The sequence below is a fragment of the Sphingomonas sp. NFR15 genome (assembly GCF_900103265.1).
GTDB classification, from domain to species: Bacteria; Pseudomonadota; Alphaproteobacteria; order Sphingomonadales; family Sphingomonadaceae; genus Sphingomonas; species Sphingomonas pollutisoli.
On sequence record NZ_FMWX01000002.1, the window covers coordinates 395,198 to 448,243 of the forward strand.

The window sequence follows — 53,046 nt, forward strand, 5'->3', positions numbered from 1 at the left end:
ACGGGCACCGACGAATCGGGTGATCCGCTATGAACGGCATGGACCGCAACACCGGCAAGCCGCTGAGCGGCGCCGCGCACCTGAGCCAATCGGTCGGCGATATCCTCGGCACGCCGCTCGGCACCCGCATCGCGCGCCGCGAATACGGCTCGATCGTCCCCGAGCTGCTCGACCAACCGCTCAACGATCTCACCCGCGTGCGGATCTTCGCCGCCTCGGCACTGGCGCTGCAGCGCCAGGAGCCGCGCCTCAAGGCCGCGCGGTTCACGCTCGCGCGCGGCACCGAACCCGGCTCGGCCATGCTGACGATCGACGGGCGCCGCACCGATGTCGCCCAGATCAACGCCCGCGTCTCGCTCGCCGTCCCCATCCGCTCGCTGACCGCTCTCTCTGCCTGAAAGGATCCTCATGCCCGCCCCCTACCAGCACGGCATCACCGTCACCGAAGTCGCCAGCACCAACCGCACGATCGCGACGATCGCGACCGGCGTGATCGGCCTGGTCGCGACCGCCACCGCAGCCGCCGGCGCCGCGACCGCTGCGCTCGATGCCGCCTTCCCGCTCGATCGCCCGGTCCTCGTCAGGAACATCCTCACCGCGATCGACGCGGCCGGTACGGGCGGCACGCTCAAGGCGGCGCTCCAGGCCATCGCCGACCAGGTCCGCACCCCCGTCGTCGTCGTGCGCGTCGCCGCTGGCGCCGATGCCGACGCCACCAACCTTGCCGTGATCGGCACCGATACCGGCGGCGTGAAGACCGGCATGCAGGCGCTCCTCGCGGCCGACGCCCAGCTCGGCTATCGCCCGCGCATCATCGGCGCGCCTGGCCTCGACACCCAGCCGGTGGCGACCGCGCTGGCGGCCGTAGCGGCCAAGCTCCGCGCGATGGCCTATGCCGCCGCGATCGGCGCGGCCCTCGACGACGTGATCGACTATCGCGATCATTTCACCGCGCGCGAGCTGATGCTCATCTACCCCGATTTTCTCGCCCCCGACGGCGTGCTCGGCGCGACCGCGACCAGCTTCGCCGTCGCCCGTGCGCTCGGCTTGCGCGCGCAGATCGACCAGACAATGGGCTGGAACAAGACGCTCTCCAACGTGCCGGTCGCCGGCGTCGTCGGCCTCACCCACGATATCGGCTTCGACATCCAGAGCGTGGACAGCGACGCCAACCAGCTCAACGCCGCCAGCGTCACCACGATCGTCCGCCTCAACGGCGAGCTGCGCTTCTGGGGCAGCCGCACCTGCGCGCCGGCGGATAGCGACTTCACCTTCGAGAGCGCGACCCGCTCCGCACAGATCCTCGCCGACACGATGGCGGCGGGACTGGTGTGGGCGATCGACAAGCCGCTGACGCCCAGCCTCGCGCGCGACATCGTCGAGGAGATCAACGACAAGCTGCGAGCGCTGGTGCGCGGCGGGTTCCTGCTCGGCGCCGTCGCCTGGTTCGATCCCGACAAGAACCCGACCGACTCGCTCAAGCAGGGCATCCTGCAGATCAGCTACAAATACACGCCGACCCCGCCGCTCGAGCATCTCGGCCTGCAACAGGAAATCACCGACGATTACTTGGCCGATTTCGCCACGCTCGTCGCCGGCGCCTGATCCCTCACTCCTGGAGAAAACGCGATGGGCCTCCCCCGCAAGCTCAAGAACATGATGCTCTTCAACGACGGTGTCGCCTACCTCGGCGACATCGCCTCCTTCACCACTCCCAAGCTCGGCCGCAAATTCGAGGAATATCGCGGCGGCGGCATGGACGGCCCGGTCAAGATCGACATGGGCAGCGAAGCGCTCGAGGCCGAATGGAGCTGCGGCGGGCCGATGCGCGACGTGCTGCGCCAATATGGCGTCACCAGCGTTACTGGCGTCCAGCTCCGCTTTGTTGGCGCGTTCCAGAACGACGACACTGGCGATGTCGATACCGTCGAGATCGTCATTCGCGGCCGACACGAAGAAATCGACATGGGCGAGCAGAAGCCCGGTGAGGGTGGCGAGTTCAAGGTCAAAACCGCCATCGCCTATTACAAGCTGAGCTGGAACGGTCAGACCGAGATCGAGATCAATCAGCTCGGCATGGTCTTCGTCGTTGGCGGCGTCGATCGCCTCGCTCCCGTCCGCGACGCGATGGGAATCTTCTGACCTGGCCGGCGCCCGCCGGCGCCGGCCCCTTCCCCTTTTGAACCTGAGGCGCTTCCATGACCGACACTTCGACCGACACCCCGCTGATGCGCAGCTTCACCAACGATGAGCCGATCATGTTCGGCGGCAAGATCCTCATCCCCGCCGGCACCACGATTTCCGTGCGCAAGCCCGGTTCGGGCGAGATGCGTGGCCTCAAGCTCGCCGAGCTGATCCAGCTCGACGTACTCTCGCTCGAGACGATCGCGCCGCGCATCACCTCCCCCATCATCCAGAAGGGCGCCGTGCTCGATCCTGCGGACCTCATGCAGTTCGGGACCGAGGTGATGGATTTTTTGCTGCCGAAATCCGCGAAGGATGCGGCCTCCCCGCAAGCGTAGACGAAGCGATGGCGGATTTGGCGATCGTCTTCCACTGGTCGCCAGCCGTCATGGACCCGATGAGCGTCGCCGAGCTGATGGGCTGGCGCGAACGCGCCGCCGCGCGCCACAATCCCGAAAGCTGAGCCGTCATGGACCGCGACCTTCGTATCCGCCTGCTGCTCGAAGCCGCCGATCGCGTCACCGGCCCGCTGCGCGGCATCGCCGGCGGATCCTCGCGCGCCGCCCAGGCGCTCCGCGCCACGCGCGACCGGCTCAAGGAAATCGAGCGGGCGCAGTCGCAGATCGCCGGCTTCCGTCAGCTCAAGGCGGGCCTGCGCTCGACCGAACAGTCGCTGCACGCCACCCAGACCCGCGTCGCGGATCTCGCGCGCCAGATCCGGCAGACGTCCAACCCGACGCGGCAGATGATCCGCGACTTCGAGCGCGCCAAGGCAGAGGCGGCGCGGCTCACCCGCCAGCATGAAACCGAATCGCGCGAGTTGCAGACGCTCCGCGACCGGCTCCGCGCGGCCGGCATTTCCACCAACGACCTGGCGCGCCATGAGCGCGAGCTGCGCGAGCGTGCCGCCGGCGCCAACCGCGAGCTGCAGGAACAGGAACGCCGGCTTCGCGGCGTGCTCGATCGCCAGCGCCGGCTGACCGCCGCGCGCGAGCAGTTCAGCCGGTACCAGGGCGTCGCGACCGGTCTCGCCGTCGGCGGCGCTGCCGCGATGGGCACCGGCATGGCGATGGCGCGTCCCTTCCTGGGCGGCATCAAGGAAGCACAGGCCTACCAATCGGCGATGACGGATATCGCGCAGAAGGCCGACATGACACGGCAGGCAGGCGAGCGCATGGGCGTTGGCCTGCTCGCGGCCGCTAAGGCGGCAAACCAGATGCCAGCGGATCTGCAAGCGGGCGTCGATGCCCTCGCCGGCTTCGGCCTCGATCCGCGCAAGGCCACGCAGATGATGCAGCCGATCGGCCGCGCCGCCACCGCGTACAAGGCGGAAATCGCCGATCTGTCGAAAGCCGCGTTCGCCGCCAACGACAATCTCAAGGTGCCGATCGACCAGACCGGCCGCGTCATCGACATCATGGCGCAGGCCGGCAAGAGCGGCGCGTTCGAGATCAAGGACATGGCGCAGTATTTCCCGACGCTGACCGCCGGCTATCAGGCGCTCGGGCAGACGGGTACCGCTGCAGTCGCCGATCTGGCCGCAGCGCTCCAGATCGCGCGCAAGGGTGCCGGCGATGCCGCGTCGGCCGCGACCAACGTCGAGAACGTCCTTCAGAAGATCGCTTCCCCGGCCACCATCGGCAAGTTCAAGAAGTTCGGCGTCGATCTGCCCGCCGCGCTGAAGAAGGCTTATGCCGAAGGCAAGACGCCGCTCGAGGCGATCGCCGAGCTGACCAACAAGACGCTGGGCGGTGACCTCGGCAAGATCGGATTCCTGTTCGAGGACGCCCAGGTGCAGCAGGGCTTGCGCCCGCTGATCCAGAACCTGCAGGTGTATAAGCGGATCCGCGCCGAGGCAGCCGGCGCCAGCGGCACGACCGACCGCGATTTCGCCGAGCGCATGAAGGACTCGGCCGAGCAGTCCAAGCAGCTCGACATCAACGCCAAGGTGCTCGGCATCACGCTCGGCACGATGCTGCTGCCGACCGTCAACGCCGTCACCCAGAAGCTCACCGCCTGGGCGAACTGGGTCGGTGAGGCGGCAAAGCGGCATCCCGCGCTCGCGAAGGGCATTGCCTTGCTCGGCGGAGGCCTGGCGGCGCTGCTGATCGTCCTGGGCGGCGCCGGCATCGTATTGGCCGGCCTGGTGGCGCCATTTGCGGCATTGGCGACCGTAGCGACCTTCTTCGAGATCGGCATGCTGCCGCTGATCGGAATCGTCGCCGGCGTTGTCCTCGGCATTCTCGCGCTCGGCGCCGCTGCCTATACGATCTATGCCAATTGGGGCGCTATCGCTGGTTGGTTCGCCGGTTTGTGGGCGTCGATCAAGGCCGCCTTCTTCGGGAGCATCGCCGCGATCGGCGCGATGCTGTCCGGATTTTCCCCCCTCGGTCTCTTGTCCGCCGCATTCGCGGCGCTGATGAGCTGGCTTGGCGTGAAGATCCCGGCCGACCTCGCGACCGCCGGCAAGAACATGATCCTCGGTTTGATCGGCGGTATCACGGGCATGCTCGGCGCACTGCAATCGACGATCGTGAACGCCGCGAATTCGGCTGCCGAGTGGTTCAAAAAGAAGCTGGGCATCCACTCGCCGAGCCGGGTCTTCATGGCGTTCGGTGGACACATCATGACCGGCCTTTCGAACGGCATCGCTGGCGGCGAGGATGGGCCAGTCGGGCGTATAGACAGCCTGTCCAAGCGGCTCACGGCGGCAATGGTCGTTGGCGCGGCGATGCCGGCGGTCGCAGCCGCCAGCGCCACGCCGTCAAATGCGCTCGCGGGCGGTGCGGGCATGGGGATGACGATCGGCTCCGTTACTATTCAGGTCTACGCGGCGGCCGGTCAGAGCCCTGCCGATATCGCCAAAGCGGTGCGCGCCGAACTCGAAACACTGCAGCGGGAACAGGCAGCGAGGCAGCGATCGAGCTTCGCCGATCAGCAGGATTGGAGTGACCGCGCATGATGTTGTCCCTCGGCATGTTCGTGTTTGCCATCCCAACGCTCGCCTATGAGGAGATGAAGCGCCGCGCCGATTATCGCCATGCCCGGTCGGCGCGGATCGGCGCGCGCGACGCCACGCAGTTCGTCGGGCCGGGTGACGAGACCATCTCGCTGTCAGGCGCGGCCTTCGCCGAACTGTCCGATGGGCAAGCCTCGCTCGACCAACTCCGCGACATGGGGGCGAGCGGCGACACCTGGCCGCTCGTCGATGGTACCGGTCGCGTCTACGGCGCGTTCGTCATCGAGGGCATCGACGAGGGCCAGAGCCACTTCCTTCCCGATGGCACCGCCCGCAAGATCGACTTCTCGATCTCGCTGCTGCGCGTGGACGAGGAGCGCGAGGATCCCGCCGAAAGCGCTTCGGACGATTACCCGACCGATGACCAGGGCTATCTCATCGGTGTGCCCGACGACACCCCAGATCCCGAGGTTCCTGACGAGGACGTGTGATGATCTCCAACGTCCCCGACTATCGCGTCACGCTCGACGGTAAGGATTTGACAGCACGCTTCCGTCCGCGCCTGCTCTCGCTCAGCATCACCGAAAAGCGCGGCGACGAAGCCGACCAGCTCGACATCGCGCTTGACGATGCGGATGGCAGGCTGGCGCTGCCAAAGGCGGGCGCCGTGCTCCATATTCAGATCGGCTGGAAGCAGGGTAGCGGCGTCAAGGTCGGCCTGGTCGATAAGGGCAGCTTCGTCGTCGATGAGATCGAGCACAGCGGCCCGCCCGACGCGGTGACGATTCGCGCGCGCTCCGCGGACTTCACCAGCGATCTGCGCACGCGGCGGGAGACGAGTTGGCACGATACCACGGTCGGCGCCGTCGTGTCCGAGGTGGCGGGTCGCAATGGCCTGTCCGCCCGCTGCGCGCCGGCGCTGGCGTCGGTCTCCGTCAAGACACTCGCCCAGAGCCGTGAAAGCGACATGGCCTTGCTGCGCCGCCTCGGCCGCGAGCACGATGCCGTCGCCACCATCAAGCGCGGTGCGCTGATCTTCGCGCCCGTCGGCAGCGGCCAGACCGCGAGCGGCGCCGCCCTGCCCTCGCTCAGCCTGCGACGGCGTGACGGCGATCGGCACAGCTACCGGGTCGAGAAGCGCGAGGAGGCCGAAGGCGTCACCGCCAGCTATCATGATCGCGACGAGGCTGCCCGCAAGGATGTGACCGTCGGCAAGGCCGCCGGCGCGAAGAAGCTCAGCCATGTCTATGCGACGAAATCGAGCGCCGAGCGCGCCGCCAAATCGACGATGAAGCGCGCCGGGCGCCAACCCGTGTCGCTCACCCTCGCGCTCGCGCTCGGCCGCGCCGATCTCTATCCCGAGCAGAAGGCGAGCGTGTGTGGCTTCAAAGCTGAGATCGATGCCATAGGCTGGCTGGTGTCCGAGGTGACGCACACCGTCAATGACCGCGGCTTCGTCACCGGGTTGAAGCTGGAGAGCGCATCTTAGAAAGCGAACTATGGTGTAGAGAATTGCGAGTTTACGAGACCTGCGTTTTTTCGGCAGACGAGGCTAAAACTGGCAGATCATCCTCTGCGGGCAAACTCTCCTCGATCGCCGCGATAAGAGAGAACACCCGACCGGCCTCCTTGTCGGTGTCGAGATACTCCCGATAAGCACGGTATGCATTTTCGATCAGCTCTTGGTACAGAACAACACGAGAATCGATAAATTTCATCTGGTCTTCGGAAGCTTTTTTCGCGCGGTCCGATGTCCAATCGCTAAGTGGCTTACCGACGACGCATACTATCTCCACCGCGTCGTTCGATTGCCCATACTCGCCCAGAAGCTTTTCAAGGGCATTCCGATATTTCCGAACTTGTTGCAATAAAGCGTCAGTATTGGTTAGAACTCCCGACCTCTTGAGTTCGATGATGACGTGGCGACCGCCGGTTTTTCTGTACTTTATATCGATCCGAGCTTTCTTTTCATCATCGGTAAGGCCAGCATCTATCTTTGCAAACTCAGTCTCGACGCGCTGTTCCATGTACTGCGTTTCGGTAGCTCTTTCCCACGAGGGATCGAGCAGCCAAAGGTGATTGAATAGATGTTGCTGGATGACTTTTTCGAGGACGTTCTCATCGACTTTCTGCTGCAAAGCTTTCACCACGCGAATGCGCCCTGCTATTATCTGGTGGTAAAGGGTAGCTTCCAGATCGTCGTGATGACCGAATATCACCCCGAACAATTCTAGGTTGTCGAGAGTTATATCCTGCAGAGCATCAAGATTTTTTCTATAGCGCAAGCTCTCGAAAGCCAAAACACCGTGCTTTATTAGTGTGCGCCGCTGCTCCCCATCGTCAACAGTCAGTTGATTTATACGACCAAATAGGGTTGCAGCGCGCTTCTTATCATCCCCTACGAGTTCTCCAAACCAATCTTTTACCGCGGGGATTTCCATAGCCGCTGCAGTTCCGGTCTCATTTCTGAACTTGGTCCATTGTGACTGGATATACTTCAGTTCGACACCGATCGATTCCTTCAGAGCTTCGTAACGCGGATCGTCCTCAATCAGCGATTGGCGGCTGCTGGTTGCGATGTCCTCTTCGTCATCTACATCTAGAAAGTCGGCGTGAATCTCGCCCATGAGGTATTTGGTATAAATACCGCCTTCGTTGAACCGTTCGAGAATATCTTCCTGTGCCAATTTGCCCCGCACCATGACGACGATCCGGTTTAGGTTTTCGCCCCCGTCGTCCTTGAGAGCGCCAGCTTCTCGCACTGTTCCGATCCACCCATCTACTCCGACGATAGTCCGAGCGGATTCGCGATCCAGTTTCTTGGCCTGCCCGCGTAACGCCACACCTTTAGGACCGTAATGCCAGAGATATTGCAGCTTGTGTCCGTAGTCTCTGTCTTCGGGTGAAACCGCCGCGCCGTTCACGTGGACGTCGAAGTGGAACTCGGGGCCGATGATGCTGAAGCGTCGCGCCAGCCGGCGCTTCAGCGCGGATTCGGTATTGTTCAATTTTTTTCGGAGGTTACGCAAAACGATCCGCGTGCCCTTCGTCACGACCAGGTCTGTTTTCGCGAGCGACTCCGGCACGTACTTTCCTACGCCGCCCTTGATCTTATCGCGGATGTCAGAAAGTTTCATAGTGAAGCCGTTGCGCTCCCCGTCACGAGCGGACTGGACTTCGACTTCGTCGGCGATCGAGAAAAGCGAGAGCTTACCTATGCCCTTCCGGCCCATGACGCGCCGCCCGAAGCGGGGTGTTACCGCCTCTCCCGCGGCTTCACGACGTTGATATCCGACGGTCAGAAACTTCGAGTTGATGTCGCTTTCGGTCATCCCGTGGCCATCATCGGTGATGACTATGGTCGCATCATCTTTCGAAATATCAATCGTCACATGCTCCGCGTCGGCATCCCACGCGTTGGCGACTACCTCCGCTAAGATCGCAGGAACGTTGCTATAGAGGTTAATTCCAAGATGGTTGAGCACGTTGAGGCTCAACGTCATTTCGAATTCGGCCAAAGCGATTCCCCTCGTATGGGGTCACCGTACTCAACACGTTGCCCGCCTACAACGGCCCACCGAAAATGGTAGAGACGGTGTTCCGGCGTCGAGGCGGCTCTCCTTGCGAAAGCCGCCGACTCGGTTAAATGGATCGAGTACGGCGCACCGCCGGAACAGACGCGAGCGGAGCGATGAAGGCGGTCGAAAGCACCGAAACGAACAGGGATCAGGCTCACGGGCCGAGCGTAGCCTCGGTGGTCGATCTGTTTTGCGGCGCGGGCGGCTTGGCGCATGGCTTCCGCAACGAGGGGTTCTCGATCGCGGCGGGCATCGATCTCGACCCGGCGTGTCGCTATGCTTTCGAGTACAACAATGCCGCCAGATTCGTGGAAAAAGATGTCGACGAACTGACCGGCGAGGAATTGACGGGATTGTTCGCGAAGCACAGTCGGCGGGTGCTCGTCGGTTGCGCGCCGTGCCAACCGTTCTCCACCTACAATCAGAAGGGCAGAGGCAAGGCCAAGTATGGCTTGGTCGATAAATTTTCCGAATTGATCGCCCGGTGCGAGCCCGATGTCGTTTCTATGGAAAACGTTCCGAAACTCGCCGACTTCGACGGAGGACGGCTGCTTGATGGTTTCGAAGCACGTCTGGTCGATCGAGGCTACGAAGTCAGCAGGAAGATCGTGCCCATGATTGAGTACGGTTTGCCTCAGAAGCGGCGCCGGCTTGTCGTATTAGCCTCCAAGCTCGGACCGATCGAGCTTGATGAGCCGCAGCAAAAGGCCGCGAAGCGGACGGTCATGGACGAGATCGGAGATCTCCCTCCTTTGGCCGCAGGTGAGGTCGATCCCGACGACCAGCTTCATAAAGCTAGCCGTTTGTCGGATTTGAACCTGAAACGAATCCGCGAGTCACGGCAGGGCGGAAGTTGGAGCGATTGGAACCCCGAGCTCGTCGCTGCCTGCCATCGGACGGACGGCGGCAAAACCTACCGTTCGGTATACGGACGCATGGAGTGGAACGAGCCGGCGCCAACGATCACGACTCAATTCTACGGGTTCGGCAACGGTCGGTTCGGGCATCCAGAGCAGGACAGAGGCATATCGCTGCGCGAAGGCGCGATGCTTCAGTCCTTTCCGCGTGACTACCGCTTCACCGCACCGGGGCAGCGCGTCCACATGAAAACCGTGGGGCGCTTGATCGGCAACGCGGTGCCCGTGACGCTTGGTCGGATCATAGCCCGATCCGTGCGCCGGCATTTGGCCGAACATCCGGTTTGAGTTCGCCCAAGTTCGAGAACGTTTCGCCGGAACGCTCCCGTCTGATGGCGAGGGTGAAGGGGAAGGACACGAAGCCCGAACTCCTCGTTCGCCGAGCGCTGCACGCTCTAGGCTATCGCTTTAGACTGCACCGACGCGAACTACCTGGCCGTCCGGACATAGTGCTGCCGCGGTACAGAACCGCAATATTCATTCATGGCTGCTTTTGGCATCGGCATCCCGAATGTTCGAAGGCGAGCATGCCGAAGACTAGGGTCGATTTTTGGCGGGAGAAATTCGAGACCAACATAGACCGCGACGGACGCAATATAGCCGCGCTGCGGGAGCTCGGTTGGCAAGTGCTCGTCGTTTGGGAATGCGAGACCAAACAAATCGAAGAACTGACTTTGCGCCTGGCAGCAGCGTTGGGTCGACGGGAGCACGCCGATGGTGAAAGTTGACAAGTGGACGGATGATGAGCTTGAGGCCGCATTGCGAGCTTACGTTCACGTCCTCTCAGGGGACAAGACGGGAACACAATTCTCCCCGACATTGCTCCATCGTTCTCTGATCGCCGGCCCGCTTGCCAATCGGAACGAAGGAGCCGTTGGGCGCCGGATGTCCAACATATCCGCCGTGATGGTAGCGGCGAACGAGCCGTTCGTCGCACGTTATAAGCCGTCCTTGAACCATGTCGGAGCAAACGTAAGTGCCACAATTCTCAGACTGCTCGCAAAAATGCGCAGCGATGCTCGGCACCCCACGTCTGATCCCACTGTTTTGGAAACCAGAGCCTACACGCTGATGGCGTGCGGAAGTCTCCCAAAGCCGTTGGGATCGGGCAATCCAGGAACTCGAAGCGGATTGACAACGACATACGTCAGATCGCCTGAAGTGGTTGCTTGGATCCTGCAACAAGCGAAAGGCATTTGTGAAGCCTGCGACAAGCCAGCCCCTTTCGTTTCTGCGTCAGGCACACCTTATTTGGAGGTACATCACGTCAAGCATCTTGCGGACGGCGGTCCGGACGTAGTGGAAAACGCCGTCGCCTTATGCCCCAACTGCCATCGCCGACTTCACCATGCGAGCGACGCGCGTCCCTACCGCCAGGCGCTCCTCAAACGCTGCTTGAGGCTGCTCGAATTCTAGAGCAACCTCAAGCTCAACGAGACGCTGCATTTTACACGGGTTGCACCTGACGCCACCTCATTGATGCGATCCGGTCCAGCACCCGGTGTCTCGACACATGTCTCAAACGAACGACCAATATATCATGAAGCTGGACAGTTATCGTGTCCGATAGTCGGCGGCAATGTCGACGGCCACATTTTGAAGCTGGCCCCCATCGACGTCATAATTTTGGTCGAAAGCCTCTTTCGCGACGCTTTTGAGATCCTCGGCCAGCGCCGACACATCATCGCCTGAAAGCGCTCCGGACGAGACCAGAACGCGGATAAGCGCCCGGTAAGCATTTTGCGTAGCAACATCCATTTTCGGACTCCCTGTCTAAGCTAACTATCTGGAGCTTTGCAGGTTGAAAACAAGAGGAGCGGGCAACGCCCAGCTACGCGCCAAGCCACTCATCTCGGCATGGCATTTCCTACACCGTCGCCCCGTGGCACTGGAATAAAACAAGAACAAACTTTGGACGAACATTGAGCGCCCCGGTATATCGATCGACCCCAGGCTGCGATCTCGCCTGCCCCCGCTGCGACGTCATGTGCGCGACGCTGGTGGCAATTCGCGATGATCTCTGGCGGGATCTGGAACGGCTTCATCGCGAGCGCGCGGTGCGGCCGGCGCGTGTTCGGGTGCGAGATCTCGAAGCTGTGCAAAGCCAGTTGGCAGCCGCCGAGCGAGCAGTTGCGCGATTTCGTCCTTCGGCCTGGTCAGATCAAGCGGGAGCAGCAGGCCTTGAAACATGCGCGCCAGCGCGGCTTCACTAGGGAAAGCCACATGCATCATGACCAACTGGGGAGCTGGGGGAGCAGGAAGGCGAGCGTCGGCTGCCGGATCGTCGATCTCTCCCAGCAGATACTCGGGCGTGGTGTCGAGGGCTCGCGCAATCTTATGGATACGCGAGGAGCCGCCCGCACCCCGTTTGATCAGGTTGTTGATCGACGGCTGGGTCACACCGACTCGTCGAGCGAGCTCTGCCTGTGACATACCTGTGGCAGCAAGCCGTTCAACGAGTCGATCACCTAAGCTCATGGTTCAACCCTATTACTTTGGTTATAGCATGAAACTTCGTTCTAGTGATTGACGACATATAACTTTGGTGATAGCTCCACCGCATGGAGCAAGAACCCACCCCGTTCGAAGCACTCACCCAAGCGGTCGAGATCGCTGGCGGGCAGTCAGCCTTGGGCCGCATCTGCGGCAAGGCGCAGCCCACTGTTTGGAAATGGCTTCAAAACGGCAAGCACCTGCCGCCAGAGCATGTGCTTGCGGTCGAGGATGCGACCGGCGTTTCCCGATATTTGCTCCGGCCGGACATCTACCCTCGCGATCATACCGCTGACCTATCGCCGACGCCGCTGGGTGTCGCGTGCGATCGCGCGCCGATTTTGGACCGAGGCGCCGGTGGCTGATCTGTTCGCCAACGCCCCGGCACGCGGGGCCGCGCGCATCGCGCAAGAGCGCGTGCGTACCCTGCCCGCGTTGCTCCACACCTTACAGACGTTCTGGAAGATCGCGGGGGACCAGCATCACGCTTCGGTCAACCTCGCCGGCGTCGATCCGCTCGACGGCGCAACCGTGTCGCTCAACCGCGACGATCGGGGCGTGCTGTACGTCCAGTTCGAGGGGCTAAAACGATGACGAAGGTCGTTGCCCCCCTCACCTTCCCGCACGCCATCCGCCGTGTCGCGGCCGTGCTCGACTATCCCGAGATCGCGCGGATCGTGCGGCGCAGCTCCAGCCTCGCGCGCAAATGGTCCGATCCTGCGACGCGCAAATCGCCCTCGCTCGATCAGGCGCTCGCGATCGAGGCGGCGTATCGCGCCGCCGGCGGCGAAGGCTCGCCGATCCTCGAGGCGTTCGCCTTTCAGCTCGATGCCCTGGTCGTCGAGCAATCCGCCTGCCAGCGCGCGCTGGCGGACGAGCTTGCCGTTTTCGCCAAGGAATGCGGAGAGGCGCTCGCCGTCGGCATCGCCATCACCCAGCCGGGCGCGGTCAGCCCGTCATCCGTTCATCACGCTCTGGTCGAAGCCGAGCAGGCGCGTCGCGCCGCCGGCACCTTCATCGGGCGCCTAAAGAGTTTCCTTCCGCGCGGCGCGGGGCCGCTCGGGGAAAGCGCCGGGGGAGGCACCGCGTGACGACCAAGTCCAGACTACCACGAATCACCTGCCCGCATTGCGGGACGCGCACCATCGTGCGCAGCAGCGAACAGGTCACGCCGACATATCGCGAGGTGCGCCTGTCCTGCGAGAACGAGGAGTGCGGGCACACCATGCTCGCCGGCATCTCGATCATCCGCACCATCCGCCCGAGCGCGCGGCCGAACCCGGACGTCATGCTGCCGATCGGCAACCAGAACCTGCGCGTGGCGCGCGCGCGGCCCGCCAATGACGATACCCGCGTGCCCGCCAACGACGAGCAGCCGCTCGGCCCCGAAACCGAGGCTGGGGCCATGATCGAAAGCGGCTGATCCGCGCGGGATAGCCCGCCCGCCCCTACCCGTCCGAACCGCCGACCCGGCCGCAGCCTCCCCGCTGCCGGCATCGGCACCCCCTTGCCCGAAAGGAACCGATGCGATGATGCACATCCAGCCTTCCGAAATGCGCAGAACCGCCGAGCAGATCGGCGCGCCGGCGCGCATGACGCCGTGGCGCTACCTCAAGCTGCGCCGCCTCGCCGCCGGCCTCACCATAGAGCGCCTCGCCGAGAGCATCACCCCGCGCGGGCGCGACCGCCGCAAGACCGTCGCGCTCATCGCGTTGCTGGAAACCGAAGGCGCGCACGCCCGCAACGACCTGACGCTCCGCGCGCTCGCCAACGCCTTCCCGTTCGATCCGCTCGTTTATCGCCAGTTGGCCGAGGAACCAGCCGATCGCCATCCGCGCGTCTGCGGTACCTGCGGCTGCTCGCATTGGGATCCGTGCGAAAGCGAAGCGGGTTGCTGCGCCTGGACCGCGCCGGACCAGTGCAGCCGCTGCGCGGGGAACGACGGCGCGCAGGCGGGCGATCATGCATGATGCCGCCCCCAAGCGCGCCGCGCCGCTCGCGCGTGCGATCCGCGGCGATCATCGTCGTCACGATCCTCGCGCTGCCGATCCTCTTCGTGGCGTTCCTCGCCAGCTTCGACGCGAAGCGATGATGCCAGCCGCGATCCACGATCAGGCGTGCCGCTGCCGCGCGTGCCACCCCGCGTCCTGCACGGATCGGCCGCTGGTCGGCTGGAACGTCGTCGCGCTCGTCGCCGTGGCGGGCACCGCCGCGCTGCTGTTCGATGCCGGCGGCTTCACCCCCTGGCTCGCCGGCCTGCTCGGCATGCTGCGCTGACCTTTTCAACCTGGAGAGCCGATTATGACCGACACCATTGCCGCCGACCGATTGCGCCTGCTCATCGAGCGTATCGAGCGCCTTGAGGAAGAAAAGCGCGGGATCGCCGACGACATCAAGGACGTCTACGGCGAAGCCAAGTCCACCGGGTTCGACACGAAGACGATCCGGCAGATCGTCCGCCTGCGCAAAATGGAGAAGCACCACCGCGACGAAGCCGCGGCGCTGCTCGAAACCTACATGCAAGCGCTGGGTCTCGCCTGATGCCGCGCGCGACCATGTCATCGTGTTGTTGGCGTTGCACGCGGGGCGCGATTGCACGCCGGGAGTGCCCGCACCTTGGGTGCCGACGGCCGGGAAGTTCCGGCCGTCGGCAGTACCCAGGCGGCCCGGCATGATCGACACCATCCTGTTCGCGATCGTCCTCACGCTGCAGCTTGGCGATGGCATTAGCACGGTTCTATGCCTCCGCTACGACGGCCTCAGCGAAGGCAACCCCGCCGCCAGGCATCTCATGGGGAGCTTCGGCGTCGTCACGGCATCGGTGATCCTCAAGGTGGCCGCGGCCTTGCTCGCGCTCGCTGTCCTGCTCCTGGCGCCTTTTAACGGCACCCGCACAGCTATCCTCGCCGTCGCGGCCGTCATGTTCGCTTGGGCAACGGGGAGCAACGTTCGGCTTCTCATCAAAAAGCGCCACGCAAGCGATCGTGGGGCGTGAGCCATTATCGACCCGCGAGCCGTCAATTGCCCTGTCCTACACCATGCAGCGCGCCCGAAGGAAACAGCATGAAATCCGGCGAAATCACCACCACCCCGGAAGGCGAACAGCGCCACCCCTGGGACTGGTATGTCGAGCAAGCGTGGGTGACCGAGCGGCTGTGCGACGTCGTCGATCTGGAAAGCGACGTCCACTATCTCGATCCGACCTGCGGCCTCTGTACGATCCCGCAGGTGCTCGCAAATCGCGGGATGACGGCGTTCGGCACCGATATCGTCCAGCGCACCGACAGCAGCCTGTTCCTGGCCGAGCATGATTTTCTCGGCGCGCAGATGCTGCTGATCGAGCGCTGTCACCCGCTCTCGATCGTCATGAACCCGCCCTTTTCCTATCAGGACGGCAAGCTGGTGCGCGGCCTCGCCGAAAAGTTCGTTCGCCGGGCGCTCCAAATCTCTACGCACAAAGTAGCGGCGTTGTTGCCCATAAAGTGGCTGGCTAGCTCTGGACGGGTGAGCCTGTTCCGAGACTTCCCGCCGTCGATCTACGTCCTCGCCGAGCGGCCATCGATGCCGCCCGGCGACCGGATCGATCAGCTCGGCCCGCGCCGCGCATGGAAGGGCGGCAAGGTCGATTACGCCTGGTTCGTCTGGGACAAGCGAGGCCCGCGCGTCGAGCATGCTCGCACCTTCTGGATACCGCCGCGCCCGAAGGCGCGCGCACAAGCTGAGCGGAGGCTCGCGGCATGACCGGCACGATCCCCTCCATCGTCCACCTCGACAAGCGCGTCTGCCGCGCCGCCGAGGTGGGGCGCGGCGTCGATCTGACCGCCGCCGATCTCGATCTGCTGGTCGGCCTCGGCCTCATCGGCCTCCTCCACACCGCCAAAGCCCAATATCTCGAGGAACAGACACGATGCCGGCACGCGAGGCGCCAATCTATCGCCGAGGCAAATACTGGCTCGACAAGCTCCGCCGCGAGGACGGCACGCCCCGCTCGTCCAGTTGGTACGTCTTCTGGTACGATCCCGAGAAGCGACGCGAAGCGAGCCTCTCAACGGGCACGGACGACGCTGACAAAGCCGTCGTCCAGCTCGACCGGCGCTACCTGAGCGACAAGGGCGAAGGCCCGGCTTTCTGCCACGCCTGCGGCCAGCCGCTGGCCTCCGCCGACGCCTATCTGCTCAGCGATGCCATCGCGGATTACATGCTCGAGCACGGCGACCTTCAGGATTCGGCCGTCAGTATCCGCGCGCGCCTGAAGCACGTCCTCGATTTCCTCGATGCCGAGGAGGCGCGCGCCGGCGGCGTGTTCGGGATCGAGACGAGCTGCGCCGCCGCCTGCGGCAACGTGTTCGTCACCGCGTTCCGCGCCTGGTCGAAGGAGCAGCCGGTGGTGTGGCGCAACAAGGCCGGCGATGTCACCGCCTCGCGCCCGCGTTCGGGCGCCACCACCGAAGAATCGGTGCTGCAGGTGGCGGCCGCCCTCAACCATGCCGTCAACGCCGATCCGCCCCGCTCGGAGAAGCGTCCGGTCTATCGCCCGCTGCCACGCAAGCAGGTCTCCCGCCCGCGCCGGCACCGCGTCGAGGTGCCGGTGATCGCCGACATGCTGGCTTACGCGGCCGAGGCGAGCAAGAAGCGCGCCTCGCTGCACGCCTTCATCGTGGCGTCGCTCTGCACACTCGCCCGCCCCGACTCGGTGGTGGACATCTGCGTCGCCCCCGAGCGCGAGCAATGGCATTCGGGCGCCCCGACGCTCGATCTCAACCCCTTCGGCCGGCGCCAGACCAACAAATATCGGCCCGTCATCCCGGTCCTGCCGCAACTCGAGGAATGGCTCGCCGCCGAGCTGGCCGCCTACCGCAGCCTCGACCCCGCCGCGCGCAAGGGCGCCGGCTTCCTGGTCAATTATTACGGCAAGCCCGTGCTCAACGTGAAGCGCGCGTGGAACACCATGCTAACCGAGCTGAAGCTGCCCGAAGGCCGCGAGTGGAAGCCCTACCTGCTCCGCCACAGCCTAGCGACGATCCTGCGCAACCGCGGCGTCGCCAAATGGGATCTCGAAGGCTTCATGGGCCACGACGTGACCGGATCGACCGAGGTGTACGCCATCGGCCGATTCGAAACGGTCACCCGCGCCCTGCAAGACATCCTGGGAGAGATCGATCTCCGCGCACCGGGCACTTTGCGCCGAAACTGCGCCGAAGGCGGTCTATCCGGTCAGTCAGCAAAGGAGCCGAAAATGACCGGATAGAGCCAAAAAATGGTGGGCGTGGCAAGGATTGAACTTGCGACCCCTGCGATGTCAACACAGTGCTCTACCACTGAGCTACACGCCCACGCGCTTGGCCCGTGAGCCTTGCGAGCCGCGCCCAATAACGGGGGTTTGCCCCGCACGCAAGCGCGGTTTGTCAGAAAAAAATCAGCCGCCGCTCACGCGCTCCATCTCGAACATGCGATCCACCTCCAGCACGAGCTCGCGCAGATGGAAGGGTTTGGAGAGCACGCGCGCGCGCGGGATCGTGTTGCCGGCCTTCAGCGTGACCGCGGCGAAGCCGGTGATGAACATCACGCGCAGATCGGGCGCTATCTCCCCGGCATGTTGCGCCAGCTCGATGCCGTCCATCTCGGGCATGACGATATCGGTCAGCAGCAGGTCGAAATGTTCGGTCTTCAGCAGCGGGATCGCCGCCGTACCGCGATCGACCGCGCTCACCGCATAGCCCGAGCGCTCCAGCGCGCGCGTGAGGTACTCGCGCATCACGCGATCGTCCTCCGCCAACAAAATCCGTATCATCGCGTTCCGCCCAAGCCTTCGAGCGGCGTCTATGCGCAAAGCCCTTAACATTTTCCAGCCGCCATCCCGTGATTGCGGTGGCCCGTGGCGGGGCGTAGGCTCGCGCCATGGCGCAGCCACTTCCGTCCTTCGATCTGTATGACGCGGACGCTCCGGCCAGCCCGGTCGTGCTTTCGGTGCCGCACGCCGGGCGCGACTATCCGCTGACGATGCGCGCGGCGCTGCGGGTCCCGCCGGCGACGCTCGTCGCGCTCGAGGATCGCCATGCCGATACGCTCGCGCTGGGCGCGCGTGGCGACGAGGCGATGATCGTGCAGCGCCGCGCGCGCGCCTGGATCGACCTCAACCGCAGCGAGCAGGAGCGCGATCCCGCCATCGACACCGGCGTGTCGTTGAAGTCGCTGCCGGCGGCGACCGCGAAGCTGCGCGGCGGCCTGGGGCTGATCCCGCGCCGCACCGCCAGCACCGGCGACATCTGGCGGCGCAAGCTCGACGGCGAGGAAGTGACCGCGCGAATCGTGCGGGATTACCGCCCCTATCACGCCGCGCTGCGCGGGCTGCTGGCGGCCGCGCGGGAGCGCTTCGGCGTGGCGGTGCTGCTCGACGTGCATTCGATGCCCTCGCTCGGGGCGGGACAGGCGCGCCTCGTGATCGGTGACCGCTTCGGTCGCGCCGCGCCGTCGCGGATGATCGCGCGGATCGAGGCCGAGGCCACCGCCGCCGGCGTGCCGGTGGCGCTCAACGTGCCCTATGCGGGCGGGCACATCATCGACACCCATGCCGACCCGGCGCGCCACATCTTCGCGGTGCAACTGGAGTTCGATCGCGCGCTGTACCTCGACGGCGCGCTCGACCGGCCCGGTGACGGCCTGATCGCGACCACCGCCTTGCTCCGACGGATCATCACGGCGGTGGCGGACGAAGCGCTTCCGGGCCCCGCCGCGATCGCGGCGGAATAGCCTCCCCGGCCCGCTCCCGACCCCACCAATCTCCAGCGTCGGAATACAAAAAAACCACCGCGTGCCGAGCACGCGGTGGCCAAGGTTCAGGGAGGAGATACGCTGAAAGCGTATCGCATGGCCTCGCGAAAGGGGGGACACGAAGCCACGCAACCGCAATATAGGCAGGGGGTATGGGGCCTTCAAGGCCAAAAAATCACATTGCGACGAACCCGCCGAAATGGCGGAAGTCTTACGCTTTTGTGACATTACCCCGTCCGATCGACGCGCGTGCGGCTATGATGCAGCGCCGCGTGACGCACGATCATCCACCAAAGGAAATGGGCTCCCGCGCGAGCGGAAGCCCATTGTCGAAGCCGGTAGGCACGGTGGGGCGAAACCCGCCCCGCCCCTGCTCAGTTCGGGAATTGCGGCAGCGGCACCTTGCCCAGACGGTTCTGGCGATCGAACACCTGCGGCATCAATTGCAGCGAGAACAGGTGCGCATAGAGCAGCGGCAACATGCCGTTCTTCTGGATCTTGCGAAGCTGGTCGCCGCGCAGCTCGTTAAGCTTCTCCTCGTTCACCATCTGGAAGCCGCGATACACGAACGGCTGCGGCGCGCCTTCGGGCTGGATCGAAATCTCGCCTTCCATCAACAGCCCCAATTCGCGCAGTTCGCGCATGAAATTGCCGGTGCGGGCGCCGGCCTCTTCGAACATCTCGTTGAACTGGAGGATGTTCTGGACGATCTCGGTCGGCTTGCCGTCTTCGAACAGCGGCTCGCCCTCGTCGAACGCGCCGATCACGTCGGCGGTCGAATCGAAGCACAGCGATAGTTCCTGCGCGTCCGGGGTCAGCTTGGCGAGCATGAACGGATAGCGGCGGACATAGGCCGGGACGTACACCGACGGATCGGTCAGCTTGCCTTCCTCGTCGATGAAGACGTTGACGCCTTCGTTCAGGCCCATCAGCGCGATCGGCACCGCATCGTCGCCCGCGGTGAAGACAATCGGCATGCTGCGCTGGACGTGGATGAACTCGTCGACCGTCACGGGAATCGCATGCTGGTTGACGAGGAACGGTGCGCGATCGATCTGGCGCAGCTTGAACGCGGCGTGCGCTCCGCTCGAAAGCGGTTCGAGCGCGTTGTAGAACAAGGGAAGCGAGGCTTGTTGCGGCGCGCTGGCCATACGTCATCTCCAAAGGGTCGTGTAAGCGGGCCGCTAGCGAGCGCGCCGATTGGCGCTGGCCTCTATGGCGCGCGCGGGATCGGCGCAAGCGTGACGAGCTTGCCGGGGTTCATAATCCCGTGCGGATCGAGCGCGCCCTTGATCGCGCGGAGCGTCGCGAGCCGCGCCGGTGGCGACAGCCGCTCGAGTTCGCGGAGCTTCATCTGGCCGATGCCATGTTCGGCCGAGATCGAGCCGCCGGACGCGACGACCAGATCGTTGACGAAGCGCGTGATGCCCGGTGCGTCCTCGGCATACCATCGCGCGGGATCGGCGCCGGCGGGCGCGCGGACGTGAAAATGGACGTTGCCGTCCCCGAGATGCCCGAACGCCGTGGCGTGGACGCCGGGGAAGCGTGCCTCGCACGCCGCCGCCGCTTCGATCATGAAGCGCGGCATGTCCGCTACCGGGACCGATATGTCGTGCTGCACCGCCGGGCCGCTGGCGCGCTCGGCCTCGGACAGAGAATCGCGAATTCGCCAGAGCGCTTCCGCCTGCGCCTCACTCGCCGCGATCACCGCGTCGGCCACCTGGCCGTCGGCGATGGCGGGGGCGAGCAGCCGTTCGAGCAGCGCGGCGGGGGCCTCCTCCTGCGGCTCGCTCGCGGTCGCCTCGATCAGCACGTGCCAGCGATGCGTGCCCGCGAGCGGCGCGCGCGTGCCCGGAACATGATCGAGCACGAGCCGGAGCGAATCGCCGGGGATGATCTCGAAACCCTCGATCGCGTGGGTCGCTGCTTCCAGGCGGCGCAGCAGCGCTAGCGCGTCGGCGGGATCGGCGAGTGCGGCCCACGCCACCGCGCGCCCGGCGACCGCCGGCGCCAGCCGCAACGTCACGGCCGTGACGACGCCTAGCGTCCCCTCCGCCCCGATCAGCAACTGGTTGAGGTCATAGCCGCGATTGTCTTTCTTCAGCGCCGCCAGTCCGTCATGAACGCTGCCGTCGGGCAGCACCGCCTCGACGCCGGCGACGAGTCCGCGCATCGTCCCGAACCGCAGCACCTGCGTGCCGCCGGCATTGGTGGAGGTCAGGCCGCCGATCGTCGCGCTGCCGCGTGCGCCGAGCGTCAGCGGGAAGCGCCGGCCCCGCTCCGCCACCGCCCTATGCAGATCCGCGAGGATCACGCCGGCCTCGGCGACCGCGAGATTGTCCGCCGCCGAAATCTCGCGGATGCGGTTCATCCGCCGCAGCGACAGGATCAGCGCCGATCCATCGGCGGGCGGGGTCGCGCCGCCCACCATCGAAGTGTTGCCACCCTGCGGCACGATCGGCACACCGCCCGCATGCGCCAGCGCCAGCACCGTCACGACGCCCGCGAGCGTGTCCGGCGCGAGGATCGCGGGCGCATGGCCGTGGTAGCGCCCGCGCCAGTCGGCCTCCCACGGGGCGATGTCGTGCCGATCGGTGACGACCGCCTTTTCGCCGAGCGCCGAACGAACCGCATCGACGAGCGCGGACTGTGCTGTATTCATGGAACCCGCGCCTATCACGCGCGTGTTACGCCCTGCAATCGCACGGCCAAGTCCCGCCGTGCGAATTCATCATCTGTTCAAGCGTCGCGGTTAACCCGAAGAGGTCCATGTCGAATCCGGTCGCTACCCTCCTCGCGCTGCTGGCGCTCGCCCCTGCCGCAGCGGCGGATCGGCCGCGTGACGCGCCGATCGAGCGGATCGAAATGGCGCAGCTCACCTTCCATTCGCGCATCGTCATTCGCATCCCGCGCATGACCGATCCGCACGGAAGCCGCGAGCGGCCCGATCGGCCGGTGCGGCTGGAGGAGAAGCGCGGGCCGAAATGCGTGCCGCTGACCACGCTCGACCGCGCGGTCATCACCGGAAGCGACAGCATCGACCTGCTGCTCGAAACGGGCGAGCGCATCCGCGCGCGCTTCGACGACGATTGCCCGGCGCTCGACTTCTACCCCGACCTCTATCTGCGGTTGCCCGACGACGGCCTGCTGTGCGCCGGACGTGACGCGATTCGCTCACGATCGGGCGGGGTATGCCCGATCGAGACCTTCCGACGGCTCGTGGAACGGCGTTAACCTCCCCTTTTTCTTGACATTCGCGCGGCAATCCGCAAGCGCTAGGCGGGCCTGTAGGCGCTATCGCCCCGCGGCGCGTTAATAATCCGGAACCTTCATGACCTTTGCCGATCTCGGCCTTTCCGACGAACTTCTCGCAGCCGTGACCGAGGCCGGCTATACCGAGCCGACTCCGATCCAGGCCAATGCGATCCCGAGCGTGCTGATGATGCGCGACATCATCGGCATCGCCCAGACCGGCACCGGCAAGACCGCGTCGTTCGTGCTGCCGATGATCGACATTCTCGCCCACGGCCGCAGCCGCGCGCGCATGCCGCGCTCGCTGATCCTCGAACCGACGCGCGAATTGGCGGCGCAGGTTGCCGAGAATTTCGAGAAGTACGGCAAATATCACAAGCTCTCGATGGCGCTGCTGATCGGCGGCGTCTCGATGGGCGATCAGATGGCCGCGCTCGAAAAGGGCGTCGATGTGCTGATCGCGACGCCGGGCCGGCTGATGGACCTGTTCGGGCGCGGCAAGATCCTGCTCACCGGCTGCTCGCTGCTGGTGATCGACGAGGCAGACCGGATGCTCGACATGGGGTTCATCCCCGATATCGAGGAGATCTGCACCAAGCTGCCGCCGCAGCGCCAGACCTTGCTGTTCTCGGCGACGATGCCGCCGGTCATCAAGAAGCTCGCGGACAAATTCCTCAGCAATCCCAAAACGATAGAGGTCGCGCGCCCGGCCACGGCGAACACCAACATCAAACAGTGGCTCGTCCCCGTCACCGCCTCCAAGAAGCGCGAAAAGCTCGAGGAACTGCTGAACGCGGTGGACGTGAAGACCGCCATCATCTTCTCGAACCGCAAGACCACTGTGCGCGACCTTAACAAGCTTTTGCAGCGCGCCGGCTTCCGCTCCTCCGAAATCCACGGCGACATGGAACAGGCGCAGCGCATCGCCGAACTCGAACGCTTCAAGAAAGGCGACGTCAACATCCTCGTCGCCTCCGACGTCGCCGCGCGCGGACTCGACATCAAGGGCGTCAGCCACGTCTTCAACTATGATGCGCCGTGGCATCCCGACGATTACGTCCACCGCATCGGCCGCACCGGCCGCGCTGGCGCGACCGGCGTCGCCTTCACCTTCGCGACCGCCGACGATGCCGAGAATATCGAGAATATCGAGAAGCTCACCGGCATGAAGATCGAGCGCTTCGAAGGCGCGATCGACGAAGCCCATGCCGAAGGCGAAGGCCCGCGCAAGCGCACGCGCGGGAAGAAAAAGGCCGAGCCGAAGGCCCCCGCCGCGAAGAGCGAACCGGTTGCCGAACCCGTCCGCGAAGCGCGCCCCCCGCGCGAAGACCGCGCGCCCCGCGACACGCGCCCGCCGCGCGACGATCGCGCCCCGCGCCGGGATCGCCGTGAGCCGGATGACGGCCCCGACGACGGCTGGAACGGTCCGATGCCAGACTTCCTGATGGCGCGTATCCCGCTCTGATCCCATTGGCAGCGCGCGCCGATCCCGGCTAGGCTCCCGGAAAACGGGAGGAAGTTCGGATGCGTGCCCCACCAAGTCTCATGCTGCTGCTGGCAGCCACGGCCCTGCCCGCACTCGTCGCCGCCCGCCCGCAAGCCGCCCCGGTTGCCGAGGCGGTGCAGCAGTCGCCCTTCACCTACGAAAAGGTGATGGTGCCGATGCGCGACGGCGCGAAGATGGAGACCGTCATCCTGCGCCCGCGCGACCGCGCCGAGCCGTTGCCGATCCTGCTCCAGCGCACGCCGTACGGGGTGCCGGAGTCTGCCCCCAAGACCATGCCGCTTGGCTGGCAGTCGCTCGCCAAGGACGGCTATATCTTCGTCTTCCAGTCGATGCGCGGGCGGTTCGGCTCGGACGGCGTGTTCACGCTGTCCACGGCGGTGCATCCCGCCGATCCCAAGGCGGTGGACGAGGCGACCGACGCCTATGACGCAATCGACTGGCTGGTCAAATCCGTGCCGGGCAATAATGGCCGCGTCGGCATGTGGGGGGTCTCCTACCCCGGCTTCGCCGCCGCCGTGTCGCTGGTCCACCCCCATCCGGCGCTCAAGGCGGTCAGCCCGCAAGCGGCGTGGATCGATTATTGGCAGAACGACGATCTCCACCGCAACGGCGCGCTGCGGTTGAGCTATACCACCGACTGGGTCTCGAGCCTCCAGGTCGACAAGACCCAAAACAAGCCGTTCGATTATGGCAATGTCGATACCTACGAGTGGTTCCTCGCGCTCGGCGCGGTTGAGACCCTTGACACGCGCTATTTCAAGGGCAGCGTGCCGATGCTGAACGCCTTGCTCGACCATCCCAACCACGACAGCTTCTATACCGGCCAGAACTGGACGACCGCGCTCGGCAAGACGACGGTGCCGACGCTCAACGTCGCGGGCTTCTGGGATCAGGAAGATCCGTGGGGAAGCTGGCAGATTTACCAGAAGCAGCAGGCCAACGATCCCGATCATCTCGCGCAGATGGTGGCGGGGCCGTGGGCGCACGGCACGTGGCAGGGCAAGATGGACATGCTCGGACGAATCCCGCTTGGCCGCGACACCGGCGCCGAGTTCCGCGAGCAGATCCAAGCGCCGTTCTTCCGCTACTGGCTGCACGGCACCGGCGAACGCCCGAGCTTCGAAGCGAAGATGCTGCAATCGGGATCGAATCTGTGGAAGACCTATCGGCATTGGCCGCCGGCGGGCAGCGCGCCGACCGACCTGTATTTGCACGCCGATGGCTCGCTCTCGTTTACCGCGCCGGCGAAGGGCGAGGCGTGCCGCGAGTATGTGTCTGATCCCGCCAATCCCGTGCCGTTCCGGCCGCGCCCGATCTCGTCGACCTATCCGCGCCCCGAATGGCGCTGGTGGGAAAGCGAGGACCAGCGCTTCGTCGATCATCGCCCCGACGTGCTGAGCTATGTCAGCGCACCGCTCGATGCCGACCTCACCGTCACCGGCAAGCTTGCGGCCACGCTGATGGCGAGCACCAGCGGCACCGACAGCGATTTCGTGGTCAAGCTGATCGACGTGCTGCCGCAGACCTACGAGCAGTTCGACATGGCCGCGCCGCTCGGCGCCTACACGCGCCAGCTCAACGGCTATCAGTGGCCGATCGCGATGGAGGTGCGGCGCGGCAAGTTCCTCGCCAGCGACACCGCGCCACGCCCGCTGGTGCCCAACCGCGTGATCGCCTGGGACGTCCCGCTGCGCGACCACGACCACGTCTTCCAAAAGGGCCATCGCGTCATGGTGCAGGTGCAGTCGAGCTGGTTCCCGGTGATCGACCGCAACCCGCAGACCTTCGTGCCCAACATCGCGCGCGCGAAACCGGCCGATTTCGTCAAGGCGACGCAGCGGGTGTGCGCCGGATCGAAGGTGACGCTGCCGATCATACACTGAACCGTCGCCCCGGCGCAGGCCGGGGCCGTTGCGTGTTGGGCGGCCGATGTGCTTCTTGACATAGCGGCCCCGGCCTGCGCCGGGGCGACGGATCAGTTCTTCAGCCGCCAGCCTGTGCGGAAGATCGCCGCGATCGCCACCAGACAGGCCGCCATGAAACCTGCGGTCACGCCCAAGCTCAACCCGATGCTGACATCGCCCTTGTCGAAGAAGCTCCAGCGGAACCCGCTGATGAGGTACACCACCGGGTTGAACAGGCTGATCGTCCGCCACGGCTGCGGCAGCATGTCGATCGAATAGAACGCGCCGCCGAGGAAGGTCAGCGGCGTGACGAGCAACGCCGGCACCACCGAGAGCTGTTCGAACCCGTTGGCCCAGATGCCGATGATGAAGCCGAACAGGCTGAACGTCACGCTGGTCAGCACCAGGAACGCGATCATCGCGAGCGGATGCGCGACATGGAGCGGGACGAACAACGCCGAGGTCGCCAGGATCAGCAGCCCGAGCACGATCGACTTGGTCGCCGCAGCCCCCACGAACCCCGCCACCATCTCCATCGCGGTGACCGGCGCCGACAGCAGCTCGAACACCGTGCCGGTGAACTTCGGGAAGTAGATGCCGATCGACGCGTTCGAGATGCTCTGCGTCAGGAGCGACAGCATGATGAGGCCGGGGACGATGAAGCTACCGTAACCGACCCCGCCGACCGTGTTGATCCGCGATCCGATCGCGCCGCCGAACACGACGAAATACAGCGACGTGGTGATGACGGGGGTGGCGACGCTCTGCCAGATCGTACGAAGCGAGCGCGCCATTTCGAAGCGATAGATCGCCCAGACGCCGTGGGTATTGATGCCTGCGCTCACGCCGCTTGCTCCTTGCGCTCGACCAAATCGACGAAAATGTCCTCCAGCGACGACTTGCTCGTCTCCAGATCCTTGAAGCCGATACCGAGCTCTGTCAGCTTGCGCAGGAGCGAGGGAATGCCGGTATGCTCGGCCTGTGCGTCGAAAACGTAGCGCAGGATATGCCCCTCGTCCTCTAGCGTCAGATGCCAGTCAGCGAGATCGGCGGGGGTCGCCGCCATCGGCTCCTGCAGCGAGATCAGCATCTGGCGCTTGCCGAGCTTCTTCATCAATTCGGTCTTCTCTTCGATCAGGACGATGCGGCCCTTGTCGATCACGCCGACGCGATCGGCCATCTCCTCGGCCTCCTCGATGTAATGCGTGGTGAGGATGATCGTGGTGCCCTTCTGGCGGAGCCGGTGGACCAGCTTCCACATGTCGCGGCGCAGCGCGACATCGACGCCGGCGGTGGGCTCGTCGAGGAACAGCACGTCGGGTTCGTGGCTAAGCGCCTTGGCGATCAGCACGCGGCGTTTCATCCCGCCCGACAGCTCGCGGATCCGCGCGTTGCGTTTGTCCCACAAGGACAGGTCGCGCAGGACTTGTTCGATATAGCTGTCGTGTCCGGGCTTGCCGAACAGCCGACGACTATAGCGGACGCTCGCCAGCACCGTTTCGAACATGTCGACCGAAAGTTCCTGCGGCACCAGCCCGATCACGCTGCGCGCGGCGCGGAAGTCGTGGATCGCGTCGTGCCCCATCACCGTGATCGTGCCGGTCGATGGCGTGACGATGCCGCAGATGATGCTGATGAGCGTGGTCTTGCCCGCGCCGTTGGGCCCGAGCAGCGCGAAGATTTCGCCTTTGGCGATATCGAGATCGACGGGATCGAGCGCGCGGTGGCCCGAGGCGTAGGTTTTCGAAACGCCCCGGACAGACAGGATCGGTTGCATGTGCTTCCCCTTGTGGCGGCGCAAATAGGGATGACCGCGCGGCACCGCAACGGCGCGTGCGTTGACGCGGCTCGTCCCGGCAATGCCACATCACAAAGGGTTAACGATTTTTCCGTGGCATCCTGTGGTGCATCGCGACGTTGGGCCGCGACGCAACGTCTTTGAAATGGGGGCAACAATGACTTTGGAAGACATGATCGACCTGGCGCGTCGCTCGCGCGAATGCGCCGAACGCGCGCAGCGGGAAGCGGCGTTCTGGCAGCGGATGATCGATCAGCGGATGCACGCCGGAAGCGCGCAGGCCGAGCATGAAGCCGTGTCCGCCTATCGCTAGGAGCAGGTCAGCTCTTGGCCCGCGCCTGCGCCACCAGCTTCTGCAATTCATCCAGCGGCAGCGCGGAGGACACGACGTGGTTGCCGATCACCCAGCTCGGCGTACCGGTAAGCCCCAATTGGCGGGCGATACCCATGTTCGCCGCGATTTCGGCATCGGCCGTGGGGGCGAATGCCGCCGCTCGCGCGGGATCGACGCCCGCGACCTTCGCCGCCGCCGCGATCGAGCGATCGGTAACGGGGCCGCCCGCATAAAGCGCATCATGGAAAGGCTTGAATTTGCCCTGCTCGGCGGCGGCGAGGCTCATGCGCGCCGCGCTCGCGCTCGAATCCGCGAGCACCGGAAATTCGCGGAACACGATGCGCAACTTGGGATCGCTCGCCAGCAACTGCGCGATCGCTGGAAGGCTCGCGCGGCAATAGCCGCAATTATAGTCGTAATATTCGACGATGGTCAGGTCGGGATGCGCGCTCCCCGCCCAAGCGCTGCCGAACGGCTCCAGGATCGCCGCGCGATTGTCGGCGATCGTCCTGGCATGCTGCTTGTCGCGGAGCGCATCCATCGCATCGGGCAACACTTCGGGGTGTGCGAGCAGATAGTCGTGCACGACCTGCTCGATCTGCGAGCGATCACCCAGAGGTGCGAAATGGCCGCTGCCCCAGAGCATCGCGCCGGCGCCAAGCACGGCGCCGAGCAGCGCGGAAAGCGGTATCGTCAATCGGCTCATCGGCGTTTCTTGTACTTTTCAGGATTGTCTTGAATCTCGTTCATCGATGTCATCGCGATGTCCTGTGCGCGAATCCAGTCGATGCTGTTGGGCGGAAGCCCGGCCAGCGCCGCTTTCGCGCTATAGGCGGCGCGCGGGATGTCGCCGGTCAGGCTCGCTTGCTCGGCCGTGGCGAGCATCGCGCGCGGCGCGTCACCCGACAGCTCATACGCAGTGCCGAGTTGATACCAGGCGAACGGGTTGTCATCGTCACGCGCAACCGCCGAGCGAAGCACTTTCACCGCCTCGGGATAATTCGCCTTGTCCTCAGTGGCGATCAGCGCATGGCCGAACGTGGTCGCGATCAACGGCGCGGTTCGCGTCAGGTCGGTCGCCTCGCGCAGCGGCGCCAGCGCTTCGCGCGGCTTGCCCGCTTCGAGGAGAATCTGGCCGCGCACTTCGAGGAAGTAGGGATCGTGCGGCTTGATCGCGAGCAGCGCCTTGGTTTCGGCATCGGCTTTGTCGGGATAGCCGGCTTTGTGCCACGCATAGGCACGCGCATAATGGCCGTATTCGGAGGTGTCGCTCGCCGGGTAGATGTTGAGCGTGGTCTTGGGATCGGCGACATAGCCGGTCAGCTTCGCCTTCACCCGCTTGAAACGTTCCTCGAGATCGGGGTCGAGCGGCTTGTTGTAGGCGGGTGATGCGGTCACGTCGGCGGTCAGCGTGACGATGCGTTCGCCGCTCAACGGGTGGCTTTGCGCAAACGGATCTATATTCTGCAGTCCGACCGCATATTCCTGGCTCTGCAACTTCTTGAAGAAGGTGAGCATGCCCTTGCCGCTGATCCCCGCCTGGCGGAGAAACTTGGCGCCGGTCGCATCGGCGGTCGATTCCTGGACGCGGCTGAACGCGGCTGCCTTGTAACCAGCCGCGGTCTGTCCGGCAGCGAGGATCCCCGCGCCCGCGTCGCCCGCCCCGGCCGCCATGGCGGCGACGCCGAGCACGAGGCTGAGGATCGAGATACCGAGCGCGGGGCGATAACCCGCGTCGGCGAGCACGACATGCCCGTCGGCGATATGCCCGAGTTCGTGCGCGATCACGCCCTGAACCTGGTTGGCGTTGTCGGCGGCGGCGATCAGGCCCGAATGGACATAGACGGTCTGGCCGCCGATGACGAACGCGTTGATCGAATCGTCGTTGATAAGGATCACCTTGACGGTGTTTGGCGACAGTCCGGCGGCGAGGATCAGCGGCCGCGACATGTCGTTGAACAGCGCCTCGGTCTCGGCGTCGCGCAGGATCGATTGCGCGGCGGCGGGCTGTGCGCACAGGAGCAGCGCGGCGGCGAGGCCGGCGAAGAGGCGTTTCACTCGAAGCATAAATCGGCTCGGCGCTCCCTGCTCGGCGTGGCGTGAACCCACGGTGAAGCGGTTCCGGCGGAGCCTGCCATCAGACAAGCTCCGCCGGGTCCGGTCACGCGCCGAAGGTGCGCTGCCACCAGCCGCGACGCGGCGAGCCGGCCTCGCCCGGATCAGGATCGATCGCGGTCGTGGCCTCGGGCTGCGGCTCGGACGCGACAGCCGCCTCAGACGCGGGCTGCGCGGCGGCGGGAGTGGCCTCTTCCACGCCCTCGCCTGCTTCGGCCTTGCGGCGCGGGGCACGGCGCTTCTTGGGCTTGGCTTCTTCCTCTACCGCCGGTGCCTCGGCCGCAGCGGCTTCGGCCGCAGCGATCTCGGCCTTGGTGCGGCGCTTGCGCTTGGGCTTCTCGGTCTCGACGACGGGGGCTTCCGCCTCGGCCACCGGCGCCGGTTCGGCCGGAGTCTCGGCATCGGCAGCAGCCTTGCGGCGACGGCCCTTCTTCTTGGGCGCCTCCTCAACGGCTTCCGCCTCCACAGGCGCCTCGGCGGGGGTGACCGCCTCCGCATCCGCCGCATAATCGGCGAGCGCCTCGGCCTCGATCGAGCCTTCCTCTACGCCCTCCAGCAGCGTGCCGGCAGGCGCCTCGTTCCCCGATGCGTCGGCCGACGTGGCGGCTTCGCCCTCACCGCGACGGCCACCGCGACGGCCACGACGGCCCCGGCGGCGGCGGCCTTCACCGCCCTCGCCGGCGTCGGCCGCGGCGACTTCGACCGGAGCCACATCGGCCTCGCTCGCGTACGCCTCGGTCGCAGCCGCTTCCACGGCTTCGTCCTGCTCACCCTCGGCCTGCTCGCCCTCGGGACGATTGCGACCGCGACGGCCACGACGACGACGACGACGACCACGCGCATCGCCTTCAGCGCGCGGCTCACCGGAGCGGGGACGCTCTTCGGTGTCTTCGCCTTCCTCGGCGTCGATCTCATCCTCGGCCTCGACCTCGTCCTCCTCGGGATATTCCTCCTCATCGACCTCGATGATCGGCGCGTCGAAACGCGGCGGGTGCTCGGGCGGCGGACCGGACGCCTCGACCGTCATACGCGCGCCCTCCTGCTCGCCATCGGGGATCACCTCGATCGTGACGCCGTAGCGATCCTCGATCTCGGCGAGCTCCGCGCGCTTGCGGTTGAGCATGTAATATGCCGCTTCCTGGCTCGCGCGCAGCGTCAACTGCGACCCGCGACCGCGTGCGGCCTCGTCTTCGAGCAGGCGCAGCGCCGACAACCCCGCCGAGGAGGCGGTGCGGACGAACCCGGTGCCTTCGCAATGCGGGCACGGGCGTGTCGAGGCTTCGAGGACGCCGGTGCGCAGCCGCTGGCGGCTCATTTCCATCAGCCCGAACGACGAGATGCGTCCGACCTGGATGCGCGCACGGTCGTTCTTGAGCGCCTCCTTCATCGCCTTCTCGACCTTCCGAACGTTGGACGAATGGTCCATGTCGATGAAGTCGATGACGACGAGGCCCGCCATGTCGCGCAAGCGCAACTGGCGCGCGATCTCCGTCGCGGCCTCAAGGTTGGTCGCGGTCGCGGTCTGCTCGATATTGTGCTCGCGCGTCGAGCGGCCGGAGTTGATGTCGATCGAGACGAGCGCCTCGGTCGGATTGATGACGAGATAGCCGCCCGATTTGAGCTGAACGACCGGGTGGTACATCGCCGAAAGCTGATCCTCGACGCCCGCGCGCTGGAACAGCGGCACGGGATCGGAATAGTGCCGCACCTTGCGGGCATGGCTCGGCATCAGGAGCTTCATGAACTCCCTGGCCTGACGATAGCCCTCGTCGCCCTCGACGATCACTTCTTCGATCTCGCGATTGTAGATGTCGCGGATCGCGCGCTTCATCAGATCGCTGTCGGCATAGACGAGCGCGGGCGCCGACGATTGCAACGTCGTCTCGCGAATGCCGTCCCACAGCCGAGCGAGATAATCGAAGTCACGCTTGATCTCGACCTTGGTGCGCTGAAGCCCGGCGGTGCGGACGATGCACCCCATCGAGGGCGGCAACGTCAACTCGGCCATGATCGACTTGAGCCGCTTGCGGTCGCCCGCGTTCGAGATCTTCCGCGAAATGCCACCGCCGTGCGACGTGTTGGGCATCAGCACGCAATAGCGGCCGGCGAGCGAGAGATAGGTGGTGAGCGCCGCACCCTTGTTGCCACGCTCTTCCTTGACGACCTGCACCAGCAGCACCTGCCGCCGGCGGATCACGTCCTGGATCTTGTAGCGGCGGCGCAGGTTCATGCGGCGTTCGCGCAGATCCTCGACGGCATCGTCCGACTGGCTCTTCCCCCGGCTGCGACGGCGGCCGCTTTCCTCGGCGGCGGCTTCGGCATCGACGCCGCCGTCGTCCTCGAAGCGTTCGACCGAATCCTCGTCGATCTCCTGATCGTCGGCTTCGTGATCGCCGTCTTCGTAATCGTCGTCCTCGGCGTCCTGCTGGGCGCGCAAGGCGGCTTCCTGCGCGGCATGCTCGGCCTCTTCGCGCAGCAGCGCCTCGCGGTCTTCGCGGGGAATCTGGTAGTAATCGGGGTGGATTTCGCTGAAGGCCAGGAAGCCATGGCGATTGCCGCCGTAATCGACGAACGCCGCCTGCAGCGACGGTTCGACCCGGGTTACCTTGGCGAGATAGATATTCCCCTTGAGCTGCTTGCGCTCGGCAGATTCGAAATCAAACTCTTCGATTCGGTTCCCTTTGACGACAGCCACCCGGGTTTCTTCCCGGTGGCGTGCGTCGATCAGCATACGCGTGGTCATTTATTGTTCTCCGGGCGCGCGGGCCACGGCCGTACAGGGCGTTCCGCGCGCGATCATGACGCGGCGCGTGCCGGGCGGAAAACGCGCCCGGCCGGTGGCCGCAATGGGTTTCGAAAATCGCCTCTGCTCGCATCGCACGCCCGAGCGCTTGGCCCACGGCACCCCGCGCGCTCGCGAAGCCGCCGGCAAAAGCCGGTCGGCGCGAACTTGTGGAGAAATGCATCATGCGAACGTCAACCTGAAAGGCCGCCGCAAACCATGCGGGCGACCGGATCGACCGAACAGCGCCAAGACAGGCGCTTTCCGGTGCTTGTGCATGCGTAGCATCCCAAAACGCGCGCAGCAACCAGCACATTTCGGCCGCGGTATCGCAGCAAGGCCCTGGTAAACGCAGCGTTAACCTTACCGTTTCATTGTGGGGTGACGCGTCGATGGCAGGACGGTCGCAGTAATCGCGTAACCACGGGGATTTTCCCACGATGCCTTTTCGCTGGACCGGCCGCGTACAGACGCGGCATTACGCTCGCGTGTTGGTCATCCTCGCCTTGCTGGCCTGCTGGTTAGCCGGCGCCCCGGGCTGGGCCGCGACGGTGCAGCGGGTCGATGTGCACCGCGACAGGATCGTCCTACACTTCGATCGCGGCGTGGCGGATGCTTCGGCCTACCTGCTCGCGCGGCCGCGACGGATCGCCGTCGATGTCGCTGGCGCGGTGCCGGGCCGCCCGGTTAACGGAAACGGCGTTGTGACGGCGGTGCGCCAAAGCCGCCACGGCGCGAGCGGCCTTCGTATCTTGCTCGATCTCGCCCGTCCCGCCGTAATCCGCGAGGGTAGTTTGGGCGATGACGGCCGCGACCTGACGATCGCACTGCGTACCGTCGATGACGCGGCCTTCGCGCGCGCCGCCAACGAGGGACGTGTTCGGTTCCTGTCGCCGATGCCCTTCGGCGCGGCGCGGCCGGCGGCCCGGAAGTACCAGGTCGCCGTGCCGATCCCGACATCGAGCCGCAAGCTCCGCCTGCCACGCATCTACGGCGATGACGAAAGCCGCCCGCTGGTGGTGATCGACGCCGGCCACGGGGGCCAAGACCCTGGCGCGATCGCGCCGAGCGACGGCCGTCGCGAGAAGGACGTGACGCTGCGCATCGCCAAGGCGATCCGCGACGAACTGGTCGAATCGGGCCGGGTGCGTGTCGCGCTCACGCGCGAAGACGACCGCTTCATCGTCCTGCAGGAGCGGTTCGGAATCGCGCGGAAGCTCCACGCCAGCCTGTTCATCTCGATCCACTGCGACAGCGTCGGCTCGGGCGACGCAAGCGGCGCGTCGGTGTACACGCTGTCCGAGGTCGCGTCCGACAAGGAGTCCGCCCGGCTGGCCGCGCGCGAGAACAAGGCCGATATCATCGCCGGCGTGAACCTTGCCTCGACCTCGGCGGACATCTCCTCGATCCTGATCGACCTGACGCAACGCGAGACGATGAACTCATCGGCGAGTTTCGCACGCCTGCTCGGCCGCGAAGCGCAGCCGCTGGTGCCGATGAAGCCGAACTTCCACCGTATGGCCTCGCTGATGGTGTTGAAGGCGCCCGACATGCCCTCGATCCTGTTCGAGACCGGCTATATCTCGAACCCGCGCGACGCCGACTTCATCGATTCCGACGCGGGCCGCCACGCGATCGCGGAGAGCGTGCGGCGCGCGGTGGATGTGCATTTTGCACGGCGGCTGGCTTCCACCCGCTAACACGCACATTTCACCGCCAAGGCTGGCAACGCGCGTGAAACTTGCTAGAGCCTGCCCCGGATATGGCCGACGATGATTCCAGCGTGAACTTCCGCCTGCGTCGCGAGGCGGACGGACTGCGGGGGCTTGCGAGCCGCATTTGGGGCAGGTGGTGGGTGAAGCTGCTGCTCGTCCTCGGTGTGCTGGCGGCGATCGCCTACGCCGCCTTCTTCGCGTTCTTCGCCCGCGATCTGCCCTCGGTCGACAAGCTCCGCGTCTATGAGCCGCCGCTGCCGACCAACGTGCGCGCGATCGACGGCCTGCCGATCCACTCCTACGCGCGCGAGCGCCGCGTCGAGCTGAGTTATAACGAATATCCGCCGCTGCTGGTGCGCGCCTTCCTCGCCGCAGAGGACAAGACCTTCTTCGAGCATCACGGCGTCGATTATGCCGGCATCGCCTCGGCCCTGTGGGACAATCTCGTCCGCAACAAGCGCGCCCGCGGCGCATCGACGATCACGCAGCAGGTCGCCAAAAACCTGCTGATCGGCAATGAGCACAGCTATAGCCGCAAGCTCAAGGAGGCGATCCTCGCCTACCGCATCGAGGATTCGCTAACCAAGCCGCAGATCCTCGAACTCTACCTCAATCAGATCGCGCTGGGCCGGAACGCTTTCGGCGTCGCCGCAGCGAGCTACGCCTATTTCGGCAAGGATCTGAACGAGCTTGACCTCGCGCAATGCGCCTATCTGGCGATACTGCCGAAAGGCCCGTCCAACTACGATCCCGACCGTCATGCCGAACGCGCACTCGCCCGGCGGCATTATGTGCTCGCCGAGATGCTCAAGAACGGCTTCATCAGCCAGAGCCAATATGCGCAGGCGGATGCCGAGCCGCTAGGCACCGTGCCGCGCCAGACGCCGAAGACCGAGATCGCCGGCACGGGCTATTTCGTCGAGGAAGTGCGCCGGCAATTGATCGACAAGTTCGGCGAGGATGGCAACGCCGGGCCCTATAGTGTCTATGCGGGCGGGCTTTGGGTGCGCACCTCGCTCGACCAGCGCATCCAGGATTACGCGCAAACCGCGCTGCGTAACGGCTTGCTCCGCTACGACCGCGGGCGCGGCTGGGCCGGGCCGCTCGGCCATGCCGAAATCACCGACGACAATTGGCTACCTGCGCTGCTCAACACCAACATCGGTCTCGATTATCAGGACTGGCGTGCCGCGATCGTCACGGCAGTGGATGGCAGTTCGGCGACGCTAGGCTTCTCCAACGGCGAAACCGGTACGATGCCGCGCTGGGCGGCGCAAATGCCGGTGCGCGGACAAGGCGGCACCGCCTTCGCCGCGATCAAGCGGGGCGACATCCTCGCGGTCGCGCCCGAGGGCGGCCAGTTCGCGCTGCGCGCCGTGCCCAAGATCTCGGGTGCGTTCGTCGTCGAGGAACCCTCGACCGGGCGTGTGTTGGCGATGCAGGGCGGGTTCGATTTCCGCCTCCAGGCGTTCAACCGCGCGACGCAGGCGCTGCGCCAACCGGGATCGACGATCAAGCCGATCGTCTATTCCGCCGCGCTGGAGAACGGCATGACGCCGGCTTCGATCATCATCGATGGGCCGTTCTGCGTCTTCCAGGGGGCGCGTCTTGGCCAGAAATGCTTCAGGAACTTCGGCGGCAGCGCGGGCTCTGGCCCGCATACGATGCGCTGGGGCATCGAACAGTCGCGGAACCTGATGACGGTGCGCGCCGCCGCGCAGACCGGCATGCCCAAGGTCGTCGGCCTGATGGACCGGATCGGGGTCGGCAAATATCCGCCCTATCTTTCGTTCGCGCTCGGCGCGGGCGAGACGACGGTCGCGCGCATGGTCAACGCCTACACGATTCTGGAAAATCACGGCCAAGCGCATCAGGGCACGCTGATCGACTACGTACAGGATCGGCACGGCAAGGTGATCTGGCCCGAGAATTGGCACGCCTGCGAGAGCTGCAACGCGCCCGATTGGAACGGCAAGGCGATGCCGCGTCCGGTGAACCGCGGCAAGCAGGTCGTCAACGCGATGACGGCCTATCAGATGATCCACATTACCGAGGGCGTGATCCAGCGCGGCACCGCCGTCGTGCTGCGCGATCTCGACCGGCCGATGTTCGGAAAGACCGGCACCAATTCGGGGCCGACCGACGTTTGGTTCATCGGCGGCACGCCGCAGATGATCGGCGGTCTCTACATCGGCTATGACACGCCGCATGGCTTGGGCGGATATGCGCAAGGCGGCACGCTCGCCGCGCCGATCTTCAAGGAATTCGCGCTCAAGGCGTATGAAGGACTGCCCAAGCTGCCGTTCCGCGCGCCGCCGGGTATCCGCATGGTCCGGATCGATCGCGCGTCGGGCAAGCCCGTCTATGGCACCTGGCCGACTGCCGACCCCAAGGCGTCGGTGATCTGGGAAGCGTTCAAGCCCGAGAGCGAGCCGCGGCGCGTCTTCCACCGCCAGACGCCCGAAGAAGCCGCTGCAGCCGCAGCCGCAGCGGCGGCCGCCCGTGCGCAAGCAGCCCAGGCCGCGCAGGCGGACGAGCGCAAGGACAGCGACTTCTTGCAAAAGCAGGGCGGAATCTACTAGCGGATGATCCGTCGCCCCGGCGAAGGCCGGGGCCACTGCGTTTGGTTCGACACGCGCGCCATACTACATAACGGCCCCGGCCTCCGCCGGGCCGACGTTCGTTTCTGGAGTACCCACCATGCGCGCCGAAGCGCAGGCACATATCGATTCGATCAAGGACTCGCTCGCGCTGCTCCGCCGCTTCCTCGACTGGGACCGCGCTTTGCGCCGGCTCGACGAACTCAACGCGCGTGTCGAGGATCCGACCTTGTGGAACGACGCCAAGGCCGCGCAGGACGTAATGCGCGAACGCCGCCGGCTCGACGAGGCGATCACCGCCACGCGCGCGATCGAGACCGAACTCAGCGACACCGCCGAACTGATCGAGATGGCCGAAGCCGAGGGCGATACCGAGATGGAAAACGAGGGCGTCGCCGCGCTCGCCGCCCTTTCCAAGCGCGCAGCCGAGGACAAGGTGAAGGCGCTGCTCGCCGGTGAGGCGGACGGCAACGACACTTATGTCGAGGTCAACGCGGGCGCGGGCGGCACCGAGAGCCAGGATTGGGCGGGCATGCTCCAACGCATGTACACGCGCTGGGCCGAACGCCACGGCCTCAAAGTGGAGCTGGTCGATCAGCATTCGGGCGAACAGGCCGGCATCAAGTCGGCCACGTTGCTGCTCAAGGGCGAGAACGCTTATGGCTATGCCAAGACCGAGAGCGGCGTGCATCGCCTCGTCCGCATCAGCCCGTATGACAGCGCCGCGCGGCGCCACACCTCGTTCGCGAGCGTGTGGGTCTATCCGGTGATCGACGACAATATCGAAGTCAATTACAACGAGAGCGACCTTCGCATCGACACCTACCGCGCCTCCGGCGCGGGTGGGCAGCACATCAACACGACCGATTCGGCGGTGCGCATCACGCACATTCCGACTGGAATCGTTGTGCAGTGCCAGAACCAGCGCTCGCAGCACAAGAACAAGGCCGAGGCGTACAACCAGCTTCGCGCCAAGCTCTACGAGCGCGAGTTGCAAATCCGCGAGGCGGCGGCCAACGCGGAGAACGCCAGCAAGACCGATATCGGCTGGGGTCACCAGATCCGTTCCTACGTGTTGCAGCCCTATCAGTTGGTGAAGGACTTGCGCACCGGCGTGACCTCGACCAGCCCCTCCGACGTGCTCGACGGCGATCTCGACTCGTTCATGGCTGCGGCGCTTTCGCAGCGCGTCACCGGCGAGACGGTCGAGGTGGAAGACGTCGATTGATGGTGCCGAAGGGCCGTATCGCGGGCGCAGGTTTGGCGTTGCTCGCACTCGCCGCCTGCGGCCCGGCGACGAAGCAGCAGACGGAGGGCCCCTTCCCCGCCGCGGACCGCCCGGTCGCCCGGATCGTGTCTCCGCGCTGGTCGACCGAGCGGGACCGTGACAGCCGCGCCGAAGCGCAGCAGGTGATGACGAAATCGGGCATCAAGCCCGGCATGACCGTGGCCGACCTCGGCGCGGGCGAGGGCTATTACACGATCCGCCTCGCCGCGCGCGTCGGCAAGGAAGGCCGCGTACTGGCCGAGGATATCGTCGCGAGCATCCACGATGCGCTGGCGGAACGCGTCGCGCGTGACCGTCTCGACAACGTCAGCGTACGCCTGGGTACGCCCGCCGATCCCAAACTGCCGGCGCGCAGCTTCGATCGCGTGCTGATGATCCATATGTATCACGAGATCGGACAGCCATACGAATTCCTCTGGCGCATGCGCCCGTCACTCAAGCCTGATGGCCTCGTGGTGGTGCTCGACGCGGATCGTCCGACCCAGAGCCACGGCACCCCGCCCGCGCTGTTGAAATGCGAATTCGCGGCGGTGGGCTACGTGCAGGTCGCGCGGGAGAACATGCCGTCAGCCGGCGGGTATCTCGCGATGTTCAAAGCGGTGGGCCCCCGCCCCGACCCCAAAACAATCAAGGCTTGCGTAAATCGATAGGATGCTCGCCCTTGGAGCCGGAGCCGGAGGCGATCACAGCAGGCCGATCCGCCGGAAGCTCGCCGTCTCGCCCGCTGCGAGTACCAGATGGTCGATCAGCCGCACGCCCACGCCGTCCAGCGCCCGCGCTAGCCGGCGTGTGAACACGCGATCGCCTTCGCTGGGTGTCGGATCGCCGCTCGGGTGATTGTGCGCCATCACCACGCCTGCCGCATCGAAGGCCAGCGCATCCCCCACGATCATGCGAATCGGCAACTCGACCATGTCCGTCTCGTTCGATGGCCGAGTGCGTATCCCGAGCAACCGCCATTCGGGATCGACATAGGCGGACATCGCCACCTCGACAGGGAGATCGCGGATCGGGGCGAACAGCGCGATCGCGACATGCTCGGCGTCGAGCCTGCGGAACGGCGCGCCCGGCGGCACATTGGGGGTCGATGGAGGCTCCACGTCTTTGATGATGCCGTGTTCAGCGGCGCGTGGAAGAACACCCGTCCATTTTAGAGCCAATCCACATCGGCGGTGACGCGCGCGGCGCCGCGCGCTAGACCGCGCCGATGCAGCAATATCTCGATTTGATGAGGCGAGTCCTCGATACGGGCGCCGAGCAGATGGACCGCACCGGCACCGGCACACTATCGGTGTTCGGGCATCAGATGCGCTTCGATCTCGCGCAGGGTTTTCCCGTGCTCACCACCAAGAAGCTGCATCTGCGCTCGATCATCGTCGAATTGCTGTGGTTCCTGCGTGGCGACACCAACGTCCAGTGGCTACGCGAGCGCAACGTCAGCATCTGGGACGAATGGGCCGACGCGAACGGTGACCTCGGGCCGGTCTATGGCAAGCAATGGCGGGACTGGGCGACAACCGACGGCCGCCATATCGACCAGATCGTCGAACTGATCGAGCAGATCAAGACGAACCCCGGTTCCCGCCGCCAGATCGTCACCGCCTGGAACCCCGGAGACCTGCACGCGATGGCGCTCGCGCCGTGTCATTGCCTGTTTCAGACCTATGTCGCGAACGGGCGGCTTTCGCTGCAACTCTATCAGCGCTCCGCCGATATCTTCCTGGGAGTACCGTTCAACATCGCGAGCTATGCGCTGCTGACCCACCTGCTCGCGCAGCAGTGCGGGCTGGCGGTGGGCGAGTTCATCTGGACGGGGGGCGACTGCCACTTATACTCCAATCATCTCGACCAGGCCCGCGAGCAACTGACGCGCACGCCAGGGCCGCTGCCGCGCCTCGAAATTCAACGCCGACCACCCTCGATCGACGGTTACGAGTTCGAGGATTTCGTGCTGCGCGATTATGTCGCGCAGCCGCATATCAAGGCTCCGGTGGCGGTGTGATAACGCTGGTTTTCGCCTCCGCGCAGAACGGCGTGATAGGCTGCGATGGCCAACTCCCGTGGCATCTGCCCGCCGACCTCAAGCGCTTCAAGGCGCTGACATTGGGCAAGCCTATGATCATGGGACGGAAGACCTTCGAGAGCTTCCCCGCGCCGCTGCCGGGGCGCCGACATATCGTGCTGACGCGCGATGCCGGGTGGTCCGCGCCGGGCGCCGAAGTCGCCCACACGATCGAACAGGCGCTGGCAATGGCCGGCGATGACGCTTCGGTGATCGGCGGCGCGGAAATCTTACGATTGTTCGAGGAACGGGCCGATCGCGCCGAGGTCACGACGATCTGGCGCGTGTACGACGGCGATACTCGTTTTCGGCTCGATCAGGCGCTGTGGCAGGATGCGCCAGCCGAATATTATGAGGCCGAAGGTGACCGCCCCGCCTACAGCTTCTTCACCCTTGCGCGGCGCCGCTGACGCGATGCCTGCGCGACCCCACTGGCGCGCCTCGCCCCGCCCCCTTATAGCCCGCCGGCATGGAGCGGCTTGACGGCAGCTCGGTGCTGCCGGCGGCTCTGCGCGGCGGCATCGTGGCGCTTGGGAATTTCGACGGGTTCCATCTGGGGCACCAGGCCGTGGTCGGCCGAGCGATCGCGCGCGCCCGCGCCGAGGGGCGGCCCGCTTTGGTCGCGACGTTCGATCCGCATCCGGTGCGGTATTTCAAGCCGGACGCCGCGCCGTTCCGCCTCACCACTCTCGATCAGCGCCAGCGGCTGTTCGCCGAGGCTGGCGCCGATGCGATGATCGTCTTCCGCTTCGACGCGGCACTTGCCGCGCTGGGCGCGCAAGGGTTCGTCGAACAGCGACTGATCGCGACGATCGGGCTTGGCGGCGCGGTGACGGGCGAAGATTTCACTTTCGGCAAGGCCCGTAGCGGCAATATCGAAGTGCTGGCCGACCTTGGGCGCCATCACGGCTTCTCGGTGGAGGCGGTTGCGCCGGTGACGCTCGATGGCGAACCGGTCTCGTCGAGCCGCATCCGCGCGGCGCTGACCAGTGCCGATCCGCGCGGCGCGGCGCGTTTGCTCACCCGGCCGTTCACGATCGAGGGCGAAGTGATGCACGGCGCCAAGCTGGGCCGCACGATCGGCTTTCCCACCGCCAATCTCGACATGGGCAAATACTTGCGACCGAGCTACGGGATTTACGCCGTGCGCGGACGGCTGCCCGATGGCCGCGTGCTCAATGGTGCGGCGAACCTTGGCGTGCGACCAAGTTTCGATCCGCCCAAGGAACTGCTCGAACCCTATTTCTTCGACTTCTCCGGCGATCTCTATGGGCAGAGGATCGCGGTCGAACTGATCGAATTCATCCGCGCCGAGGCCAAGTACGATACCCTCGAAGCGCTCACCGCCGCGATCGCCGCCGATTGCGACGCGGCGCGCGCGGTGCTCGCCCGCGGCTGATCGCGATTTTGTTCGCGGGCCATGAAACCCCCGTGCCCCAGGAACGTTCCGGCTCCGCACCAATCCGTGTCCGTGCCGTGAAGCGGTAACACAGGTGCGACATCATCGGCACGGGGCAGGCATCATCCAAGGAGACGCATCATGACGACCCGTTCCGGTTCCGCACGCTACGAAGGCTTTGGCAAGGACGGCAAAGGCCATGTCTCGACCCAGTCGGGGGTACTGTCCGATTCGCCCTACAGCTTCACCACCCGGTTCGGCGAAGAACCCGGAACCAACCCGGAAGAGCTGATCGCCGCCGCACACGCGAGCTGTTTCACGATGGCGCTCAGCTTCGCGCTGGCGCAAGCGGGCTATAGCGCGGGCACGCTGGAGACGACCGCGAAGGTGACGGTGGTGCAGGCCGATGGCGGATTCAAGATCACCCGCTCGGACCTCGCGCTCACCGCGACGATCGACGGAATCGAGCCGGGCCAGTTCGAGAGCATCGCGGCGGACGCCAAGGCGAACTGCCCGGTCTCCAAGGTGCTCAATGCCGAGATCGCGCTGACGCATACGCTCAACGGCTGAACGCCTCGGACAAAGGTTGCGTGAACGGAACGTTGTCTGCCGTTCACGCAACCTCCGTCCGGCGCCGTGGTTGTGGGTTCATGGAACGAAAGGATACCGACATGCGCAAGCTGATTATCGCCGCCGTCGCGGCGCTGACGCTGGTTCCGGCGATCCCGGCCACGGCGCAGGACCGCCAATGGGATCATGGTCACCAGCGCCAGGACGACCGTCGCGGCCATGATGATCGCGGTCGCGGCGACTGGCATGGTGATCGCGATCGCGGCCCCGGTCGCGGGGATCGGGCCGGCTGGCGTGGCGACAACCGCGACTGGCGCCGGTTTCGCGGCTACGACTATAACCGTCCCGAGCCGGGCCAGCGCTTCTATTACGCCGATCGCTATTACCGCGACGGCAGCTACTATCAGCCGCGCCGGCTCGGCCGGTATGACCGCATCTACCGTGGCAGCAACGGCCGCTATTACTGCCGCCGCTCGGACGGTACGACCGGCCTGATCGTGGGCGGCATCGCCGGTGGACTGCTCGGCAACGCGCTGTCGAACGGCCGGTCGAGCACGCTTGGTACATTGCTCGGCGTCGCCGGCGGCGCGGCGCTCGGCACCTCGATCGATCGCGGTCAGGTGGTCTGCCGCTAAGCGCGCCGCACCACCGGCCAAGCGGAAGGCCCGGCGAGCGATCGCCGGGCCTTTCGTTTCAGAACAGCCCGCCGCCGATCATGAGACGCAGCGCGCAGAACACGATAAGCACGATATTGAGATTGCGTCCCGAGCGGTGCGACGAAAGCATTCCGAGCACCAGCCCGAACAGCGCCAGCGGGATCAACAGCCAGTTGAACCAGCCGAAAAACGGGATGAACCCGATGATCGCACCGAAAAAGACGAGCACGCCGACGAAGATCGAGAGCAGGTTGAGCATGATCGGCACGATGGCTTCACCCGCGCCGCAACGCAAGCGCGTGAGTCTTGGTTACGGGGGATTTGACGCGTTAACCGCGATTGCGCGTTCAGTCTTAACCGAAAATACGTCATGCGCGCGCAGTGTCCTCCGCGGACGATGTCGGGAGTGTGGAATGCGGTGTAACCGGTTGATCGCCATCATCGCGCTTGCGCTGGCGACCGTAGGCTGCGGCGCACGCACCGCTCAGCGGAGCGAGCTCGATTCGCTCGACAATCAGCTCGCCGACTCCGGCAGCGGCAATGGTCGCGATCCGGCGATGATGGCGGCGCTGCACGATCAGATCATGGTCGATCCCGCGCTCGCGCAACAGGCGAACGACAATGCCGTGCGCCCGCCAAGCCAACCTTATTCGGGTGCGATCCCCGCCGACACCGTCGCGGCCGCCGCGAACGGCGCCAGCGGCAGAGGCGCTGACACCAGCGAGACGCTCAAATCCGCGCCGGCACCCAAGGCCGACGGATCGTGCCCGCAATGCGAAGCGGCGCGCCAGTCGCTGACGCTCGGCGCGCTGGCATCGCGCCAGAAGGACAAGCGCACCGCGAGCTGCGCAGGTGGGATGCGCTATTCGGCGCGCTGGGCGACACGGCTGCCGCCCGACCTGCCGCTGTACCCGGACGCCCGCGTCAGCGAGGCGGCGGGCGCCTCGGATAATGGATGCGCGCTCCGCGCCGTCAGCTTCGCCACCGCAGCGCCGCTTCAGCGGGTGATCGACTGGTATTATACCCGCGCCTCGGGGGCGGGGTTTGCCGCCGAGCATGAAGTCGATGGCGGCCAGCATGTGTTGGGCGGCACGCGCGGCCGCGATGGTGCCGCCTTCGCGCTGTTCCTCACGGCGCGACGCGATGGCGGGACCGAGGTCGATCTGGTTGCGAACAACGGCAGCTAGGCCAGGCACCGCATCCACCACACCGGTTCTCTTTCCGCCCAAACCGCGCTAACGGGCGGCATGACACAATTTTTTCTCGTCTTTACGGGCGGCGCGATCGGCAGCGTAGGTCGGTGGCAGATTGGCCGTTGGATGACGGCACTGTTCGGGCCGGGGTTTCCATATGGCACGCTGGCCGCCAATGTGATCGGCGGCTTCGCCATGGGCATCGTCGTCGCGACGTTGACCCGGCTGACGGTGCCGGTCGACAATCTGCGCCTGTTCCTCGCGACCGGTGTGCTCGGCGGCTTCACCACCTTTTCCACCTTCTCGCTCGACACGGTCACGATGATCCAGCGCGGCGATCTGGCAACGGCGCTCGGCTACGCCTCGGTATCGGTGATCGGCTCGATGCTGGCGCTGTTCGCCGGGTTCTATCTCGTGCGAGCGCTCGCATGAGCGAGGTCCGCAAGGGCGAGGCCGACGTTCGCAGCTTCCGCGTCGAGGCCGACGACGACGGGATTCGGCTCGACCGCTGGTTCAAGCGGCATCTGCCCGATACGAGTTTCACGACCGTCGCAAAATGGGCGCGCACCGGGCAGCTTCGTGTCGATGGTGCGCGCGCGACGCCAGGCGACCGCATCACCACCGGCCAGACGATCCGCGTACCGCCGGCGGAACCGATCCGCGCCGACGCACCACAGAAGCGCGAGCGCCCGCCGCTGAGCGAGGACGAGATCGCCTTCGCGCGTGAACTGGTCATCTACCGCGATGCGCAGGCGATCGTCATCAACAAGCCGCCGGGCCTCGCCACCCAAGGCGGCACCAAGACGACCGAGCATGTCGACGGGCTGCTCGACGCCTACCAGGACGATTATGAAGGACGCCCCAAGCTCGTCCACCGGCTCGACAAGGACACCAGCGGCGCGCTTCTGATCGCGCGGACGGCGCGCGCTGCCGCCTTCTTCTCCAAGGCGTTCTCCTCGCGCACGGCCAAGAAGGTCTATTGGGCGCTGGTCGTCGGAGTGCCCTCGATCGAGGATGGCACGATCGACCTGCCGATCGCCAAGCAACCGGGCTCGGGTGGCGAGAAAATGCACGTCGACGAGGCGGAGGGCAGCCCCGCCCGATCGCGCTACCGCGTGATCGAGTTGGCCGGCACGACCTGCGCGTGGGTCGAACTGATCCCGTACACGGGGCGTACGCATCAATTGCGAGTTCACATGGCGGCGATCGGCCACCCGATCGTCGGTGACGGCAAATATGGCGGTCAGGCGGCGTTCCTGACCGGCGGTGTCAGCCGCAAGATGCACCTCCATTCGCGCAATCTGCGGATCGACCATCCCGATGGCGGCGTGATCGACGTGAAGGCGGAACTGCCGCGCCACTTCGCCGAAAGCCTCAAGCATTTCGGCTTCGAGGAAATGTTGGGTGACAACATGCCGCTCGATACGCCGCCACCGCCGAGCAAGGCGGTGAAGAAGCAGCAGGCGAAACAGCACGCCAAGACGGTGCGCCAGGAGCGCAAAGGCGAGCGTCGCCGGCGCGGCGGACCGGCGAAGTGAGCGGCCTCTATCTCGATGATCTCACGCCCGGCGATGCGTGGCATGGTACGCCTTTCGAGATCGAGGAAGCGGACGTGGTGCGGTTCGCCCGCGAATATGACGCGCAGCCGATGCATATCGACACGGAAGCGGCGGCGGTGGGGCGGTTTGGCGGCCTGATCGCGAGCGGCTGGCACGTCGCTGCGCTGGTGATGCGCGACTTCATCGCCAACAATCCCTTCGGCGACACGCCGCTGCTCGGCATCGGAATTGACGAGTTGCGCTGGCTCAGGCCGGTGCGGCCGGGCGACATACTGACCGCGCGGCGCGAGATCGTCGCCGTGCAGCGGTCGAGCAGCAAGCCGGTCGGTACGGTGACGTTGCGTACCACGGTAACCAACCAGCATGGCGAAACCGTGCTGAGTATGAACACGCTGATGCAGTTTCCTGCGCGGCCCGCTTGATGCACGCCGAACACGTCCTTCGCTGCCGGCACGGCGCCCCACAGCGGGCGCCGAACCCATGAACCGCCTTGCGCTGTTCGATTGCGACGGCACGCTTGTGGATAGCCAAGCGAACATCTGCCGCGCGGTGGAAGACACGTTCGCGCTGCACCGGCTCGACGTGCCGCCTCGCGACATGATCCGGCGCATTGTCGGCCTCAGTCTGGTCGAAGCGATGCAGGCGCTTTTGCCCGACGCAGAGCCGGCGCGTCACCATGTACTCGCCGCCGACTATAAAGCGCGCTTCTTCGAAATGCGCAGCACCGGCGCGCTTGCCGACGAGCCGTTGTTCGATGGGATCGCCGAGGCGCTCGACGAGCTTGAGGCGGACGGCTGGCTGTTCGGCGTCGCGACCGGCAAGTCCGATCGGGGCCTCGCGCACATTCTGGCGGCGCACGGGCTGACCACGCGTTTCATCACGCTCCAGACCGCAGATCGCCACCCGTCCAAACCGCACCCGTCGATGATCGAACAGGCGATCGCCGAGGCCGGCGCGGCCCCGGAAACGACGGTGATGATCGGCGACACGAGCTACGACATGCTGATGGCGCGCGCCGCCGGGACGCGCGCGCTCGGCGTCGGCTGGGGCTATCATCCGCCGCATGAGCTGCACGCGGCGGGCGCCCACGCGGTCGCGCGCGAAGTACCGGCGCTGGGTGGGCTGATGACGGCATGAGGGACGACGCGAAACACTGGCTCATCCTTGTGAGCGCGCGGCTCGCGGCGACTGCCGGCGCCGTGTTCGGCCTGGTCCTGATCGCACGTGCCGATGCGGCAGTCCCCAAGATCATCGGCACGGCGCTCGTGCTGTCGGCGCTCTTCATGATGGCGGTGGTGCCGCGCGCGCTCGCGCGGCGCTGGCGGACGCCCCCCGAATGAAGCGGTTCTGGAAAGAGGTGCGTGTAGATGCCGAGCGGGGCGTGCGTCTCGACGGCAAACCGCTGCGCACGCCCGGACGCACGCCGCTGCTGTTAGCGACGGAGGCGCTTGCCGAAGCGGTCGCCGAGGAATGGCGCGCGTGCGGCGAAACGGTCAATCCCGGCGCGATGCCGCTGACCGGTCTCGCCAATGCCGCGATCGACCGGATCGCGCCGGATCCGGCGCTGTTCGCGGCGGGGCTTGCCGCGTACGGCGAGAGCGACCTGCTCTGCTATCGCGCCGACGAACCCGAGGAACTCGCCGCGCGGCAAGCCGCGGCTTGGGACCCGCTGCTCGACTGGGCGCGTCACCGCTACGACGTGCATTTCGAGATCGTCGCCGGCATCATGCACCGCGCACAACCCCCGGCGACGCTGGCGCGGCTCGGCGAGGCGGTCGCCGCGCGGGGCCCGTTTGAACTGGCGGCGCTGTCGCCGATCGTGACGATCAGCGGCTCGCTGGTCGCGGCGCTCGCGCTGATCGAAGGCGCCGCCGATGCCGAGGCCGTGTGGACCGCCGCGATCGTCGATGAGACGTTTCAGGCCGATCGCTGGGGCCGTGATCCGCTCGCGGAAGACGCCCGCGCGACCCGGCGGCGCGATTTCGATGCCGGCGTCCGGCTGCTGGCCCTTCTGTCCCCGGCCCGTTCGTCCTGACCATCGTCCAACGGCCGCACCGCGCGCCGTACTTTGGGGAACGTGCTTCGACTTCGCTCAGCACGAACGGCGCATGATTTTCACCGCAACAGCTTGCGGATGAACCCGATGATGCCCGTCTGGCGCGAGCGCTTGAGGCGCTCGGCCGCGAGGATCGTCTTCACGCAGGCGAAGCATTCCTCGACGTCGTCGTTGACGAGCACATAATCATAGCCGTCCCAATGGCTCACCTCGTTGGCGGCGCGGGCCATGCGCGCGTCGATCACGTCCATCGAATCGGTCGCGCGGCGTTCGAGCCGTTCGCGCAGGATCTCCATCGAGGGCGGCAGGATGAAGATGCGGACGATGTCGCCGCCGGCGAGTTGGTGGAGCTGCTGCGCGCCCTGCCAATCGATATCGAACAGGATGTCGCGCCCCTTCTCCAGCTCATGCCAGACCTGCGACTTGGGCGTGCCGTAGCGATGACCGAAGACGTGCGCCCATTCGAGGAACTCGTGGTTCGACACCATCTCGCGGAAACGTTCGACATCGACGAAATGGTAATCGACGCCATCGACTTCGCCGGGGCGCATCGGGCGCGTGGTGTACGAGACCGACATATGCAGATCGGTCTCGTCGGCGAGCAGCTTGCGTGCGATCGTCGATTTGCCCGCGCCCGATGGCGAGGACAGGACGAACAGCACGCCACGGCGTTTGAAGCCGTGCGGGTCGGCGGGGTTGTATGCGCTCATCGCGCGCTACTGGCGTGCCCGCCCCTGCCCCGTCAACCCGGCAAGAGGGTCACGCTTGCGGTTCGGAGGCGCCGAACGCCGCTTCCTTGAGCTTGCCGATGCCGCGCAGCACCAGCCAGCCGGTCGCGAAGGTCAGAGCGATCGGGATCGCCGCGCGCACCACGGTCGCCACGATGGCGCCTTCGATCGCACCATCGACGGTGCTGTCTTCGCCGTCCGAACCGTCGATCGCCGCGCCGACCGCCGCGCCAATCAGGGTGGTGAAGTTCATATGCGTCTCCTCGTTCGAACACTCAAAGCGCGAGCCGTGCGGATGTTCCGCACGCGAAATCACACCATCGTTTCCGGGCGCACCAACCGGTCGAACGTGGCGGCATCGACCAGTCCGAGATCAAGTCCGGCTTCCTTGAGCGTCAGCCCTTCGGCGTGCGCGTGTTTGGCGATCTTGGCGACATTGTCATAACCGATCTCGGGCGCGAGCGCCGTCACCAGCATCAGCGAGCGATCGACCAGTTCGGCGATCCGGCCGCGATTCGGTTCGATCCCGTCGACGCAGCGCTCGGCGAAGCTCGCCATGCCGACGCTGAGCAGATCGACCGAGCGCAGCACCGCCGCGCCGATCAGCGGCTTGAACACGTTGAGCTCGAGGTGCCCCTGAAGCCCGCCGACCGTCACCGCCTGATGGTTGCCGATCACCTGCGCGGCGACCATCGTCAGCATCTCGCACTGGGTCGGGTTGACCTTGCCGGGCATGATCGAGCTGCCCGGTTCGTTGGCGGGCAAGTCGATCTCGCCCAGGCCGGAGCGCGGCCCCGAGCCGAGCAGGCGGATATCGTTGGCGATCTTGGTGAGCGCGACCGCGAGCGTATTGAGCCGGCCTGAGAAATCGACCAGCGTGTCGTGCGTCGCCAGCGCCTCGAACTTGTTGGGCGCGGTCTCGAACGGCAGGCCGGTGAGCGTGGCGATCTCGGCGGCGATATCCTCGGCGAAGCCCGGCGGTGTGTTGAGCCCGGTGCCGACCGCCGTCCCGCCCTGCGCGAGCTTGCACAGGCCATGCTCGATCAGCGGCACCATCCGCGTCCGCGCGAGCCGGAGTTGCGCGTAATAGCCCGAGAATTCCTGGCCGAGCGTGACTGGGGTCGCATCCTGAAGGTGCGTGCGGCCGATCTTGACGATATCGCCCCAGGCTTCGACCTTCGTGAGCAGCGATGCTTCGAGCTGTTCGAGCGCGGGCACCAGCGCGCGCGTCGCGGCGAGCGCGGCGGCGATGTGGAGCGCGGTCGGGAAGCTGTCGTTCGACGACTGGCTCATGTTGACGTGGTCATTGGGGTGGACCGGCGTCTTGCCGCCGCGCGTGCCCGTCAGGATCTCGTTGGCGCGGCCGGCGATCACCTCGTTGACGTTCATGTTGCTCTGCGTGCCGCTGCCGGTCTGCCAGATGACGAGCGGGAACTGGTCGTCGTGCGTCCCCGCGATCACCTCGGCGGCGGCGGTATCGATCGCGTCGGCGATCTCGGGCGCGAGGCCGTGCTTACGGTTCACCCGCGCCGCCGCCCGCTTCACGATCGCGAGCGCGTGGAGAATGCCGATCGGCATCCGCTCCGCCGCGCCGAACGGGAAATTCTCGATGCTGCGCTGCGTCTGCGCGCCCCAATAGGCGGCGGCGGGGACGGCGATCGCGCCGAGCGAATCGGTTTCGGTGCGGGTTTCGGTCATGCGAACCTCGGGGGATAAAGTGGTTAAGGTTGTCTATTCGGCAGTCGGTTGGGGCGCTGGTGGCGACGGGGCGGGCACGGGAGATGGCCATGCGAACATAGCGTATCAAGCGGGATGTAAGACAGACCCGGAAGCGCCGAATCGGGGCGTCGCGCGTTGGTGCGGTATTGGAGAACGATATGACCAGCGAACAGAAAGCCGCCCACGCCAAAGCCAGCGCGCTTCATGACGAGGAGGAGCGCCAGAAGGCGATCGCCGCCACGCTGCCGAAGGGCGAGGAACAGGACGCGCACTTCATGCGCGGCGAGCGGCTGTCGGACGAGGCATGGGCGATCGAGGAGGCGCATGACCTGGAGCCGCGGCCGAGCGGGCTTTGGGCGAAGGGCGCCGAGTGAGGGATGTCGCGGCGGCCGGGTAGTTTCGGGCCGTCACGGGAGTAAATCCCGTGACGTCGGACGCGGCTTCGCCGCGCCGGCCGGCGGTTCGCGTCGCTTGCGCGAGCGCCTCGCCGCTGCGCGGCTCGGCTTGCTCCGGCTTACTTCTTCCGCTTGAAATCCACGCTGACGACGTTCGAGCCGTCTTCGACCGGGGCGACGCTCGCGCCGTCGTTTTCGGCCGAATCCTGCGGCTCGGGTTCATCCGGCCCTTCCTGCGCCTGGAAGCGCAGTTCGAAATTCACGGCCGGATCGTGGAAGCCAGTGATCGCCGAATAGGGGATGACCAGTTTCGACGGCACCTGATTGAAGCTCAGCCCGATCGAGAATTTCGAATCGTCCACCAGCAGATCCCAGAAGCGGTTCTGCATGACGATCGTCATCTCGTCGGGGAAGCGCTCGATCAGGCGCTGCGGAATGTCTACGCCGGGTGCCTGCGTCTTGAAGGTGATGTAGAAATGATGGTCGCCCGGCAAGCCGCCGTTCGACGCCACCGAACCCAGCACGCGCCCCACCACGGCGCGCAGGGCTTCCTGCACGATCTCGTCGTAGGGAATCAGGCTGTCGGGCATACCGTCGCTCATGCGCCCTTGGGTAGCGGGGTTTGGCGCAGGGTCAAGCGCGCGCGAACACGCATGCGGCACGGCCAAGATTGCATGACGGCGCACGCGCGCTATGGAGGCGCGATGCGTACCGCCACCATCTCGCGCTCGACCCACGAGACCTCGATCGACGTGACCGTCAACCTCGACGGCACCGGGCTTTATGAGATTTCCACCGGGATCGGCTTCTTCGATCACATGCTCGAGCAGCTCTCGCGGCATTCGCTGATCGACCTGCATGTGAAGGCGGTGGGCGATCTGCATATCGACCAGCATCATACCGTCGAGGATACCGGCATCGCGATCGGTGAAGCGGTCGCCAAGGCGCTCGGCGACAAGAAGGGCATCCGCCGCTACGGCGACGCGCTCTCGCCGATGGACGAGACGTTGACGCGGGTCGCGCTCGATATTTCGGGGCGGCCGTATCTGGTGTGGAAATGCGACTTCACCATGCCGCGGCTGGGCGAGATGGACACCGAATTGTTCGGCCACTGGTTCCACAGCTTCGCGGGCGCCGCCGGGCTGACGCTGCATGTCGAGCGGCTGTACGGCACCAACAACCATCATCTGATCGAAAGCGCGTTCAAGGGGCTGGCGCGCGCGCTGCGCACCGCGACCGAGATCGACCCGCGCAAGGCGGATGCGATCCCGAGCACCAAGGGGGTGCTGTGAGTCTCTCCCACTGCCACTCGTCGTCACCCCAGCGAAAGCTGGGGTCTGCATGGGGCTTGCGGTGCGTGCGCCACGGGGAGACCCCAGCTTGCGCTGGGGTGACGGAGTTGATGGCGGGTTCGTCGCCCCGGCGCAGGCCGGGGCCGCTTAATGGCTTAGCGAACGGATTGCCCCATTACGCAGCGGCCCCGGCCTGCGCCGGGGCGGCGGTTTCGCTATGACACTCGCGCTGATCGATTATGGCGCGGGCAATCTGCATTCGGTCGCCAATGCGCTGAAGGCGGCGGGGGCTGAGGATATCGCGATCACCGCCGACGCCGATATCGTCGCACGCGCCGACCGGATCGTCCTGCCCGGCGTCGGCGCGTTTGCCGCCTGCGCCTCGGCGCTGCGCGCGGTGCCGGGGCTGGTCGAGGCGATGGAGCGGCGCGTGCGCGGCGACGGTGTGCCGTTCCTCGGCATTTGCGTGGGCATGCAGTTGCTCGCCGAGACCGGCGAGGAATTCGGCGTGCATTCGGGCCTCGGCTGGGTTTCGGGCAGCGTGCGGCGGCTCTCCCCTGCCGATCCGGCCGCCAAGGTGCCGCATATGGGTTGGAACGATGTCGTGCCGGTCGCGGAGCATCCGCTGATCGTGCCGGGCGAGGCGTATTTCCTCCACAGCTATGCGTTCGAGGGTGCGGACGTGGTCGCGACCAGCGACCATGCCGGGCCGGTGGTCGCGGCGATCGGGCGCGACAATATCCTCGGGGTGCAGTTCCACCCGGAGAAGAGCCAAGCCTATGGGCTGGCGTTCTTGCGGAGGTTTCTGAAATGGGTGGCGTGAGTCGCCCCGCCCCCGGCGTCATCCCAGCGCAGGCTGGGATCTCCCGGTTTTGGCCGAATGCCCGCCCCGCGGAGACCCCAGCTTGCGCTGGGGTGACGATTTACTCCGAGACCCATACGACGGACCTGCCATGACCCTCATCGTCTTCCCAGCGATCGACCTCAAGGGCGGCCAGGTGGTGCGTCTCGCCGAGGGCGATATGGCGCGTGCGACCGTCTATGGCGACGATCCCGCCGCGCAGGCGATGCTGTTCGCCGATGCCGGCGCCGAGCATCTCCATGTCGTCGATCTCGACGGCGCGTTCGCCGGCGATTCGGTCAACGGCGAAGCGGTGCGCGCGATCGTCGCGCGTTTTCCCGGCCGGGTTCAACTCGGCGGCGGGATTCGCACGCGCGCC

65 protein-coding genes and 1 tRNA gene (2 of these 66 only partly in view) are annotated in these 53,046 nt (G+C 65.7%); 48 read left to right on the forward strand and 18 right to left on the reverse strand.

What is annotated here, in order from left to right; translation table 11 throughout:
• The 9 genes in view from BLS81_RS07320 to BLS81_RS07360 are tightly spaced (at most 56 nt apart) and all read left to right on the forward strand, a layout consistent with a single transcriptional unit that may run on beyond the window.
• A protein-coding gene (locus BLS81_RS07320; protein ID WP_093222681.1) for a phage baseplate assembly protein V crosses the window boundary here: on the forward strand, positions 1 to 33 show its 3' portion. The gene continues 519 nt to the left of window position 1, outside the view; the window shows 33 of its 552 coding nt (coding positions 520–552); the start codon falls outside the window, past its left edge; the stop codon is at positions 31 to 33.
• Positions 34 to 38: 5 nt separating this feature from the next.
• Entirely contained in the window at positions 39 to 398 is a 360-nt protein-coding gene (locus tag BLS81_RS07325) for a GPW/gp25 family protein (protein WP_256326112.1), read from the forward strand.
• Between the two features lie 10 nt (positions 399 to 408).
• Entirely contained in the window at positions 409 to 1,605 is a 1,197-nt protein-coding gene (locus BLS81_RS07330) for a phage tail sheath subtilisin-like domain-containing protein (protein ID WP_093222684.1), read from the forward strand.
• A gap of 24 nt (positions 1,606 to 1,629) precedes the next feature.
• Positions 1,630 to 2,142: a phage major tail tube protein gene (locus BLS81_RS07335; protein WP_093222686.1), complete on the forward strand. Its 513-nt coding sequence runs from the start codon at positions 1,630 to 1,632 to the stop codon at positions 2,140 to 2,142.
• A gap of 56 nt (positions 2,143 to 2,198) precedes the next feature.
• On the forward strand, positions 2,199 to 2,522 hold the full coding sequence (locus BLS81_RS07340) for a phage tail assembly protein (protein ID WP_176787065.1): 324 nt from the start codon (positions 2,199 to 2,201) through the stop codon (positions 2,520 to 2,522).
• Positions 2,523 to 2,530: 8 nt separating this feature from the next.
• On the forward strand, positions 2,531 to 2,647 hold the full coding sequence (locus tag BLS81_RS07345; RefSeq protein ID WP_093222687.1) for a GpE family phage tail protein: 117 nt from the start codon (positions 2,531 to 2,533) through the stop codon (positions 2,645 to 2,647).
• Between the two features lie 6 nt (positions 2,648 to 2,653).
• Positions 2,654 to 5,146, forward strand: a complete 2,493-nt coding sequence (locus tag BLS81_RS07350) for a phage tail tape measure protein (protein ID WP_093222689.1) — start codon at positions 2,654 to 2,656, stop codon at positions 5,144 to 5,146.
• Positions 5,143 to 5,634: a phage tail protein gene (locus tag BLS81_RS07355; protein WP_093222690.1), complete on the forward strand. Its 492-nt coding sequence runs from the start codon at positions 5,143 to 5,145 to the stop codon at positions 5,632 to 5,634. Before BLS81_RS07350 ends, BLS81_RS07355 begins: the two co-directional genes overlap by 4 nt.
• Positions 5,634 to 6,632: a contractile injection system protein, VgrG/Pvc8 family gene (locus BLS81_RS07360; RefSeq protein WP_093222692.1), complete on the forward strand. Its 999-nt coding sequence runs from the start codon at positions 5,634 to 5,636 to the stop codon at positions 6,630 to 6,632. The genes BLS81_RS07355 and BLS81_RS07360 overlap by 1 nt, the downstream gene beginning before the upstream one ends.
• A gap of 31 nt (positions 6,633 to 6,663) precedes the next feature.
• Here the strand turns inward: BLS81_RS07360 and BLS81_RS07365 are convergent, their stop codons facing one another.
• Complete coding sequence (locus tag BLS81_RS07365; RefSeq protein WP_143023314.1) at positions 6,664 to 8,661, reverse strand: BbrUII/HgiDII family restriction enzyme; 1,998 nt, start codon at positions 8,659 to 8,661, stop codon at positions 6,664 to 6,666.
• Between the two features lie 173 nt (positions 8,662 to 8,834).
• Between BLS81_RS07365 and BLS81_RS07370 the strand changes: the two genes are divergently transcribed.
• Genes BLS81_RS07370 through BLS81_RS21235 form a run of 3 tightly spaced genes read left to right on the forward strand, consistent with a single transcriptional unit; the run spans position 8,835 to position 11,054 of the window.
• Complete coding sequence (locus tag BLS81_RS07370; RefSeq protein WP_093222695.1) at positions 8,835 to 9,926, forward strand: DNA cytosine methyltransferase; 1,092 nt, start codon at positions 8,835 to 8,837, stop codon at positions 9,924 to 9,926.
• Entirely contained in the window at positions 9,923 to 10,366 is a 444-nt protein-coding gene (locus BLS81_RS07375) for a very short patch repair endonuclease (RefSeq protein ID WP_256326113.1), read from the forward strand. Before BLS81_RS07370 ends, BLS81_RS07375 begins: the two co-directional genes overlap by 4 nt.
• Complete coding sequence (locus BLS81_RS21235) at positions 10,353 to 11,054, forward strand: HNH endonuclease (RefSeq protein ID WP_093222975.1); 702 nt, start codon at positions 10,353 to 10,355, stop codon at positions 11,052 to 11,054. Before BLS81_RS07375 ends, BLS81_RS21235 begins: the two co-directional genes overlap by 14 nt.
• Positions 11,055 to 11,192: 138 nt before the next feature.
• Here the strand turns inward: BLS81_RS21235 and BLS81_RS20360 are convergent, their stop codons facing one another.
• Positions 11,193 to 11,396: a hypothetical protein gene (locus BLS81_RS20360; protein ID WP_143023315.1), complete on the reverse strand. Its 204-nt coding sequence runs from the start codon at positions 11,394 to 11,396 to the stop codon at positions 11,193 to 11,195.
• A gap of 225 nt (positions 11,397 to 11,621) precedes the next feature.
• Positions 11,622 to 12,116: a helix-turn-helix domain-containing protein gene (locus BLS81_RS07385; RefSeq protein ID WP_093222698.1), complete on the reverse strand. Its 495-nt coding sequence runs from the start codon at positions 12,114 to 12,116 to the stop codon at positions 11,622 to 11,624.
• A gap of 83 nt (positions 12,117 to 12,199) precedes the next feature.
• Here BLS81_RS07385 and BLS81_RS07390 point away from each other — a divergent pair, with 83 nt between their 5' ends.
• The 11 genes from BLS81_RS07390 to BLS81_RS07430 all read left to right on the forward strand — a co-directional run bounded on the left by BLS81_RS07390 (position 12,200) and on the right by BLS81_RS07430 (position 17,379).
• Positions 12,200 to 12,496 (forward strand): transcriptional regulator, encoded by a 297-nt coding sequence (locus BLS81_RS07390; protein ID WP_093222699.1) that lies wholly within the window; start codon positions 12,200 to 12,202, stop codon positions 12,494 to 12,496.
• Positions 12,489 to 12,725 (forward strand): hypothetical protein, encoded by a 237-nt coding sequence (locus tag BLS81_RS07395; RefSeq protein WP_093222701.1) that lies wholly within the window; start codon positions 12,489 to 12,491, stop codon positions 12,723 to 12,725. The genes BLS81_RS07390 and BLS81_RS07395 overlap by 8 nt, the downstream gene beginning before the upstream one ends.
• Positions 12,722 to 13,222, forward strand: a complete 501-nt coding sequence (locus BLS81_RS21040; protein WP_256326114.1) for a hypothetical protein — start codon at positions 12,722 to 12,724, stop codon at positions 13,220 to 13,222. Before BLS81_RS07395 ends, BLS81_RS21040 begins: the two co-directional genes overlap by 4 nt.
• Positions 13,219 to 13,554, forward strand: coding sequence for an Ogr/Delta-like zinc finger protein (locus BLS81_RS21045; RefSeq protein ID WP_256326115.1), 336 nt, complete (start codon positions 13,219 to 13,221; stop codon positions 13,552 to 13,554). The genes BLS81_RS21040 and BLS81_RS21045 overlap by 4 nt, the downstream gene beginning before the upstream one ends.
• Positions 13,555 to 13,660: 106 nt before the next feature.
• Positions 13,661 to 14,101, forward strand: a complete 441-nt coding sequence (locus BLS81_RS07405; protein WP_093222704.1) for a hypothetical protein — start codon at positions 13,661 to 13,663, stop codon at positions 14,099 to 14,101.
• Positions 14,098 to 14,223, forward strand: a complete 126-nt coding sequence (locus BLS81_RS21050; RefSeq protein WP_256326116.1) for a hypothetical protein — start codon at positions 14,098 to 14,100, stop codon at positions 14,221 to 14,223. The genes BLS81_RS07405 and BLS81_RS21050 overlap by 4 nt, the downstream gene beginning before the upstream one ends.
• Complete coding sequence (locus BLS81_RS07410; protein ID WP_093222705.1) at positions 14,220 to 14,408, forward strand: hypothetical protein; 189 nt, start codon at positions 14,220 to 14,222, stop codon at positions 14,406 to 14,408. Before BLS81_RS21050 ends, BLS81_RS07410 begins: the two co-directional genes overlap by 4 nt.
• A gap of 24 nt (positions 14,409 to 14,432) precedes the next feature.
• On the forward strand, positions 14,433 to 14,672 hold the full coding sequence (locus BLS81_RS07415) for a DUF2312 domain-containing protein (RefSeq protein WP_093222707.1): 240 nt from the start codon (positions 14,433 to 14,435) through the stop codon (positions 14,670 to 14,672).
• 130 nt (positions 14,673 to 14,802) lie between these two features.
• On the forward strand, positions 14,803 to 15,126 hold the full coding sequence (locus tag BLS81_RS07420; protein WP_093222708.1) for a DUF5658 family protein: 324 nt from the start codon (positions 14,803 to 14,805) through the stop codon (positions 15,124 to 15,126).
• A 68-nt stretch (positions 15,127 to 15,194) separates the two neighbouring features.
• A complete protein-coding gene (locus tag BLS81_RS07425; RefSeq protein WP_093222710.1) occupies positions 15,195 to 15,872 on the forward strand; it encodes a hypothetical protein in 678 nt (225 codons plus the stop codon).
• Between the two features lie 166 nt (positions 15,873 to 16,038).
• Positions 16,039 to 17,379 (forward strand): site-specific integrase, encoded by a 1,341-nt coding sequence (locus BLS81_RS07430; protein WP_093222711.1) that lies wholly within the window; start codon positions 16,039 to 16,041, stop codon positions 17,377 to 17,379.
• A 10-nt stretch (positions 17,380 to 17,389) separates the two neighbouring features.
• Here the strand turns inward: BLS81_RS07430 and BLS81_RS07435 are convergent.
• Both BLS81_RS07435 and cpdR read right to left on the reverse strand, forming a co-directional pair.
• Positions 17,390 to 17,464: transfer RNA gene (locus BLS81_RS07435), tRNA-Val, on the reverse strand.
• An 83-nt stretch (positions 17,465 to 17,547) separates the two neighbouring features.
• Complete coding sequence (gene cpdR, locus BLS81_RS07440; protein WP_093222713.1) at positions 17,548 to 17,922, reverse strand: cell cycle two-component system response regulator CpdR; 375 nt, start codon at positions 17,920 to 17,922, stop codon at positions 17,548 to 17,550.
• Between the two features lie 107 nt (positions 17,923 to 18,029).
• Between cpdR and BLS81_RS07445 the strand changes: the two genes are divergently transcribed.
• Positions 18,030 to 18,881 (forward strand): N-formylglutamate amidohydrolase, encoded by an 852-nt coding sequence (locus BLS81_RS07445; protein WP_093222714.1) that lies wholly within the window; start codon positions 18,030 to 18,032, stop codon positions 18,879 to 18,881.
• 395 nt (positions 18,882 to 19,276) lie between these two features.
• Here the strand turns inward: BLS81_RS07445 and BLS81_RS07450 are convergent, their stop codons facing one another.
• Complete coding sequence (locus tag BLS81_RS07450; RefSeq protein WP_093222716.1) at positions 19,277 to 20,053, reverse strand: SapC family protein; 777 nt, start codon at positions 20,051 to 20,053, stop codon at positions 19,277 to 19,279.
• Positions 20,054 to 20,115: 62 nt separating this feature from the next.
• On the reverse strand, positions 20,116 to 21,564 hold the full coding sequence (locus tag BLS81_RS07455) for an FAD-binding oxidoreductase (protein ID WP_093222717.1): 1,449 nt from the start codon (positions 21,562 to 21,564) through the stop codon (positions 20,116 to 20,118).
• Positions 21,565 to 21,671: 107 nt separating this feature from the next.
• Here BLS81_RS07455 and BLS81_RS07460 point away from each other — a divergent pair, with 107 nt between their 5' ends.
• The 3 genes from BLS81_RS07460 (at position 21,672) to BLS81_RS07470 (ending at position 25,544) form a co-directional block, all read left to right on the forward strand.
• The gene (locus BLS81_RS07460; RefSeq protein WP_256326117.1) at positions 21,672 to 22,136 is read left to right on the forward strand and encodes a hypothetical protein; all 465 of its coding nucleotides are present in this window, start codon (positions 21,672 to 21,674) and stop codon (positions 22,134 to 22,136) included.
• Positions 22,137 to 22,233: 97 nt separating this feature from the next.
• Positions 22,234 to 23,619, forward strand: a complete 1,386-nt coding sequence (locus BLS81_RS07465) for a DEAD/DEAH box helicase (protein WP_093222719.1) — start codon at positions 22,234 to 22,236, stop codon at positions 23,617 to 23,619.
• A gap of 59 nt (positions 23,620 to 23,678) precedes the next feature.
• A complete protein-coding gene (locus tag BLS81_RS07470; protein ID WP_093222720.1) occupies positions 23,679 to 25,544 on the forward strand; it encodes a CocE/NonD family hydrolase in 1,866 nt (621 codons plus the stop codon).
• 92 nt (positions 25,545 to 25,636) lie between these two features.
• On the opposite strand, the gene BLS81_RS07475 is transcribed toward BLS81_RS07470, so the two are convergent.
• Both BLS81_RS07475 and BLS81_RS07480 read right to left on the reverse strand, forming a co-directional pair.
• Positions 25,637 to 26,398 (reverse strand): ABC transporter permease, encoded by a 762-nt coding sequence (locus BLS81_RS07475; RefSeq protein ID WP_093222978.1) that lies wholly within the window; start codon positions 26,396 to 26,398, stop codon positions 25,637 to 25,639.
• 8 nt (positions 26,399 to 26,406) lie between these two features.
• Positions 26,407 to 27,342: an ABC transporter ATP-binding protein gene (locus BLS81_RS07480; RefSeq protein ID WP_093222722.1), complete on the reverse strand. Its 936-nt coding sequence runs from the start codon at positions 27,340 to 27,342 to the stop codon at positions 26,407 to 26,409.
• A 61-nt stretch (positions 27,343 to 27,403) separates the two neighbouring features.
• Between BLS81_RS07480 and BLS81_RS20365 the strand changes: the two genes are divergently transcribed.
• Positions 27,404 to 27,676: a hypothetical protein gene (locus BLS81_RS20365; protein WP_143023316.1), complete on the forward strand. Its 273-nt coding sequence runs from the start codon at positions 27,404 to 27,406 to the stop codon at positions 27,674 to 27,676.
• A 7-nt stretch (positions 27,677 to 27,683) separates the two neighbouring features.
• Here BLS81_RS20365 and BLS81_RS07485 read toward each other — a convergent pair whose 3' ends face one another.
• The 3 genes from BLS81_RS07485 to BLS81_RS07495 form a co-directional block, all read right to left on the reverse strand.
• Positions 27,684 to 28,403 carry a DsbA family protein gene (locus BLS81_RS07485; RefSeq protein ID WP_093222723.1) on the reverse strand — a complete coding sequence of 240 codons (720 nt, stop codon included), beginning with the start codon at positions 28,401 to 28,403 and terminating at the stop codon, positions 27,684 to 27,686.
• A complete protein-coding gene (locus tag BLS81_RS07490) occupies positions 28,400 to 29,755 on the reverse strand; it encodes a M48 family metalloprotease (protein ID WP_093222725.1) in 1,356 nt (451 codons plus the stop codon). The genes BLS81_RS07485 and BLS81_RS07490 overlap by 4 nt, the downstream gene beginning before the upstream one ends.
• Positions 29,756 to 29,858: 103 nt before the next feature.
• Positions 29,859 to 32,555, reverse strand: a complete 2,697-nt coding sequence (locus tag BLS81_RS07495) for a ribonuclease E/G (protein ID WP_256326119.1) — start codon at positions 32,553 to 32,555, stop codon at positions 29,859 to 29,861.
• A gap of 479 nt (positions 32,556 to 33,034) precedes the next feature.
• Here BLS81_RS07495 and BLS81_RS07500 point away from each other — a divergent pair, with 479 nt between their 5' ends.
• The 4 genes from BLS81_RS07500 (at position 33,035) to BLS81_RS07515 (ending at position 38,847) form a co-directional block, all read left to right on the forward strand.
• On the forward strand, positions 33,035 to 34,294 hold the full coding sequence (locus BLS81_RS07500) for an N-acetylmuramoyl-L-alanine amidase (protein WP_093222726.1): 1,260 nt from the start codon (positions 33,035 to 33,037) through the stop codon (positions 34,292 to 34,294).
• Between the two features lie 62 nt (positions 34,295 to 34,356).
• A complete protein-coding gene (locus BLS81_RS07505) occupies positions 34,357 to 36,891 on the forward strand; it encodes a penicillin-binding protein 1A (RefSeq protein ID WP_093222728.1) in 2,535 nt (844 codons plus the stop codon).
• A gap of 118 nt (positions 36,892 to 37,009) precedes the next feature.
• Complete coding sequence (gene prfB / locus BLS81_RS07510; protein ID WP_093222729.1) at positions 37,010 to 38,137, forward strand: peptide chain release factor 2; 1,128 nt, start codon at positions 37,010 to 37,012, stop codon at positions 38,135 to 38,137.
• Entirely contained in the window at positions 38,137 to 38,847 is a 711-nt protein-coding gene (locus BLS81_RS07515; RefSeq protein ID WP_093222731.1) for a class I SAM-dependent methyltransferase, read from the forward strand. The genes prfB and BLS81_RS07515 overlap by 1 nt, the downstream gene beginning before the upstream one ends.
• A 33-nt stretch (positions 38,848 to 38,880) precedes the next feature.
• Here the strand turns inward: BLS81_RS07515 and BLS81_RS07520 are convergent, their stop codons facing one another.
• Positions 38,881 to 39,297 (reverse strand): JAB domain-containing protein, encoded by a 417-nt coding sequence (locus BLS81_RS07520; RefSeq protein ID WP_256326120.1) that lies wholly within the window; start codon positions 39,295 to 39,297, stop codon positions 38,881 to 38,883.
• Between the two features lie 107 nt (positions 39,298 to 39,404).
• On the opposite strand from BLS81_RS07520, the gene BLS81_RS07525 reads away from it, so the two are divergent.
• The 5 genes from BLS81_RS07525 (at position 39,405) to BLS81_RS07545 (ending at position 42,863) form a co-directional block, all read left to right on the forward strand.
• On the forward strand, positions 39,405 to 40,199 hold the full coding sequence (locus BLS81_RS07525) for a thymidylate synthase (RefSeq protein ID WP_093222732.1): 795 nt from the start codon (positions 39,405 to 39,407) through the stop codon (positions 40,197 to 40,199).
• Entirely contained in the window at positions 40,196 to 40,669 is a 474-nt protein-coding gene (locus BLS81_RS07530; RefSeq protein WP_093222734.1) for a dihydrofolate reductase, read from the forward strand. The genes BLS81_RS07525 and BLS81_RS07530 overlap by 4 nt, the downstream gene beginning before the upstream one ends.
• A gap of 59 nt (positions 40,670 to 40,728) precedes the next feature.
• The gene (locus BLS81_RS07535; RefSeq protein WP_093222735.1) at positions 40,729 to 41,658 is read left to right on the forward strand and encodes a bifunctional riboflavin kinase/FAD synthetase; all 930 of its coding nucleotides are present in this window, start codon (positions 40,729 to 40,731) and stop codon (positions 41,656 to 41,658) included.
• A 141-nt stretch (positions 41,659 to 41,799) separates the two neighbouring features.
• Positions 41,800 to 42,228 (forward strand): OsmC family protein, encoded by a 429-nt coding sequence (locus tag BLS81_RS07540; protein WP_093222737.1) that lies wholly within the window; start codon positions 41,800 to 41,802, stop codon positions 42,226 to 42,228.
• 101 nt (positions 42,229 to 42,329) lie between these two features.
• Positions 42,330 to 42,863: a glycine zipper 2TM domain-containing protein gene (locus tag BLS81_RS07545; RefSeq protein WP_176787067.1), complete on the forward strand. Its 534-nt coding sequence runs from the start codon at positions 42,330 to 42,332 to the stop codon at positions 42,861 to 42,863.
• Between the two features lie 58 nt (positions 42,864 to 42,921).
• On the opposite strand, the gene BLS81_RS07550 is transcribed toward BLS81_RS07545, so the two are convergent.
• Entirely contained in the window at positions 42,922 to 43,152 is a 231-nt protein-coding gene (locus BLS81_RS07550) for a hypothetical protein (RefSeq protein WP_371128252.1), read from the reverse strand.
• A 145-nt stretch (positions 43,153 to 43,297) separates the two neighbouring features.
• Between BLS81_RS07550 and BLS81_RS07555 the strand changes: the two genes are divergently transcribed.
• From BLS81_RS07555 to BLS81_RS07585, 7 genes are read left to right on the forward strand one after another with little or no spacing between them, the layout of a single operon-like run.
• On the forward strand, positions 43,298 to 44,071 hold the full coding sequence (locus BLS81_RS07555) for a hypothetical protein (protein ID WP_093222738.1): 774 nt from the start codon (positions 43,298 to 43,300) through the stop codon (positions 44,069 to 44,071).
• A 60-nt stretch (positions 44,072 to 44,131) separates the two neighbouring features.
• Positions 44,132 to 44,509 (forward strand): fluoride efflux transporter CrcB, encoded by a 378-nt coding sequence (gene crcB, locus BLS81_RS07560; protein ID WP_093222740.1) that lies wholly within the window; start codon positions 44,132 to 44,134, stop codon positions 44,507 to 44,509.
• Complete coding sequence (locus BLS81_RS07565; protein ID WP_093222741.1) at positions 44,506 to 45,615, forward strand: RluA family pseudouridine synthase; 1,110 nt, start codon at positions 44,506 to 44,508, stop codon at positions 45,613 to 45,615. The genes crcB and BLS81_RS07565 overlap by 4 nt, the downstream gene beginning before the upstream one ends.
• Positions 45,612 to 46,058: a MaoC family dehydratase gene (locus tag BLS81_RS07570; protein WP_093222743.1), complete on the forward strand. Its 447-nt coding sequence runs from the start codon at positions 45,612 to 45,614 to the stop codon at positions 46,056 to 46,058. The genes BLS81_RS07565 and BLS81_RS07570 overlap by 4 nt, the downstream gene beginning before the upstream one ends.
• 58 nt (positions 46,059 to 46,116) lie before the next feature.
• Positions 46,117 to 46,773: an HAD-IA family hydrolase gene (locus tag BLS81_RS07575; protein ID WP_093222744.1), complete on the forward strand. Its 657-nt coding sequence runs from the start codon at positions 46,117 to 46,119 to the stop codon at positions 46,771 to 46,773.
• Positions 46,770 to 46,976, forward strand: a complete 207-nt coding sequence (locus BLS81_RS07580) for a hypothetical protein (protein WP_093222746.1) — start codon at positions 46,770 to 46,772, stop codon at positions 46,974 to 46,976. The genes BLS81_RS07575 and BLS81_RS07580 overlap by 4 nt, the downstream gene beginning before the upstream one ends.
• The gene (locus BLS81_RS07585) at positions 46,973 to 47,671 is read left to right on the forward strand and encodes an ATP12 family chaperone protein (RefSeq protein ID WP_093222747.1); all 699 of its coding nucleotides are present in this window, start codon (positions 46,973 to 46,975) and stop codon (positions 47,669 to 47,671) included. Before BLS81_RS07580 ends, BLS81_RS07585 begins: the two co-directional genes overlap by 4 nt.
• Positions 47,672 to 47,751: 80 nt before the next feature.
• Here BLS81_RS07585 and gmk read toward each other — a convergent pair whose 3' ends face one another.
• From gmk to fumC, 3 genes are read right to left on the reverse strand one after another with little or no spacing between them, the layout of a single operon-like run.
• Positions 47,752 to 48,402: a guanylate kinase gene (gene gmk, locus BLS81_RS07590; protein WP_093222749.1), complete on the reverse strand. Its 651-nt coding sequence runs from the start codon at positions 48,400 to 48,402 to the stop codon at positions 47,752 to 47,754.
• A gap of 49 nt (positions 48,403 to 48,451) precedes the next feature.
• Positions 48,452 to 48,673, reverse strand: a complete 222-nt coding sequence (locus BLS81_RS07595; RefSeq protein WP_093222984.1) for a hypothetical protein — start codon at positions 48,671 to 48,673, stop codon at positions 48,452 to 48,454.
• Positions 48,674 to 48,732: 59 nt separating this feature from the next.
• Positions 48,733 to 50,118 (reverse strand): class II fumarate hydratase, encoded by a 1,386-nt coding sequence (fumC, locus tag BLS81_RS07600; protein ID WP_093222750.1) that lies wholly within the window; start codon positions 50,116 to 50,118, stop codon positions 48,733 to 48,735.
• 179 nt (positions 50,119 to 50,297) lie between these two features.
• Here fumC and BLS81_RS07605 point away from each other — a divergent pair, with 179 nt between their 5' ends.
• On the forward strand, positions 50,298 to 50,513 hold the full coding sequence (locus BLS81_RS07605) for a hypothetical protein (protein WP_143023317.1): 216 nt from the start codon (positions 50,298 to 50,300) through the stop codon (positions 50,511 to 50,513).
• A 140-nt stretch (positions 50,514 to 50,653) separates the two neighbouring features.
• Here the strand turns inward: BLS81_RS07605 and BLS81_RS07610 are convergent, their stop codons facing one another.
• Entirely contained in the window at positions 50,654 to 51,136 is a 483-nt protein-coding gene (locus BLS81_RS07610) for an SspB family protein (RefSeq protein ID WP_093222753.1), read from the reverse strand.
• Positions 51,137 to 51,238: 102 nt separating this feature from the next.
• Between BLS81_RS07610 and hisB the strand changes: the two genes are divergently transcribed.
• The 3 genes from hisB to hisA all read left to right on the forward strand — a co-directional run.
• On the forward strand, positions 51,239 to 51,826 hold the full coding sequence (gene hisB / locus BLS81_RS07615) for an imidazoleglycerol-phosphate dehydratase HisB (protein WP_093222985.1): 588 nt from the start codon (positions 51,239 to 51,241) through the stop codon (positions 51,824 to 51,826).
• Positions 51,827 to 52,043: 217 nt separating this feature from the next.
• Positions 52,044 to 52,649, forward strand: a complete 606-nt coding sequence (gene hisH, locus BLS81_RS07620) for an imidazole glycerol phosphate synthase subunit HisH (protein WP_093222755.1) — start codon at positions 52,044 to 52,046, stop codon at positions 52,647 to 52,649.
• Positions 52,650 to 52,779: 130 nt separating this feature from the next.
• Positions 52,780 to 53,046, forward strand: partial view of a 1-(5-phosphoribosyl)-5-[(5-phosphoribosylamino)methylideneamino]imidazole-4-carboxamide isomerase gene (hisA, locus tag BLS81_RS07625; RefSeq protein ID WP_093222756.1) — the 5' end (the start) only. 468 nt of this gene lie beyond the right edge of the window; only the first 267 of its 735 coding nucleotides appear in the window; the start codon lies at positions 52,780 to 52,782; its stop codon lies off the right edge, out of view.

Bases quoted from the DNA above. Each gene is read 5' to 3' on its own strand.
- BLS81_RS07415 (WP_093222707.1), top strand. From the start codon at position 14,433: ATGACCGACACCATTGCCGCCGACCGATTGCGCCTGCTCATCGAGCGT.
- BLS81_RS21235 (WP_093222975.1), top strand. From the start codon at position 10,353: ATGGTGAAAGTTGACAAGTGGACGGATGATGAGCTTGAGGCCGCATTG.
- BLS81_RS07595 (WP_093222984.1), bottom strand. From the start codon at position 48,673: ATGAACTTCACCACCCTGATTGGCGCGGCGGTCGGCGCGGCGATCGAC.
- crcB (WP_093222740.1), top strand. From the start codon at position 44,132: ATGACACAATTTTTTCTCGTCTTTACGGGCGGCGCGATCGGCAGCGTA.
- BLS81_RS07605 (WP_143023317.1), top strand. From the start codon at position 50,298: ATGACCAGCGAACAGAAAGCCGCCCACGCCAAAGCCAGCGCGCTTCAT.
- fumC (WP_093222750.1), bottom strand. From the start codon at position 50,118: ATGACCGAAACCCGCACCGAAACCGATTCGCTCGGCGCGATCGCCGTC.
- gmk (WP_093222749.1), bottom strand. From the start codon at position 48,402: ATGAGCGCATACAACCCCGCCGACCCGCACGGCTTCAAACGCCGTGGC.
- BLS81_RS07340 (WP_176787065.1), top strand. From the start codon at position 2,199: ATGACCGACACTTCGACCGACACCCCGCTGATGCGCAGCTTCACCAAC.
- BLS81_RS07505 (WP_093222728.1), top strand. From the start codon at position 34,357: ATGGCCGACGATGATTCCAGCGTGAACTTCCGCCTGCGTCGCGAGGCG.
- BLS81_RS07485 (WP_093222723.1), bottom strand. From the start codon at position 28,403: ATGAGCCGATTGACGATACCGCTTTCCGCGCTGCTCGGCGCCGTGCTT.
- BLS81_RS07545 (WP_176787067.1), top strand. From the start codon at position 42,330: ATGCGCAAGCTGATTATCGCCGCCGTCGCGGCGCTGACGCTGGTTCCG.
- prfB (WP_093222729.1), top strand. From the start codon at position 37,010: ATGCGCGCCGAAGCGCAGGCACATATCGATTCGATCAAGGACTCGCTC.
- BLS81_RS20360 (WP_143023315.1), bottom strand. From the start codon at position 11,396: ATGGATGTTGCTACGCAAAATGCTTACCGGGCGCTTATCCGCGTTCTG.
- BLS81_RS07565 (WP_093222741.1), top strand. From the start codon at position 44,506: ATGAGCGAGGTCCGCAAGGGCGAGGCCGACGTTCGCAGCTTCCGCGTC.
- BLS81_RS07345 (WP_093222687.1), top strand. From the start codon at position 2,531: ATGGCGGATTTGGCGATCGTCTTCCACTGGTCGCCAGCCGTCATGGAC.
- BLS81_RS07585 (WP_093222747.1), top strand. From the start codon at position 46,973: ATGAAGCGGTTCTGGAAAGAGGTGCGTGTAGATGCCGAGCGGGGCGTG.
- BLS81_RS07335 (WP_093222686.1), top strand. From the start codon at position 1,630: ATGGGCCTCCCCCGCAAGCTCAAGAACATGATGCTCTTCAACGACGGT.
- BLS81_RS07425 (WP_093222710.1), top strand. From the start codon at position 15,195: ATGAAATCCGGCGAAATCACCACCACCCCGGAAGGCGAACAGCGCCAC.
- BLS81_RS07430 (WP_093222711.1), top strand. From the start codon at position 16,039: ATGCCGGCACGCGAGGCGCCAATCTATCGCCGAGGCAAATACTGGCTC.
- BLS81_RS21050 (WP_256326116.1), top strand. From the start codon at position 14,098: ATGATGCCGCCCCCAAGCGCGCCGCGCCGCTCGCGCGTGCGATCCGCG.
- BLS81_RS07610 (WP_093222753.1), bottom strand. From the start codon at position 51,136: ATGAGCGACGGTATGCCCGACAGCCTGATTCCCTACGACGAGATCGTG.
- BLS81_RS21040 (WP_256326114.1), top strand. From the start codon at position 12,722: ATGACGAAGGTCGTTGCCCCCCTCACCTTCCCGCACGCCATCCGCCGT.
- BLS81_RS07460 (WP_256326117.1), top strand. From the start codon at position 21,672: ATGTCGAATCCGGTCGCTACCCTCCTCGCGCTGCTGGCGCTCGCCCCT.
- BLS81_RS07420 (WP_093222708.1), top strand. From the start codon at position 14,803: ATGATCGACACCATCCTGTTCGCGATCGTCCTCACGCTGCAGCTTGGC.
- BLS81_RS07385 (WP_093222698.1), bottom strand. From the start codon at position 12,116: ATGAGCTTAGGTGATCGACTCGTTGAACGGCTTGCTGCCACAGGTATG.
- BLS81_RS07480 (WP_093222722.1), bottom strand. From the start codon at position 27,342: ATGCAACCGATCCTGTCTGTCCGGGGCGTTTCGAAAACCTACGCCTCG.
- BLS81_RS07390 (WP_093222699.1), top strand. From the start codon at position 12,200: ATGGAGCAAGAACCCACCCCGTTCGAAGCACTCACCCAAGCGGTCGAG.
- BLS81_RS07555 (WP_093222738.1), top strand. From the start codon at position 43,298: ATGCGGTGTAACCGGTTGATCGCCATCATCGCGCTTGCGCTGGCGACC.
- BLS81_RS07325 (WP_256326112.1), top strand. From the start codon at position 39: ATGGACCGCAACACCGGCAAGCCGCTGAGCGGCGCCGCGCACCTGAGC.
- BLS81_RS07540 (WP_093222737.1), top strand. From the start codon at position 41,800: ATGACGACCCGTTCCGGTTCCGCACGCTACGAAGGCTTTGGCAAGGAC.
- BLS81_RS07500 (WP_093222726.1), top strand. From the start codon at position 33,035: ATGCCTTTTCGCTGGACCGGCCGCGTACAGACGCGGCATTACGCTCGC.
- BLS81_RS07360 (WP_093222692.1), top strand. From the start codon at position 5,634: ATGATCTCCAACGTCCCCGACTATCGCGTCACGCTCGACGGTAAGGAT.
- BLS81_RS07515 (WP_093222731.1), top strand. From the start codon at position 38,137: ATGGTGCCGAAGGGCCGTATCGCGGGCGCAGGTTTGGCGTTGCTCGCA.
- BLS81_RS07410 (WP_093222705.1), top strand. From the start codon at position 14,220: ATGATGCCAGCCGCGATCCACGATCAGGCGTGCCGCTGCCGCGCGTGC.
- BLS81_RS07470 (WP_093222720.1), top strand. From the start codon at position 23,679: ATGCGTGCCCCACCAAGTCTCATGCTGCTGCTGGCAGCCACGGCCCTG.
- BLS81_RS07525 (WP_093222732.1), top strand. From the start codon at position 39,405: ATGCAGCAATATCTCGATTTGATGAGGCGAGTCCTCGATACGGGCGCC.
- cpdR (WP_093222713.1), bottom strand. From the start codon at position 17,922: ATGATACGGATTTTGTTGGCGGAGGACGATCGCGTGATGCGCGAGTAC.
- BLS81_RS07355 (WP_093222690.1), top strand. From the start codon at position 5,143: ATGATGTTGTCCCTCGGCATGTTCGTGTTTGCCATCCCAACGCTCGCC.
- BLS81_RS07495 (WP_256326119.1), bottom strand. From the start codon at position 32,555: ATGACCACGCGTATGCTGATCGACGCACGCCACCGGGAAGAAACCCGG.
- BLS81_RS07575 (WP_093222744.1), top strand. From the start codon at position 46,117: ATGAACCGCCTTGCGCTGTTCGATTGCGACGGCACGCTTGTGGATAGC.
- BLS81_RS07405 (WP_093222704.1), top strand. From the start codon at position 13,661: ATGATGCACATCCAGCCTTCCGAAATGCGCAGAACCGCCGAGCAGATC.
- BLS81_RS07455 (WP_093222717.1), bottom strand. From the start codon at position 21,564: ATGAATACAGCACAGTCCGCGCTCGTCGATGCGGTTCGTTCGGCGCTC.
- BLS81_RS07445 (WP_093222714.1), top strand. From the start codon at position 18,030: ATGGCGCAGCCACTTCCGTCCTTCGATCTGTATGACGCGGACGCTCCG.
- BLS81_RS07450 (WP_093222716.1), bottom strand. From the start codon at position 20,053: ATGGCCAGCGCGCCGCAACAAGCCTCGCTTCCCTTGTTCTACAACGCG.
- hisH (WP_093222755.1), top strand. From the start codon at position 52,044: ATGACACTCGCGCTGATCGATTATGGCGCGGGCAATCTGCATTCGGTC.
- hisB (WP_093222985.1), top strand. From the start codon at position 51,239: ATGCGTACCGCCACCATCTCGCGCTCGACCCACGAGACCTCGATCGAC.
- BLS81_RS07370 (WP_093222695.1), top strand. From the start codon at position 8,835: ATGAAGGCGGTCGAAAGCACCGAAACGAACAGGGATCAGGCTCACGGG.
- BLS81_RS07465 (WP_093222719.1), top strand. From the start codon at position 22,234: ATGACCTTTGCCGATCTCGGCCTTTCCGACGAACTTCTCGCAGCCGTG.
- BLS81_RS07350 (WP_093222689.1), top strand. From the start codon at position 2,654: ATGGACCGCGACCTTCGTATCCGCCTGCTGCTCGAAGCCGCCGATCGC.
- BLS81_RS07330 (WP_093222684.1), top strand. From the start codon at position 409: ATGCCCGCCCCCTACCAGCACGGCATCACCGTCACCGAAGTCGCCAGC.
- BLS81_RS07535 (WP_093222735.1), top strand. From the start codon at position 40,729: ATGGAGCGGCTTGACGGCAGCTCGGTGCTGCCGGCGGCTCTGCGCGGC.
- BLS81_RS07580 (WP_093222746.1), top strand. From the start codon at position 46,770: ATGAGGGACGACGCGAAACACTGGCTCATCCTTGTGAGCGCGCGGCTC.